Here is a 56,486-nt window from a genome sequence, read left to right on the forward strand (position 1 = left end):
CGGGGTGGCCTCGACCGCGGTGGGGTCCGGGCCGGTCGGCCGCGGGGCGGTGTCGGCCGGCGGGGCCGGGATGACCGGCTCGGGCCGGGTTCCCGGGGCCGGGTCGGGGTCGACGCGGGTGGGCTCCGGCGGGGCCGGCGCCTCGGCCGTCGGCCGGGAGTCGCCGACCGGGGTGGTCGCGTCGGGAGCGTCGCCGACCGGGGCGCCGGCGGAACCGGCCGGGTCGGGGGCGTCACCCGCCGGGGTGGCGGCCTCCGTCGGGTCTGCGACGGGCACCGCCGTCGCGGCGGACGTGCCCTGCGGGGCTGCGAACGGCACCTCCGCGTCGGCGGGCGGCTCGGCGGCGCCGCGCGGGTCCGGCGCGGCGGGCGACGGTTCGGGGGAGGGGGGCGACTCGCCGGCGACGGTCGGATCCTGGTCCCGGTCGGCGGCCGGGGTGCCCCCGTCGGCCGGTCGATCTGCTCCCGGCTGCGGGTGCGGCATCGCGGCAATCTCCTCTCGCGCCGGTCCGAGGTTAGTACCGGCGTGCCACCGACGGCGATCCGCCCGCGTCCCGGGCGGCGGGCCCGGTCCTCCCCGGGGCGGGACCGGACGCGCGGCGGATGCGACGCGGCGGCCGGTGGACGGACGCGTACCCTTGGGCATCATGAGCGTCCCGTCCACCACCCCGCGCCCCGCCGCGGCCAACTCCGTCTGGCCCCGGCTGGAGCCGCTGCTGCCCCAGGTGACCAAGCCCATCCAGTACGTCGGTGGCGAGCTGGGCGCGGTGGTCAAGGACTGGGACGCGGCGACCGTCCGCTGGGCGTTGATGTACCCCGACGCGTACGAGGTCGGGCTGCCCAACCAGGGCGTGCAGATCCTGTACGAGGTCCTCAACGAGCTGCCCGACGTGCTCGCCGAGCGGACGTACGCGGTCTGGCCCGACCTGGAGAAGCTGATGCGCGCGCACGGCGTGCCGCAGTTCACCGTCGACGCCCACCGCGCGGTGCGCGACTTCGACGTGTTCGGTGTCTCCTTCTCCACCGAGCTGGGCTACACCAACCTGCTCACCGCGATCGACCTGGCCGGCATCCCGCTGTTCGCGGCGGACCGCACCGACGCCGACCCGGTGATCGTGGCCGGCGGGCACGCCGCGTTCAACCCGGAGCCGATCGCCGACTTCGTCGACGCCGCCGTGCTCGGCGACGGCGAGGAGGCGGTCCTGGAGATCACCACGATCGTCCGGGAGTGGAAGGCCGAGGGCTCCCCGGGCGGGCGCGACGAGCTGCTGCTGCGGCTGGCCCGCACCGAGAGCGTCTACGTGCCGCGCTTCTACGACGTGGACTACCTGCCCGACGGGCGGATCCAGCGGGTCGTGCCGAACCGGGCGGACGTGCCGTTCCGGGTGCACAAGCGCACGACGATGGACCTGGACGCCTGGCCGTACCCGAAGAAGCCCCTGGTCCCGCTCGCCGAGACCGTGCACGAGCGGTACGCGGTGGAGATCTTCCGGGGCTGCACCCGGGGCTGCCGGTTCTGCCAGGCCGGCATGATCACCCGGCCGGTCCGGGAACGGTCGATCACCACGGTGGGGCAGATGGTGCAGCAGGGGCTGGAGTTCTCCGGCTTCCACGAGGTGGGCCTGCTGTCGCTGTCCTCGGCCGACCACTCCGAGATCGGCGACATGTGCTCCGGCCTGGCCGAGCAGTACGCGGGCACCAACGTGTCGCTGTCGCTGCCGTCGACCCGGGTGGACGCGTTCAACATCGACCTGGCCCAGGAGTTGTCCCGCAACGGGCGGCGCACCGGCCTGACCTTCGCCCCCGAGGGCGGGTCGGAGCGGATCCGCAAGGTGATCAACAAGATGGTGTCGGAGGAGGACCTCATCCGCACCGTCGTCACCGCGTACACCAACGGCTGGCGGCAGGTGAAGCTCTACTTCATGTGCGGCCTGCCCACCGAGACGGACTCCGACGTGCTCCAGATCGCCCGGATGGCCCACGAGGTCATCAAGGCGGGCCGGGCCGCCACCGGCTCGAAGGACATCCGCTGCACGGTCTCCATCGGCGGGTTCGTGCCGAAGCCGCACACCCCGTTCCAGTGGGCGGCGATGGAGCGGCCGGAGGTCATCGACCACCGGCTGAAGCTGCTCAAGCAGGAGATCAACTCGGACCGCTCGCTCGGCCGGGCGATCGGCTTCCGCTACCACGACGGCGAGCCGTCGCTGATCGAGGGCCTGCTCAGCCGCGGCGACCGCCGGGTCGGCGCGGTGATCCGCCGGGTCTGGGAGAACGGCGGCCGGTTCGACGGCTGGAGCGAGCACTTCTCGTACCAGCGCTGGGTGGACGCCGCCGCCGAGGTGCTGCCGGCCTTCGGCGTGGACCTGGACTGGTACACCACCCGGGAGCGCGACGAGCTGGAGGTCCTGCCCTGGGACCACCTGGACTCGGGCCTGGACAAGGACTGGCTCTGGCAGGACTGGCAGGACTCGCTGTCCGAGTACGAGCAGGACGACTGCCGGTGGACCCCGTGCTTCGACTGCGGGGTCTGCCCGTCCATGGACACCGAGATCCAGATCGGCCCGACGGGCAAGAAGCTGCTCCCGCTCACCCCGATCAACGGCGCCGGCATGAAGGTGCCCACCCCCACCCACCCCTGACCCACGGCCGGCCCTGTCGCCCGCTGCGTTGACCAGGTAGGTGTCGTCACGGTCACGGCGTGTCGGCGACGGCACCCGCCCGACCAACCGGTTCTGAGTCCGAGGAGCACGACGATCAGCAGGAAACCACAGCCGGAGGGCGGCCAGGCCCCGGTCGTCCAGCGTGTCCGGATCCGGTACGCCAAGCGTGGACCGCTGCGGTTCACCTCGCACCGCGACTTCGCCCGTGCCTTCGAGCGGGCGCTGCGCCGGGCGGGCGTACCGATCGCCTTCTCGCAGGGCTTCACCCCACATCCCAAGATCTCCTACGCCAGTGCCGCCCCGACCGGCGTGGCCAGCGAGGCGGAGTACCTCGAGATCGGGCTCCGCGAGCCGGTCGACCCGGAGCGGCTACGGGCCGCGCTGGACGCCGCCCTCTCGCCCGGCCTCGACGTCCTGGACGCCGTCGTCGCCTCCGGCGGCGGTCTTGCCGACCGGATCGAGGCGTCGCACTGGCGTATCGAGTTGCCGGAGGTCGACCCGGCCGTGCTGGGACGCGCGGTGGCCGCCTTCACCGCCGCCGAGGAGGTCCAGGTCGAGCGGCTGACCAAACAGGGACGGCGTACCTTCGACGCCCGTGCGGCAGTCATCAGCATCGATGTGATCGCCCCTCTGCGGACGCCTTCCGGGGCCGCGGCCGTACCGTGTGCGATACTCGAACTGGTCGTCCGGCAGGTCACCCCGTCCGTACGACCCGATGACGTCCTTTCCGGCCTCCGCGCGGTGGCCGACCTGGAGCCGCCGGTGTCACCGAGGGTGATCCGGCTGGCGCAGGGCACGTTGACCGCGCAGGGCGCGATCGTGGATCCGTTGGACGCGGATCGCGACGGGGCAGCCATCGTATGAGCGTTGACCGTCGGTCAGCGTTCAGGCAGGCAGACTTCGGCGGTCGCGCACCTCGCGCGCCCGGCGGAAACACTTTTGCGGCGACCCTGCGTGGCAGCGCTCAACCGCGCCCGGGGCAGCCAGAACTGGAGAACGTCCATGCTCGAGAACGAGCCCGAGGGCGGCGAACGGACCGGTTCACAGCCGGCCGGCGAGACCGCTGACCGCACCACCACCGACGCCGGTGGCACCGTCACCGGCGCCGCCGAGGGTGCCGCCCCGGTCGGCGGCCCCACCGCCGCCCAGCAGGCGCCCGGTGGGGAACCGGCCACCGAGGCGCCGGCCACCCCGCCCCGTAAGCGGGCCACCCGGCGGCGGGCCGCCCCGCTGAACCAGCCGGAGCGGACCGACGCGCCGGTGGAGGCGTCCACCTCCGCCGGCTCGACCAGCGGCGAGGCCCCCCAGGCCGAGGTCTTCGCCCCGATCGCCGGTGAGCTGGAGGAGGCCCCGAAGACGCCGCGCCGCCGCCGCAAGGCGACCCCGGCGAAGGCGGCGGAGGCAGCGGAGGAACCGGTCGTCGCGGCCGGCGCGGTGGAGGCGTCCGCCGAGGTCGTACCCCCGGTGAAGGTGACCCGGACCCGCCGCCGCAAGGCCACCGCGCCCGCGGCGGAGGCCCCGGCCGAGCCCACCGTGGAGGCGGCCACCGCCCCGGCGGAGGCGTCGTCCGCGCCCGCCGCCGACCGGACCACGTCCGCGCCCGAGCCGGCCGAGGCGCCGGTCGACGGCGCGGCGCCGGCCGAGGAGGAGGCCGACGAGGCCGCCCGGGCCGCCGAGGCGCAGGCCGACCGCCCGGCCACCGCCGGCACCCGGTCCAGGGGCGCGCAGAGGCGTGCCGGGGAGGTCCCGCCCGGCGTGGCCGTGCCCGCCGGGCCGCCGGCCAGGACGGCCGAGCCCGTCGAGGCGGCCGAGCCGGCCGAGGCGACCGAGCCAGCTGAGCCGAAGACCCGGCGGCGTCGGGCCGCGCTCTCCGCGCCGACCGTGCTCTTCATGGCCCCCCAGCCGGAGGAGACCCCGGTCGTCCGGGTCGTGGTGCCCGTCGTGACCGAGGAGGAGCCGGCCGAGGAGCCGGTCGAGCCGACCCGCCGGCGTCGCCGCGGTCGCCGCGAGGCCGAGCCGGCCGAGGCCGTCGAGGTGGCGGAGGCCGTCGAGGAGCCCGCCGTCGAGGAGGCCGACGAGGCCGCCGAGGGCGAAGAGGACGAGGACGAGGACGAGACCGCCGCCGGCCGTCGGCGCCGCCGGCGTGGCCGCCGGGGCCGGGGCCGGGGCAAGGGTGGCGCGGAAGACTCCGACGACGAGGACGCCGAGGAGGCGGCCCAGGCCGAGGAGGAGGCCGCCGAGGCTGAGGCTGAGGCCGAGGGGGACGAGGACGAGGGCGAGGAGAACGGGGACGGGGACGGGCTGACCCGGCGCCGCCGCCGTCGTCGGCGGCGGGGCGCCGGGGAGAACGACGGAGGGGCCGACGACGGCGTGCCCACCGTCGTGAAGATCCGCGAGCCGCGCAAGGCCGTCGACGAGGTGCAGGGCGTCTCCGGGTCGACCCGGCTGGAGGCGAAGCGGCAGCGCCGCCGCGACGGCCGGGAGCAGCGGCGGACCCGTCCGCCGATCCTCAGCGAGTCGGAGTTCCTGGCCCGCCGCGAGGCGGTCGACCGGGTGATGGCGGTGCGCCAGCGCGGCGACCGCACCCAGATCGCCGTTCTGGAGGACGGCGTGCTGGTCGAGCACTACGTCACCCGCAACTCCTCCGGCACGATGGCCGGCAACGTCTACCTCGGCAAGGTGCAGAACGTCCTGCCGAGCATGGAGGCGGCCTTCGTCGACGTGGGCCGGGGTCGCAACGCCGTGCTGTACGCGGGCGAGGTGAACTGGGACACCACGGGCCTGGAGGGTCGGGCCCGCTCGATCGAGCACGCCCTCAAGTCCGGCGACTCGGTGCTGGTGCAGGTCACCAAGGACCCGATCGGGCACAAGGGCGCCCGGCTGACCAGCCACATCGCCCTGTCCGGCCGGCACCTGGTGTACGTGCCGAACGGCAACGCCTCCGGCATCAGCCGCAAGCTGCCCGACACCGAGCGCAAGCGGCTGCGCGACGTGCTCAAGAAGCTGGTCCCCGACGGCGCGGGCGTGATCGTCCGGACCGCCGCCGAGGGGGCGAGCGAGGACGAGCTGGCCCGCGACGTCAAGCGGCTCCAGGCCCAGTGGGAGGACATCCAGGCCAAGGCGGCCGAGGGCGGCGCCCCGGTGCTGCTCTACGAGGAGCCGGACCTGGTCATCCGGGTCGTGCGGGACCTGTTCAACGAGGACTTCCGCGAGCTGGTGATCGAGGGCGACGAGTCGTACGGGATGGTCGATTCGTACCTTTCGCACGTCTCGCCGGACCTGGTCGACCGGGTGCGCCGGTACGTCGGCACCAGCGACGTGTTCGCCGAGTACCGGATCGACGAGCAGATCCTCAAGGGTCTGGACCGGAAGGTCTTCCTGCCCTCCGGCGGTCACCTGGTGATCGACCGGACCGAGGCGATGACCGTGGTCGACGTCAACACCGGCAAGTACACCGGCGCGGGCGGCAACCTGGAGGAGACGGTCACCCGCAACAACCTGGAGGCGGCGGAGGAGATCGTCCGCCAGCTCCGGCTGCGGGACATCGGCGGCATCGTGGTGATCGACTTCATCGACATGGTGCTGGAGTCGAACCGCGAGCTGGTGCTGCGTCGGCTCACCGAGTGCCTGGGCCGGGACCGCACCAAGCACCAGGTCACCGAGATCACCTCGCTGGGCCTGGTGCAGATGACCCGCAAGCGGATCGGCGCGGGGCTGCTGGAGGCGTTCAGCGAGACCTGCGACTGCTGCAAGGGCCGTGGCGTGGTCATCCACACCGAGCCGGTGCCGGAGAAGCCGCGTTCCGGGGGCGCGGGGGAGAAGGTCAAGGCGGTCGCCTCGGCCGTCACCACCCCCGCCCCGGCCGAGCAGGTCGGTGGGGCACCGTCGCGGCGGCGGGCCCGCAAGAGCGCCACGCCGGAGCGCGCGGTGGTCGAGGTGGCCGAGGTGACCGAGGCTCCCGAGGTGCCGGGTGCGAGCGCGGACGCCGAGTACCACGACACCATGGGCTACGACCTGTCCCGGTACGAGGCGGACACGGCTGCCGCGCCGGCCGTGCTGGACAGCCAGCAGGGCGAGTCCGCCCGGCTGGCCGGGGCCGACGACCCGGACGCCCTGGGCGACGAGGCCGACGGCGACAACGAGGGCGGTGTCGGCCGGCGCCGGTCCCGCCGGGGCGGTACCCGGCGGCGCACCCGCCCGTGACCGGCTGACCTCCCGCGCGTCCGACAGGGCCCCTCCCCCGGCAACAGCACCGGTGGGCGGGGCCCTGTCGGTCTTCCCGGCCCCGGTTAGGATCGGCCACCCCCCGGTCAGGAGAAGAAGAATGCGTCGTCTGCTCGCCCTCACCGTCGCCGTGGCGGTCCTGTCCGCCGGGGCGGCCTGCTCCGCCGAGCGCTCCGGTTCCGAGCCCGGACCGAGCGGTTCACCGCCGGCGGCCGGGGCCACCCCGGGGGCGGCGGGAGCCGGGCCGGGCGCGGCCGGTGGGTCGCCCGGGCCGAGCGGGCCGGCCGGCGGGAACGGCCCGGAGGTCTGCGCCACCGCCCAGCAGGCCAGCGGCGCGGCGGTCCGCACGTACGTGGCGGAGCTGGGCCGGATGATCGGCGCGGTCGGGGCGAACGACAGCGCGACGGCGGAGGCCGCCCGGAAGCGGGCCGAGGCCGCGCTGGCCGGCTGGCGCACCGCGCTGCGGCAGCAGTCCGCCCGGGCCACCGACCCGCAGCTCAGGACGCTGCTGGCCGACCTGGCCAGCGAGGTCGGCACCCTGGGCACCGACGTGGACGCGATCGACGAGGAGGAGCTGGACAAGCTCCAGCAGCGCCTCGACCAGCTCTGCGCCCGCTGAGGGGCGGGGCCTCTTCCGCACCGCCCGGAGAGGGGCCGCCCGGTCCCGGTGGCCGCCAGCGCCCGTCCGGGTCCCGGTGGCCGCCCGCGTCCGTCCTGGTCCCGGTGACCGGCGGGAACGCCGGGAACGGGGAGCCCCGTTTGGGCGTGGGCCCGCCGATGGCGTAGGCTATCTTGCGGCGCACTTTGGTGTGCCGAGTTCCCCCGTGCCCGCGCCGCCGTGCCTCTGCTACCCGGCGAGCCGCCGAGGGAACGACCGCCAGCAGCCTCAACGACAGGGAGTCCGCCTCCGATGTACGCGATCGTCAAGACCGGCGGCAAGCAGTACAAGGTCGCCGAGGGCGACGTGATCGAGGTCGAGAAGCTCGCCGGTGCCCCCGGCGACGCGGTGAAGCTCACCGCGGTGCTCCTCGTCGACGGTGACGACCTGGTGACCGACGCGACGAAGCTTGCCGATGTCGCGGTGTCCGGCGAGATCGCCGCGCACACCAAGGGCCCGAAGATCAAGATCCACAAGTTCAAGAACAAGACCGGCTACCACAAGCGCCAGGGTCACCGTCAGCCGCTGACCCAGGTCAAGGTGACCGGCATCTCCAGCGGGAAGTAGGTCGTCCTCAGATGGCTCACAAAAAGGGTGCGTCCAGCTCGCGCAACGGCCGTGATTCCGCGGCCCAGCGGCTCGGCGTGAAGCGCTTCGGTGGTCAGGTCGTCAGCGCGGGTGAGATCCTCATCCGGCAGCGTGGCACCAAGTTCCACCCCGGTGACCTGGTCGGCCGTGGTGGCGACGACACGCTCTTCGCGCTGGCCGCCGGCTCGGTCCAGTTCGGCACCAGGCGCGGTCGCAAGACCGTCAGCATCGTGCCGCAGCAGTAGTTCGAAGGCGTCGCGGGCCGCGGACCGGTAGGTCCCGGCCCGCTTTGCCTTTTTCTCGTACGCGCGGGCGCATCCCGCCGGAAGGATTGACGACGTGACGATGTTCGTGGACCGGGTCGTCCTGCACCTGCAGGCCGGCGACGGCGGGCACGGCTGTGTCTCGATCCACCGGGAGAAGTTCAAGCCTTTCGGCGGCCCGGACGGCGGCAACGGCGGGCACGGCGCCAGCGTGACCATGGTCGTCGACCCGCAGGTGCACACCCTGCTCGACTTCCACTTCCACCCGCACGTCAAGGCCGAGAACGGCAAGGGCGGCGCGGGCTCGAACCGGGACGGCGCGAACGGGCGTCAGCTGGTGCTCAAGGTGCCCAACGGCACCGTCGTGCAGACCCCGGACGGCGAGGTACTGGCCGACCTGGTCGGCGCCGGCACCACCTTTGAGGTGGCCCGGGGTGGCCGGGGTGGCCGGGGCAACGCCTCGCTGGCCAACGCCCGGCGCAAGGCCCCCGGCTTCGCCGAGTTGGGCGAGCCCGGCGACCAGCTCGACGTGGTGCTGGAGCTCAAGAGCGTCGCCGACGTGGGCCTGGTCGGCTTCCCGTCGGCCGGCAAGTCGTCGCTGATCTCGGTCATCTCGGCGGCCAGGCCGAAGATCGCCGACTACCCGTTCACCACGCTGGTGCCCAACCTGGGCGTGGTCCGGGTCGACAACCACACCTTCACCGTCGCCGACGTGCCCGGCCTGATCCCCGGGGCGGCCACCGGCAAGGGCCTCGGGCTGGAGTTCCTCCGGCACGTCGAGCGCTGCGCGGTGCTGGTGCACGTGATCGACACCGCCACCCTGGAGCCCGGCCGGGACCCGCTGGCCGACATCGACTCCATCGAGGCCGAGCTCGCCGAGTACGGCGGGCTCGCCGACCGGCCCCGCCTGGTCGCCCTCAACAAGGTCGACGTGCCGGACGGCCGGGACCTCGCCGAGATCGTCCGCCCCGACCTGGAGGCCCGCGGCCTGCGGGTCTTCGAGGTTTCCGCGGCCACCCGCGAGGGCCTCAAGGAGCTGATGTTCGCCATGGCGGAGCTGGTCGAGCAGGGCCGCGCCGCCGCGCCGCCGGCCGAGCCGACCCGGATCGTCATCCGCCCGAAGGCGGTCGACGACACCGGCTTCACCATTGAGGCGGAGCCGGACGGCTCGTTCACCGTCCGGGGCGTCCGGCCGGAGCGCTGGGTGCGGCAGACGAACTTCGACAACGACGAGGCCGTGGGGTACCTGGCCGACCGGCTGGCCCGCCTCGGCGTCGAGGACAAGCTGGCCCGGGCCGGGGCGAACCCCGGCGACCTGGTGCGGATCGGCGAGCGCGAGTTCGACTGGCAGCCCACCCTCTACGCGGGCGTCGACTTCGTCCCGGGCAACCGGGGAACCGACGTGCGGCTGGAGGAGAAGTCGTCCCGGGCCTCGGCCGCCGACCGGCTCGCCGCGCGCAAGGCCCGCCGGCAGCGACCGGCCGACGAGTTGGCCACCGGCGCGGCGGACGACGAGTCCGACGCCGACCTCGACGAATAGCCCCGGCGGTCCGGGCAGGCGGCCCGACGACGAACCGCTCGCTGGGCTCCGCCGCCGGGTCGCCCGCCGGAAACCTGGAGGAAATCCGGCCGGCCTACGGTCTCGGGATGCTGATCGAATCGCGGCCCACCACCGACCCGGAGATCGCCGCTCTGGTCACGGCGCAGCAGCGGGAGCTGCGGGAGGCCGACGGCGGCCTGGACGGGCAGGTGACCGTCACCCACGACGACATCCGCTACCTCGCGGTCGTGGCCGCCGGCCGGGCCGTCGCCTGCGGCGGCATCCAGGAGCTCGACCCGCGCACCGGGGAGCTGAAGCGGATGTACGTCCGACCCGCGTACCGGGGGCGGGGGATCGCCCGGCAGTTGCTGGCCGCCCTGGAGGAGCTGGCCTTCCAACAGGGGTACGCCGAGATCCGGCTGGAGACCGGCAGCTACCTGCCGGCCGCCATCGGCCTCTACACCTCCGGCGGGTACGCCCCGATCCCGGTGTACGGCGAGTACGTCGCCAACCCGTACAGCCGTTGCTTCGCCAAGCGCCTTCCGGTCGCGGCCTGAGGCCCGTACCCGCGGTGGTGTCGAACCGCCCGGGGGCGGTCAGGGACGGTCGATCGGGTTGTCCAGCCGGCCGCCCGTGCCGGCCCGCTCGGACAGCAGCAGGCCCAGGACGAGCATGCCGAAGCCGAGCGCCAGGTGCAGCCAGTTGTCCGCGCCGTTGAGCGGGACGAAGTTGGCCGCGCTGTGCTCGGCGGAGAACTCGATGGCGAACCCGTAGAGCCAGAGCCCGAGGTAGATCGCCCCGCCGCCGGCCAGGAAGAGCCGCGCGCCGCCGACGCTGCGGGCCAGGACCAGCCCCGCCAGCCCGAAGATCAGGTGCAGGGCGTTGTGCAGGATCGACACCTGGAACAGGTCGAACAGCTTCGCGCCGGAGGTGTGCCCGGCGAAGGTCAGATCGTCGTACCCGGTGGTGACGCGGGGGACGAAGCCGAGCACGCCGAGCAGGATGAACAGCGCGGCCACCGCGGCGGCGGCCTGCCGCACCCGGGGCTTGGGGGTCCCGTGCGCCATCGCTGTCACCTCCGTGGATCGGCAGCTCCCGACGATCCTCCATTCTGTGTGCGCGCTCACACACTCCGCAGAGAAATCAGGAATCAGGTATGGAGGGCCGGACCGGGGGTAGGTCAAAAAGACGCCGGCGGTATCAACCTCTACGGTCAGGCACGCGACCAGCTTGTCGGCCAGACCGGTGAGCGGCAGCGCCGGGCCGCCGGCGGGCTGCGCTCGCTGGCCGACGAGATGCGCTCGCTGGCACAGCAGGGCGGTCAGGCCGGCCCGGTGACCGAGCTGGACCACCAGGCCGCCGACCGGGTCAACGGCCGCGAGCTGTCGGGTACGGGTGCGGGTGCGTGGGCCCCGCTACGCCTCGGGCGTCGACCGGGCGTTCCGCCTCGCCCGCAGGGCGCCGGGGGAGTTGGCGGCGCGGGTGATGCGGGCCCCGGCGTAGGGCACGCCGCCCAGCCCCCGGTGGGCGACGGCGAGCCACGAGCAGACGCCGCGCTCAACCAGCCACAGCGGGGCGGCCAGCGCCGCCGTGTGGGGGAAGACCCGCGCCCCGCCGGCCCGGCGGCGACCCACCTCGGCGAGCGCCACCACGGCCACCGCCGCGCCGAGCAGCAGGCCGGGCCGGCGGGCCACCAGCGCGGCCAGCACGGCGGGCAGCACCGCCAGCGAGGCCGCCAGCCGCGCCGGCTGGGCCAGGTCGTCGTACGCCTGGCGGACCCGCTGCCCGCGGAAGTGCGCGCCGTCCGGCGGGAGCCGGCGGACGTACAGCCCGGGCGGGGCCGCCTCGGTGCCCCCGTACGCCCGCACGGTGCGGACCAGCTCCAGGTTCTCGAAGAGCACGTCCGGGTCGTACCCGCCCATCGCGACGAAGGTGCTCCGGCGCACGGCCAGGGTGCCCGGCCAGTCCGCGCCGAGGGCGCGGTTGAGCAGGATCCGGCCGGTGTCCCACCAGGCGTGCCAGGGCACCGGGTCGAAGTGGTTCTGCGGGCGGACCAGGTCGACGCCGTCGAGCAGCCGGTGCGCGGCGCGCAGCCCCGCCTCGTCGTAGCGGACGTCGTCGTCGGCGATGACCACATGCTCGTGCCGGGCCGCCGCCACCCCGGTCAACACCCCGACGACCTTGCCGTTGCCGCCGCGCACCGCCGGGTCGGGGGCGAGGTGGCGTACCAGGCCCCGCCACGCGGCGGCGTGCCGGGCGAAGACGTCGGGGGCGGAGCCGTCGACCACGGTCACGTCGACGAGGCGGCCCAGTCCGCGCAGGTAGCCGGTCAGCTCGGCCAGCCCGGCGTCGCCGGACCAGCGCAGCGGCAGGACGTACTCGACGGGGAGCCGGCGGCGGACCGGGGCGGCGTCCGCGAGGCCCCCCGGCCGGCCCACCGCCCGTGCCGCGTCCGCCCCGTCGGGGACGGCGGCCCGCCGGCCGGCCGCGCTGACGTCGAAGGGCACCGGTGCCTCCCGTGGTGTCGATCGGCCGGGGCCGCAGTGGATGCCCGCATCCCGGCTGGCCAAACGCCCGGCGCTCGGCCGGAACATGTCGCTGTGGCGGCCGGACCTTCAGCATCCCGCACGTCGCCGGCCCGGGGAGGGGCCAGCGGATCCGCGCCCGGCTGGCCCCTCCCCGGGCGGCGGAAACCTGGTTCGCTGGATCGCACGGGCCGACGGGCGGCCCGCGGTCGGCGAGGACGGGGAGGACCGCATGCGGGAGAACGGGTCGCGGCGCTGGCGGGAGCGGCGGGCGGTCGACGGGTTGGGCGTCGGCCCGGCGGGCGGCGGGATCGGCGTACCGGACCGCCCGCTGCTCGCCCCGCCCCGGCGGCAGACGCCGCCGCGCCACTTCACGGTGCACCTCGGGTTCGCGGCCGACGGCACCGACCGGGCCCGCGAGCTGGCCGTCGCGTACGCGGAGGGGCTGAGCGTGCTCCGCCCCGAGCTGGCCCTCGGGGCCGCCGCGTTGTCCCCGGCCGACGCCTGGCACCGGGCCGAGCGGCTGTTCTGCGGGGCGGTCGGCCCGGACCGCGAGCGGTGTGCCGACGTGGCCGGCCATCCCGGCTTCCACCACGCGCCGGGCCCGGGCGGCCTGGGCTGGGGGGATGGCGACTGAGCGGGGCCAGGCGAGGTGCGGCTACTGCGTCGAGGCGGTCGGCAACCTGCCCGGGCTGACCGTCGCCTGCCCCGTCGGCAGCGGTGTGGCGACCCGATCGGGGTGCGCCACCCCGCCGCCGACGGGAGGTCGACGTCGCGGGTGACCAGCCGTCACATCGACTGGCCTGTCCCGACCGGCCGTCGCGCCGACCGGCCTGTCTCGACTGGCCTGTCTCGATCGGCTCAGTCCAGGTCGAACTCGCCGTCCTGGGCGCCGGCGACGAAGGCGTCCCACTCGGCCTGGGTGAAGACGAGCACGGGGCCGTCCGGCTCGGCGGAGTTGCGCATGCCGATCAGATCATCGACGAAGGCCACCTCGACCGCGCTGTCCGAGGTGTCGCCCTCGGCCCGTTGCCAGACCGCCCGGGACAGGTCGAAGTCGCCCTTGGGGTGCTGACCCATTGTTGATTCCTCCATTGCAGAGCGTATCGGGAAGCAAGTGTGGTTCCCCATCGGGCAGGATAAGCGGATGCCGAGCCTGAGCCATGTAGAGGCGACCGCGCGTGGCGCGTTGATTACCGTCGAGTCCTACCAGGTGGACCTCGACGTGACGGGAAGCGACGAGCGGTTCCGCTCGCACACCACGATCAGCTTCCGGGCGACCCCCGGGGCGGAGACGTTCGTCGAGGTCAGCCCCGCGAGACTGCGGGCCGTACGCCTGAACGGCCGGGACCTCGATCCCGGGACCCTCGTGGACAACCGGCTTGCGCTGGCCGGGCTGGCCGAGGCCAACACGCTTGTCGTCGAGGCCGAGATGGCGTACTCGAACACCGGCGAGGGGCTGCACCGGTTCGTCGACCCCGCCGACGGCGAGACGTACCTGTACGCCATGTCCTTCCTGGACAACGCCCAGCGCGTCTTCGCCGCCTTCGACCAGCCGGACCTGAAGGCCCCGGTCACCCTCGCCGTCACCGCCCCTGCGGAGTGGACGGTCGCGGCCAACGGCGAGCTGGCCGCCAACCCCCGGCCGGGGCGTTGGGAGTTCGCCCCGACGGCCCCGCTGGCGCCGTACCTGGTCACGCTGATCGCCGGGCCGTGGCACGTGCGCCGGGCCGAGCACGACGGCGTCCCGCTGGGCCTCTGGTGCCGGCGGTCGCTGGCGGAGCACCTGGACGCCGACGCCGAGGAGATCCTCACCGTCACCCGGCAGTGCCTGGACCGGTTCCACGAGCTGTTCGCCGAGCGCTACCCGTTCGGCAAGTACGACCAGGCGTTCGTGCCGGAGTTCAACGCCGGCGCGATGGAGAACCCCGGCCTGGTGACCTTCCGCGACGACCTCGTCTTCCGCTCGGCGGTCACCGACACCCAGCGCGAGCAGCGGGCCACCACGATCGCCCACGAGATGGCGCACATGTGGTTCGGCGACCTGGTCACCATGCGCTGGTGGGACGACCTGTGGCTGAACGAGTCGTTCGCCGAGTACCTGGGCACCCGGGTCACCGCCGAGGCGACCCGGTTCGACCGGGCGTGGACCACCTTCGCGCTGCGCCGCAAGGGCTGGGGGTACGCGGCAGACCAGCGTCCGTCCACCCATCCCGTCGCGCCCGAGGAGGTCGCCGACTCGGCCCTGGCGTTGCTCAACTTCGACGGCATCTCGTACGCCAAGGGCGCCAGCGTGCTGCGTCAGCTCGTGGCGTGGGTGGGCGACGAGGCTTTCCTGGCCGGGCTGAACGCGCACTTCGCGGCGCACCGGTTCGGCAACGCCACCCTCGCCGACCTGCTCGGCGCCCTCTCCGCAGCCAGCGGCCGGGACCTGTCCGGCTGGGCCGGGCGCTGGCTGCGTCGGGCCCAGGTGAACACCCTGCGCGCCGAGGTCGCCGTCGACGCCGACGGCCGGTACGCGCAGGCGGCGATCGTGCAGACCGCCCCGGCCACCCACCCGGTGCTGCGCCCGCACCGGATCGGCGTCGACCGGTACGACGCCGACGGCACGGTCACCCGGGTCGAGGTCGACCTCGATCCGGACGCCGACGGGGGCCGGACGATCCTCGCCGGGCTGGTCGGCCAGCCGGCCGCCCGGCTGCTGCTGCCCAACGCCGGGGACCTCACCTTCGCCAAGATCCGTCTCGACCCCGCCTCGGCGGACGCCGTACCGCTGGTGCTGCCGACCGTGACCGACCCGTTGGCCCGGGCCCTGCTCTGGGGCGAGGCGCTGGACGCCGCCACCGACGGCGAGCGGCCGGTCGCCGGGCTGGTGGGGCTGGTCGACGCCGCGCTGCCGGGCGAGACCGAGGTGGTCATCGTCGAGGACGTGCTGCGGTCGGTCCGGCCGCTGGTCGACCGCTACCTCGACCCGCTGGCCCGGGAGGCGGCGCTGCTCCGGCTCGCCGGGGCCGGCGAGCGGATGCTCGCCACCGCCGGGGCGGGCGGGTCCCGGCAGTTGGCCGCCGCGCGGGCCCTGATCGACGCGACCACCGACGTCGACCTGCTGACCGGCTGGCTGGCCGGCCGGGGCGTGCCCGACGGGCTGGCCGTGGACACGGAGCTGCGCTGGTCGCTGCTCGGCCGGCTGGTGGTGCTCGGTGCGGCCGGGGAGGCCGAGATCGCCGCCGAGGCGGCGGCCGACCTGAGCGCCGCCGGCGCCGAGCGGGCCGCCCGGTGCCGGGCCGCGCTGCCCGACCCGGCTGCCAAGGCGGCGGCGTGGGAGATCGTGGTGCGCAACACCGAGCTGTCCGGTCGGCTGGTCGGGGCCGTCGCGGAGGGCTTCTGGCAGCCCGACCAGGCCGAGCTGACCGGCCCGTACGTGGCGCGGTACTTCGCCGACATGCCGGTGGCGTGGCCCCGGCGTACCGCCTGGGTCGCCGAGTCCGTCGCGCACCTGGCCTTCCCCCGGTACGCCGTGGCGCAGCCCACCCGGGACCTGGCGGCGGCGTTGCTGGCCCGCGACGACCTTCCCGCCGGCCTGCGTCGGGTGGTCACCGACCTGGACGACGACCTGCGCCGGGCACTGGTCGCCCGGACGGCCGTGGCCGCCGCCACTGCCTGAGCGGGGCCGGGCCCGCCCGCCCGGTCCGCCCCGGGTCGGGACCCGCCCTGGTCGGCGGGCGCGGCGCTGTCGCGGGGCCCGGTTCGGGCCGGTCGGGGCCGGCATACGATCTCCGGATGGAGGAAGACACCCGCCGGGTCGGGATCATGGGCGGCACCTTCGACCCGATCCACCACGGCCACCTGGTCGCCGCCAGCGAGGTGGCGGACCGGTTCGGGCTGGACGAGGTCGTCTTCGTGCCGACCGGGCAGCCGTGGCAGAAGGCGGACCAGCCGGTCACCCCGGCCGAGGACCGCTACCTGATGACGGTGATCGCCACCGCCTCCAACCCCCGGTTCCAGGTCAGCCGGGTGGACATCGACCGGGGCGGGCCGACGTACACCGTCGACACGCTGCGCGACCTGCACGCCCAGTACGGCCCGAAGGTGCAGCTCTACTTCATCACCGGGGCGGACGCGCTGGAGCGCATCCTGTCCTGGAAAGACCTGGACGAGATCTTCGAGCTGGCCCACTTCATCGGGGTCACCCGCCCCGGGTTCGAGCTGTCCGCCAAGCACCTCCCCGCCGACACCCTCAGCCTGGTGCAGGTGCCCGCGATGGCGATCTCGTCGACCGACTGCCGGGACCGGGTGGCCCGAGGGGAGCCGGTGTGGTACCTCGTGCCCGACGGTGTGGTGCAGTACATCGCGAAACGGCGACTCTATCTCGGCTGATCGCGCCGGATACATGCCATCTTGTCCGGGAAATCGGCCAGAACTGCCAAGTCGTCGCGCCGCCGGGTGTGAGACGCTTGGAGAGTCGCACGGTTGATCGAAGGAGAACGGTGACAGTTTCCGAACGCGCTCACGAGCTGGCGATGGCCGCCGCCCAGGCCGCGGCCGACAAGAAGGCGCAGGACATCGTCATCATCGACGTGGGTGACCAGCTCGCCATCACCGACGCGTTCCTGCTCGCCGCCGCCCCCAACGAGCGTCAGGTGCTGGCCATCGTCGACGCCATCGAGGAGCGGTTGCTCGAGCTGCCGGAGAAGGCCAAGCCGGTCCGGCGCGAGGGCGAGCGGGGCGGCCGGTGGGTGCTGCTCGACTACATCGATGTCGTGGTGCACGTCCAGCACACCGAGGAACGCGAGTTCTACGCCCTCGACCGGCTGTGGAAGGACTGCCCGCAGATCCCGTTCGTCGACCGGGACCTGGTCGAGGCCGAGGCCTCCGCCGGCCCCGCCGCCGGCGAATGACCCGACTGATCGTCTGGCGGCACGGCAACACCGACTGGAACGCCGCCGACCGGGTGCAGGGCCAGACCGACGTACCGCTCAACGACCTCGGCCGGGAGCAGGCCGCAGCCGCCGCCCCGCTGCTCGCCGCGCTGCGCCCCGACGCGATCGTGGCCAGCGACCTGAGCCGCGCCGCGGACACCGCCGCCGCCCTGGCCGCGCTCACCGGGCTGCCGGTGCGCGCCGACGCCCGGCTGCGCGAGCGGCACTTCGGGCGGTGGCAGGGGCTCGCGCGCACCGAGGCGGCCGAGCGGTACCCGGACGAGTACGCCCGGTGGCGGGCCGGCGACCCGGACCCGGGCGCGGACATCGAGAGCCTCGACGACCTCGGCAAACGGGTCGGCACCGCCCTCCAGGACGCGGCCGACGCGGTGCCCGGTGGCACGGTCGTCGTCGCCACCCACGGCGGCGGGGCCCGGCAGGGCTGCGGGCACCTGCTCGGCTGGGACCACGGGGTGCTGCGGTCGATCGGCCCGTTGCAGAACTGCCACTGGACCGAGCTGCGGCACAACGACGCCCGGGGCTGGCACCTGCGGGCGCACAATGTCGGCCTGATCACCCGGGCGGCCCCGGCCGAGGTGGTCTGACCACGGGCTTCCGGGCGGGCGGGGCCGACATCGGCTACCGTGCCGGCATGCCCGTCGCGGTCGTCACCGACTCCACCGCCTACCTCCCGCCCGAGCTGGCGCGGGCACACCGGCTCACCGTCGTCCCACTGACCGTGGTGCTCAACGGGGCCGAGGGGCTGGAGGGCGTCGAGACCTTCCCCGAGGACGCCACCCGGGCGCTGGGCGGTCGCCGGGTCTCGGTCAGCACCTCCCGGCCGTCGCCGGAGCAGTTCGCCGGGACGTACCGGAAGCTGCTCGACGCGGGCGCGGACGCGGTGGTGTCGGTGCACCTGTCGGCCGAGCTGTCCGGGACGGTGGAGGCGGCCCGGCTGGCCGCCGCCGAGGTCGGCGACCGGGTCGCGGTCGTCGACAGCCGCTCCACCGGCATGGGCCTCGGCTTCCCGGCGCTCGCCGCCGCCGAGGCCGCCGCCGGGGGCGCCGACCTGGCCGGGGTACGCCGGGCGACGGTCGACGCCATCGACCGCACCACCATCTTCTTCTACGTCGACACCCTGGAGTTCCTGCGCCGGGGCGGCCGGATCAACGCCGCCGAGGCGCTGTTCGGCACCGCCCTGTCGGTGAAGCCGATCATGCACATGCCGGACGGGGCGATCGTGCTGAGGGACAAGGTGCGCACCGCGAGCCGGGGGGTGGCCCGCCTGGTCGACCTGGCGGTCGAGGCGGCCGGCGACGCCGACGTGGACCTCGCCGTGCACCACCTCGCCGCCCCGCAGCGCGCCGAGCAGCTCCTCGCCGCGCTCACCGACCGGCTCGGCGACCGGCTGCGCTCCTCGTACGTCACGGAGGCCGGCGCCGTGGTCGCCGCCCACGCCGGCCCCGGGCTGGCCTGCGTGGTCGTGCACCGCCGCCCCGGCCCGGCCGGCCAACGGGCGGAGGTGGCCGGCGGGATCCGTCCCGACGAGCCGACGGCGGACTGAGATTGACCGGGACGCATCCCGCCGGGGACCGGGTGCGCACCGGAGGCCCACCGAGCCGTCGCCCTTAGCACACCGGGTGCATGATCAGGCGGTCGTCCACAGGGGAACCCGTCGTCCACAGGTGACGGCGCGTGGCCCGTCCGTGCTCCTAGCCTCGCGCCGTGTCAGACGACGAGGAGACGGTCGTACGGCGGCGGCTGCGGTGGCTGGCCGCCCCTCCGGTGCCGGCCGGCGACCCGACGCCGGCCGGGGGCGGGGCCGCGCCGCCGACGGCGCGCCGAGCTTCCCCGCCGGGACCGGCCGGGTCCGGCGAGCCGGCGGCCCTGGACAGCCTGTCGGCGGGCCCGGTCGCGCCCGGCCCCGCCGAGCCGGCGGGCGAAGGTGGCCTGTCGGCGCGCCCGGCCGGGGGCCGGGACCCGGTGGTGCCGCCCGAGGTCCGGTGGGCGACGCACGGTGGACGGGTGGTCGAGCGGCCGATCCCGCCGGAGGACCGGTGGGCTCCGGCCGGCGGTCCGGCCGACGAGCGGCCGGTGCCCTGGCCGGGCCGGACGGGCCCAGGGCCGCGCCGCCGGGACGCCCCCGGCTCCGTCCGCCCCGAGCCCGACGACGAGCCCGACGACGAGCCGGCGTCCGGGCCCCGGCCGTCCCGGTTGCCGGGTCCCGGGGCGTTCGACCCCGGGCGGCGCGGCGTGCGGGCGCTGGCGGCGGTCGCCGTGCTGGTGGTGCTCGGCGCGGGCTGGTGGGCGTGGCGCTCCCGCCCGCAGGCCGAGCCCGTCGGGGCCGCCGCGGCCGTCGCCGAGGCGACGTCGGAGGGGACGCCGCCGGCCGTCGCCGGGTCGACGCCGGGCGGCGAGCTGGTGGTGGCGGTCGCCGGGAAGGTGCTCCGCCCGGGGCTCGTCCGGCTGCCGGCGGGCGCCCGGGTCGCCGACGCGGTGCGGGCGGCCGGCGGGGCGTTGCCTGGCGTGGACGTGTCGCTGCTGAACCCGGCCCGTAAGGTCACCGACGGGGAGTTGATCCTGGTTGGCGTGCCCGCCCCGGCGGGTCAGCCCACCGCCGCGCCCGCCGGGGCCGGCCCGCCCGCCGGCGCGGGACCGGCGGGCGCCGGAGGCCTGGTCAACCTGAACACGGCCACCCTGGCGCAGCTCGACGCGCTGCCCGGGGTGGGCCCGGTGCTCGCCCAGCGCATCCTGACCCACCGCGACCAGCACGGCGGGTTCCGCTCGGTGGGCGACCTGCGTCAGGTGGAGGGCATCGGCGACGCCCGGTACGAGCAGCTCAAGGAACTGGTGACCGTGTGAGCGGCCCGCCGGGGCCGGACGCCGGTCCCACCGTCGACGGCGGGAGCCTCCCCGACCTGCGGCTGGCCGGGCTGGCGGTAGCCGCCTGGCTGGCCGCGCTGGCCGGGCTGCACCTGGGCCCCCGTCCGGCGGCGCTGCTCGCGGCCGGTGCCGCCGGGCTGGCCACGCTCACCGCGGGCCACCTGCTCGGCGTGCTGGGCCGTCCGGCGGCTCCCGTGCGCCGCTACGGATGGATCGCGGTGGCCGTGCTGCTCGGCGTGGTGTGCGGCGCGGCGTCGACCGCGGCCCGGCTGGTCGTCCGGGACGCCCCTGCCGTCCGGGCTCTCGTCGACGACCGGGCCACGGTCGACGTCGAGCTGGTCGTCCGGGACGATCCGCGCCCGGTCCGGGGCGTCCCCGGCCGGCCCGCCACGCTGCTGGTCCGGGCCGACCTGGTGGCCCTGACCGGCCCGGACGGGGTCCGGGTCGCCGCCCCGGTCCGGGTGCTGGTGCTCGCCGCCGATCCGGCCTGGCGCGGCCTGCTGCCCGGGCAGCGGCTCACGGCCGAGGGGCGGTTGGGCGCGCCGCGCGGCGGTGACCTGACCGCCGCCGTGCTCACCGTGCGGGGTCCGCCGGCCCGGCACGGCCCGCCGCCGTGGTCCCAGCGCGCCGCCGGGGTGCTGCGCGCCGGCCTGCAACGGGCCTGCGCGCCGCTGCCCGACGAACGGGGCGGGCTGCTGCCCGGACTGGTGGTCGGCGACACCAGCCGGCTGCCGTCCGCGGTCGAGGAGGACTTCCGGGACACCGGCATGACGCACCTCAACGCGGTGTCCGGCTCCAACGTCGCGATCGTCGTGGGCGCGGTGTTGCTGCTGGCCCGCTGGTCCCGGGCCGGCCCCCGGGTGGCCGCCGGGTTGTGCGGGCTGGCCCTGGTCGGCTTCGTCATCCTGGTCCGTCCCTCGCCCAGCGTGGTGCGCGCCGCCACCATGGGCGCGATCGGCCTCGCGGCGTTGGCCGCCGGCCGGCCCCGGGCGGCCCTGCCGGCGCTCGCCGCGGGGGTGGCCGGGCTGGTGCTGCTCGACCCGGAGCTGGCCGGCGATCCCGGGTTCGCGCTGTCCGTGCTGGCCACCGGCGGCCTGCTGCTGCTCGCCCCCGGGTGGCGGGACGGCCTGCGGCGGCGGGGCGTGCCGTCGGGGCTCGCCGAGGCGCTGGCCGTGCCGGCCGCCGCCCAGGTCGCCTGCGGCCCGGTGGTGGCCGGAATCTCCGGCACGGTGAGCCTGGTCGCCGTGCCCGCGAACCTGCTGGCGGTGCCGGCGATCGCGCCCGCCACGGTGCTCGGCGTGGCGGCGGCGGTGCTCTCGCCGGTCTGGCCGGCGGGCGCGGAGTTCGCGGCCTGGCTGGCGAGCTGGCCCGCGTGGTGGCTGGTCACGGTGGCCCGGCACGGGGCGCGGCTGCCGGCGGGCGCGCTGCCCTGGCCGGGCGGGGTGCCGGGCGCGCTGCTGCTGGCCGGGCTGACCGTGGCGCTGCTGGTCGCCACCCGCCGGCCGCTGGTACGCCGGCTGGTGGCGGTGGTCGCGGTCGCCGTGATCGCCGGCACCCTGCCCGTACGCCTGGTGGCCGCCGGCTGGCCACCGGCCGGCTGGGTGGCGGTGGCGTGCGCGGTGGGCCAGGGCGACGCGCTGGTGCTGCCGGCGGGCACCGGCCGGGCGGTGGTGGTCGACGCCGGGCCGGATCCGGCGGCCGTGGACGGCTGCCTGCGCCGGCTGGGCGTGCGGGCGGTCCCGCTGCTGCTGTTCAGCCACTTCCACGTCGACCACACCGGCGGGGTGGCGGGGATCTTCCGGGGCCGGCGGGTGGCGGCGGTGCGCACGCCACAGTGGCCCGAGCCCGCCGCCGGGCGGGAGTTGGTGCGCGCGGCCGCCGCAGCGGGCGGGGCGGGGACGGCCGCGGCCACGGCGGGGTGGACGTACCGGGTCGGCGGGCTGGAACTCGTCGTGCTCGGTCCGCCGTACCCGCTGCGGGGGACCCGGTCCGACCCGAACAACAACTCGCTCGTGCTGCGCGCCACGGTGGCCGGGGTGCGGATCCTGCTCGCCGGGGACGCCGAGACCGAGGAGCAGCGGGCGCTGCTCGACCGGGCGCCGCCCGGCGGCGTACGCGCCGACGTGCTGAAGGTTGCCCACCACGGGTCGGCGTACCAGGAGCCGGCGTTCCTGGACGCGGTCCGACCGAGGGTCGCGCTGGTCCCGGTGGGGGTCGGCAACTCGTACGGGCACCCGAACGGTGCCGTGCTCGCCCGGATCGCCCGGGGCGGGGCGCGGGTGCTGCGTACGGACACCGACGGCGACGTGGCGGTGGTGCTCGGGCGCGGCGGGTTGGCCGTGGTGAACCGGGGCGTCGACCCGGGGCGACGGCAGCCGTGAGGAGTGACGGTCATTGGCGGCATTAGCGGGGAGAGCGGTATAAATGTCTTGATTTGCGCTGAGTGCGGGCTCTGCCGTCGGCGGCCTCGACGAGCAGGCACGATCCCGGGGCCGGCGTGCGAATATGGGCGGCGTGACCGCCGCCGATCTCGCTCCCATTCTGCTCGTCCTCGGCGACGAGGAACTGCTCGCCACGCGCGCGGTGACCGAGGCCGTGGCCAGGGCCCGCGGCGTCGACCCCGACGTCGACGTCCGGGAGTACCAGACCGGGGTGCTGGCCGTCGGTGAGATCGCCGAGATGCTCAGTCCGTCGCTGTTCGGCGGCCGGCGGGTGCTGGTGCTGCGCTCCGGTCAGGACGCCCGCAAGGACCTGGTCGCCGCCCTGCTGGCGTACGCGAAGAACCCGGACCCGGACGTCCAGCTCGTCGTGCTGCACCTCGGGGGGGCCAAGGGCAAGGCGTTCGCGGACGGGCTGCGGGCGGCGGGCGCCACGGTGGTGCCGGCCGCGAAGCTCAAGGGGCACCGCGAGCGGGTGGCCTTCGTCCGCGACGAGATCCGCCGGGCCGGCGGCAAGTGCACCGAGGACGCGGCCGAGGCGCTCATCGCGGCGGTCGGCACCGACCTGCGCGAGCTGGCCGCCGCGTGCTCCCAGCTGATCGCCGACACCGACGGGCGGATCGGGGCCGACACCGTGGCCCGCTACTACCGGGGCCGGGTCGAGGTGAGCGGCTTCACCGTCGCCGACGCCACCCTCGTCGGCGACGTGCCGGCGGCGCTGGAGGCGCTGCGCTGGGCACTGCACGTCGGCGTCGACCCGGTCCCGATCGCGGACGCCCTCGCCGACGGCGTCCGCACCGTCGCCCGGGTCGCCGCGGCCGGGCGGGGCGACCCGTACCAGCTGGCGGGCACCCTCGGCATGCCGGCCTGGAAGGTCAAGAGCGCGCAGCAGCGGGCCCGGGGCTGGACGCCGGAGGGCCTGGTACAGGCGATGCGGGCCGCCGCCGAATGCAACGCGGCGGTCAAGGGTGGCTCGGACGACCGTGCGTACGCGCTGGAAAGGGCGGTGTTCTCGGTGGCGGCGGCCCGGCAGGGTGCCCGGTGAACCGGCCGGTCCGGGCGTCGTGGGCGACCGTCTCCTTCGCCGAGGAACGGTACCGCCCCTTCTACGCCCGGGCCCTCGGCCTGCGCTTCGTCAACCCAGGCGGGGTGCTCTGCTTCCTCTTCTTCGAGGGGACCGTCGCGCTGGCCGTCCTGCTCGCCCTGGCCGAGCTGGTGACCTGGTGGGCGGTGCTCGTCCTGCCCACCGCCGTGGCGGCGATGGTCAAGCTGAACGACATGGTGGCCGAGATGGTGGTCCGGACGGCCGCGCTCGTGCCGGAGCAGGAGCGGGACCGGTTCCGCCGGCAGATGGAGCCCGTGGTCGGCCGCGCCGTGGTACGCGGCGTCGGTGGCGGCCCGGGCGCGGTAGGCCACGCTGCCTGGGGTGCGGCCGGTCACCCGGGGACCGGTCACGCGGGCGGGGGAGCCGGTGGGTGGGGCGCGGTCGGTGTCGCCGGCTCACCCGGCGCCGGCCCGCGCGTCGCACCGGGGACGGCCTCGCGGGCCGTCCCGGGCGTCCTCGTCCACCCCGACCCGGCCGTACGTGCCGAACGGCCCCGCCCCGGCCTGCGCCGTCCGGAGCCCGGCCTCCCGGAGCACGCCCGCGGCCCCCGCCCCTGATCCGGGCGCGGATCGCCGTCACGGGAGGGCGGCCCGGCCCACTGCCGTCGCACGGCCCGTCCCCGCCGGCGCGGGCACGGACAGAGCGGTGCGGACAGAGCGGTGCGGACAGAGCGGTGCGGACAGACAGAAAGCCGGAAGCCCCGGTTGACCCGGGGCTTCCGGTCAGGTCTGTGGTCGCCGGTCAGGCAGAGAACGAGGCGACGCGCTTGGCGATCGCCGACTTGCGGTTCGCTGCCTGGTTCGAGTGGATCACGCCCTTGCTGGCAGCCTTGTCCAGCTTGCGCGAGGCGTCGCGCATGAGGGCGGTGGCCTTCTCGGAGTCGCCGGCCTCCGCAGCCTCGTGGAACTTGCGGATGGCGGTCTTCAGCGACGACTTGACCGACTTGTTACGCAGCCGGCGCTTCTCGTTCTGCCGGTTGCGCTTGATCTGGGACTTGATGTTCGCCACGCGACAGCCTCGTCTTGATAGCTCGGGTTGGTCTGCTTCCGCGCGCGACGAGCATGCGTCATCACTGCGCGAATAGCCAGGTTACCAGGTCCGCCCGGACGAGCCAAAACGGCTCACTTCCACGGCCCGGGGGCGGTCGGTTACCGGCCCGTCGGCGCCGCCGCCCAGCCCTGCCGGACGGCGAGCCAGCCCAGCGCCTGCCCGCCGCTCCACCGCTGGTGTGCCCGGATGTGCGGGGAAGCGCTCGTCGGCCCGGCCGCGGCCGAGGTGAGCAGGTACCCGGAGAGCGCGGCGAGGGTCACGTCCAGGGCGTCCGGGGGCGCGCCGGCCGCCGCCGGGTGCCCGGCGAAGAGCCCGTCGGCGTCCAGGCCGCTGGCGTGGGCGGTGATCAGCAGGCTGACCAGGTCGAACCAGGCCGGCCCCTGGCAGATCCAGTTCCAGTCGCAGAACCACGCCCGGCCGGCCGGGTCGATGAGCACGTTGTCCAGCCGCAGGTCGCCGTGGGCCAGCCCGCCGCGTTCGGCGTACCCGGGCAGGCGCGCCTCCAGCGCGACCAGCTCGGGCAGCCGGTCCCGCGCCGGGGGTGGCAGCTGCGGGGCCGGCTCCCGGCCGGCGGCCACCTCGCCCCACCAGAGGATGTCCTCCCGCGCCAGGTCGGCGAGCCGGGGCAGACCGAGCGCCACCAGCTCGGGAGGCGGGTCGGCCAGCGCGGCGGCCACCTCGGCGTACCCGGCCAGAGCCGCGTCGAGGTCCGTCGGGGTCCACGGCAGCGCGGGCGTGCGGCCGTCGATCGCGTCCAGGCCGAGCGCGTACCAGCCGGCCGCCGCCACCGCCCAGCGCGGGCGGGGGACCGGCAGCCCGGCGGGGAGCCGGTCCAGGACGGCTGCCTCCCTGGCGTACCAGTCGACGAGGTGGCGCTGCTCCGTCAGCGACGCCGCCTTGACGAAGGTCCGCCGCCCGTCGGCGGTCTCCAGCACGGCGGCGAAGCCCCGGGTGAATCCGGCACCGGCCACCCGGGCCGCCGCCACCGGGCCGCCCAGCCGGGCGGTCACCGCCGCCCGCAGGCCGGCCGGCAGCTCCGTCCAGCCGGGGCGCAGCGCGGTCGCGTCGTACGGCACCGGGGGAAGCGAGATCGGGACCACCCGACCATGCTGCCCCACCCGCGCCCGCCCCGCCGCCCGCCGTGCGCTGCGGTCCGTCGGCGGATGTCGTACCGCCGCGCGACGATGCCGCCGTGGACACCGAGGAGTTCTGGGCGCTCGTGGAGGCGTCCGACCGGGCCGTCGACGGCCCGGACGAGCGGCTGACCTGGCTTACGGACCGGCTCGCCGGCCTGCCCACGGCTGAGGTGGTCGACTTCCAGCTCCGGCTAAACGAGGCCCACGCCCGGGCCGACACCACGCGGCTCTGGGACGCCGCGCTGCGGATCTGCGGCGGGCTCTGCTCCGACGACGGGTCCACTACTTCCATGCCTGGCTGGTCGGGCTGGGGCGGTCGGTCTTCGAGCGCGCGGTGGCCGACCCGGACACGCTCGCCGACGTTCCCCGGGTGCGCCGGCTGGCCGGCCGCCCCACCGGCGAGTGGTCCGACGAGGAGTGGCCGGACTGGGAGTCCCTCGACTATGTGGCGGACGAGGCGTACGAGCGGATCACCGGCGTCGCCGAGGGCCTGGAGGACGCGGTGCTCGCGCGCGGCGAGCCGGGCGACGACTCGTCCGACCCCGGCGACGAGCCGGAGGAGCCGGTGGAGTCGGACGATCCGGCCGAGTTCGCCCGCCGGTACCCACGCCTGGCGGCGATGTTCCCACCCGTGCCTGGCCGCCCGTGACCCCGTCCGGCCGGTGCCCGGCCGTCCGTGACCTCGCCCCATGGGCGGCGCGGGGTAGTCGCGCGCCGCGCGCCCGCCGTGGCGGCGGCCGGCGGGCTGCTCTGTCAGACTGCCAGGCCATGAGGACCGACGACTTCTGGCAGTTGATCGACCGGGCCCGGGCCGGTGGGGGCGGGGCGGCCGGCCCGGTCGCCGCCCGGGCCGGCGCGCTGCTGGCCGAGCGCGACGCCGCCGACATCGTCGGGTACGCGCGGCACCAGCGCCGGGTGATGGCGGCGTCCTACCGGGCCGATCTCTGGGGCGCGGCGTACCTGATCAACGGGGGCGCGTCCGACGACGGGTTCGAGTACTTCCGGGGCTGGCTGATCGCCCAGGGACGGGAGGTGTTCGCCCGCGCGGTGGCCGACCCGGACTCGCTGGCGGAGCTGCCGCAGATCCGTCAGGCGGCGCTCACGGGCGAGGAGTTCGAGGCCGAGCAGATGCTCACGGTCGCCGAGGAGGCGTACCGGAAGGCGACCGCCAGCGAGCTGCCGGCGGTGCCGGAGACGCCCTATCCGGAGCTGGGCGAGTTCTGGGACTTCGACGACGAGGAGGAGGCCCGCCGCCGGCTGCCGAAGCTCGCCGCGCTCTTCGTCGAGCCGCCCGAGGAGTGAGCCGCCGCCCGCGCGAGATGCGCCGCCCGCCCGCCCCCGAGTGCGCCGCCGGCCCCGCCCCGGAGTGAGCCGACGCGACCCCGTGAGGGGTGGGCCGCGGCCGGGGCGGCGGGTGCCGGCCGGGCGGCGGGAGGAGTGATCCGATCGCGCCCGGGGCGACGTGGGAGCATAGAGGGGGCCGGCGTCGCGTCGGCCCGCTCACGTCAGCCGACCAGAACGGACCGCTGTGCCACCGACGCTCGATTCCGGCGCGAACGCTCCCGGTGCCACCGACCCGGCGCGCATCCGGAACTTCTGCATCATCGCCCACATCGACCACGGGAAGTCGACCCTGGCCGACCGGATGCTGCAGCTCACCGGCGTGGTCGACCCCCGGCAGATGCGCGCGCAGTACCTCGACCGGATGGACATCGAGCGCGAGCGCGGCATCACCATCAAGAGCCAGGCCGTCCGGATGCCGTGGACGATCCGCGAGGGCGACCGGGCCGGCGAACCGGCCGTGCTCAACATGATCGACACCCCTGGCCACGTCGACTTCACCTACGAGGTGTCCCGGTCGCTCGCCGCCTGCGAGGGGGCGGTCCTGCTGGTCGACGCCGCCCAGGGCATCGAGGCGCAGACCCTGGCGAACCTCTACCTGGCGCTCGAGAACGACATGCGGATCATTCCGGTGCTCAACAAGATCGACCTGCCGGCCGCCCAGCCCGAGAAGTACGCCGAGGAACTGGCCCACCTGATCGGCGGCGATCCGGCGGACTGCATCAGGGTCTCCGGCAAGACCGGCGTCGGCGTGCCGCACCTCCTCGACGAGATCGTCCGGCAGCTCGCCCCGCCGGTCGGCGACGCCGACGTCTCCGCCCGCGCGATGATCTTCGACTCGGTGTACGACGTCTACCGGGGTGTGGTCACCTACGTCCGGGTGATCGACGGCCGGATCGGTGCCCGGGACCGGATCAAGATGATGTCCACCGGCGCCGTCCACGAGTTGCTGGAGATCGGCGTCATCTCGCCGGAGATGGTGAAGGCCGACGCGCTCGGCGTCGGCGAGGTGGGTTACCTGATCACCGGCGTGAAGGACGTCCGCCAGTCCCGGGTCGGCGACACGATCACCATCAACGCCAAGCCGGCGACGCAGGCGCTCAGCGGCTACAAGGACCCGAAGCCGATGGTCTACTCCGGCCTATACCCGATCGACGGGTCCGACTACCCCAACCTGCGCGAGGCGCTGGACAAGCTCAAGCTCAACGACGCCGCGCTCGACTACGAGCCGGAGACCTCCGGCGCGCTCGGGTTCGGCTTCCGGTGCGGCTTCCTCGGCCTGCTGCACCTGGAGATCATCCGGGAGCGGCTGGAGCGGGAGTACAACCTCGACCTGATCTCCACCGCCCCGAACGTGGTCTACCGGGCCATCACCGAGGACGGCCAGGAGATCGTCGTGACCAACCCGAGCGAGTACCCCACCGGCAAGATCGCCGAGGTGTACGAGCCGGTCGTGCGGGCCACCGTGCTCACCCCGAACGACTACGTGGGCGCGGTGATGGAGCTGTGCCAGGGCCGCCGGGGCAACCTGCTCGGGATGGACTACCTCTCGGCCGACCGGGTGGAGCTGCGCTACACGCTGCCCCTCGCGGAGATCATCTTCGACTTCTTCGACCAGCTCAAGAGCCGCACCAAGGGCTACGCCTCGCTGGACTACGAGCCCTCGGGCGAGCAGGCGTCTGACCTGGTCAAGGTGGACATCCTGCTGCACGGCGAGCCGGTGGACGCGTTCAGCGCCATCGTGCACAAGGACAAGGCGTACAACTACGGGGTCACGATCGCCGCGAAGCTGCGCAACCTGATCCCCCGGCAGCAGTTCGAGGTGCCCATCCAGGCCGCCATCGGCAGCCGGGTGATCGCCCGGGAGACCATCCGGGCCATCCGCAAGGACGTGCTCGCCAAGTGCTACGGCGGTGACATCAGCCGCAAGCGCAAGCTGCTGGAGAAGCAGAAGGAGGGCAAGAAGCGGATGAAGATGGTGGGCCGGGTCGAGGTGCCCCAGGAGGCCTTCATCGCCGCGCTCTCCTCCGACTCCGGCGACGGCAAGGCCACCGGCAAGAAGTAGTCGCGCCGCCGCGCCCCGGGGTTTCCGGCACCGTGGGTGACCGTGACGGACGCCGTCCACGCCGTCCCCCGGGGCGGGCGTCCGGTCGTACCGGAGGGATTTCTCCCGGCCCCGTGGCGCGCGCCGCGGGGCCGGCGGGAGCCCTCCCGCCTGGGCTTATCCCTCCTCACGGCTGGCCGGAGCCGGCGGCGACATCGACGTGTGGCAGTGGATGGGCGGCCGACCCGGTTTGGATTTTCGGGCCCTCGGGAACTTAGCGGTCACGACAGCGACATCACACCGTCGTGACACATCTTGAGGAGGAGGGCGACCGTGGAGCTCACCGTTTGGGGCATCATCACCGCGCTCGTTGTTGGTCTCATCGTCGGCGCTCTGGGCCGCCTGGTCGTCCCGGGCCGGCAGAACATGCCGATCTGGCTGCACATGCTGATCGGGGTCGGCGCCGCGCTGCTCGGCACCGTGCTCGCCCGCGCCATGGGCATCGCCACCGAGACGGCCGGGATCGACTGGACCGAGCTGCTGGTACAGGTCGTGCTGGCCGCCATCGCCGTGGCCCTGGTCGCCGGTGTCGGCCGTCGCCGCAGCGTCACCCACCGGTAACGGCACACCGCTTTCTCGAAAGGGCGCCCGACCACTGTGGTCGGGCGCCCTTCGCGTGTCGCCCGGCCCTTTCCGCGCCCGCCCGCAGGCGCGGCAGAAACTGTGTGCGAGAGCCTTTTGTGAATGGGTTCTCCGGTGTTCCCGGCCTTCCGAGGATTGCGCCGAGGGGCGACGATATGGGTCCTGAGCTGCGCAGATGTCCCCGGCCGCCACATCTCTCACGCGATGTCCGGATGACGGGTTTGGAATTCTGGCGGGCCGGGAACTTAGCTGTCACCACAGCGAACAACACTTGTGAAGCTTCTGAGGAGAACGACCATGACCGTTACCGGAATCATCACCGCGCTCATCGTCGGTCTGATCGTGGGCGCGCTGGGCCGCCTGGTCGTCCCGGGCCGGCAGAACATGCCGATCTGGCTGCACATGCTCGTCGGCGTGGGCGCCGCCCTGCTCGGCACCGTGCTGGCCAACGCGATCGGCATCTCCACCGACACCGCCGGGGTCGACTGGGGCGAGCTGCTGGTCCAGGTCGTCGTCGCCGCCATCGCGGTCGCGATCGTGGCCGGCGTGGGCGGTCGCCGCAGCGTCACCCACCGGTAGTCAGCCACCGTCCCACGAACGGGCGCCCGACCCTCCCCGGTCGGGCGCCCGTTCGCTTGGGTACGCCCGGGTCCGTCCCGTCGTCGGGCTGCCCCCGAGCCCTTCGCCTGGGGTACGGTCGCCTCGCTTCCGCGCCGCCCCCTGTCGTAAAGGAATTTTTCCTACTAAGGTGCGGCGGAGAAGGTTAGTGCCAGGACGGCGCGAGGGAGATGTGGCGTGAACAGGTGGAAACGGCTGGCCCCGGTCACCGCCGTGGTGGCGTCGGCCGCGATGGTGCTCGCCGGTTGCGGCGGCTCGGGGGACGACGAGGCCGCCGACAACAGCAAGCTGACGGTCTGGATGATGGGCGAGGGCAGCGAGGCGCAGACCGCGTTCCTCGACGGTGTCGAGACCGAGTTCAAGAAGAAGCACCCCGACACCGACGTGGTCGTGCAGTACATCCCCTGGCTCGAGGCGCCGAAGAAGTTCCAGGCGGCGCTCGCCGGCGGTGAGGGTCCCGACGTGACCGAACTCGGCAACACCGAGACCCAGGGCTGGGCCGACCAGGAGGCGCTGGCCGACGTCACCAGCAAGTTCGGCGCCTGGCCGGAGGGCAAGGACATCCTCCCCGACCTGGTCAAGAACGCCCAGCTCGACGGCAAGCAGTACGGCGTGCCGTGGTACGCCGGCGTCCGGGCGCTGTACTACCGCACCGACTGGTTCGCCGAGGCCGGCGTGAAGCCGCCGACGAACTGGGACGAGTTGGTCGCCGCCGCGAAGGCCGTGCAGGCCAAGAAGCCGGGCACCTACGGCATCGCCCTGCCGGGCAACTCGGAGCTGCCGTTCTACTCCTTCCTCTGGGGCGCGGGCGGCGAGATCGCCACCAAGCAGGGCGACACCTGGAAGTCCGGCTACAACACCCCGGAGGCCCAGAAGGCGGTCAAGTTCTGGACCGAGCTGGTCACCGTGCACAAGGTCGCTCCGCCCGCCGCGGCCGGCTGGAACGAGATCGACGCCCGGACCCAGTTCGCCACCGGCAAGGCGGCGATGGCCTTCGCCGGTAGCTGGCAGGGCGGCGCCATCAAGAAGGACAACCCCGAGATCGAGAAGGTCTGGGGCACCTTCCCCATCCCCGGCCCGGACGGCAAGCCGGCCCCGGCCTTCGCCGGCGGCTCGGACATCGCCCTGTGGAAGGACAGCAAGAAGCAGGATCTCGCCTGGGACTACCTGACCGTGCTGCTGAGCAAGCAGAAGGACAAGGAGTTCGCCAGCAGCCTCGGCTTCTTCCCGGTCTACTCCGACCTGGTCAGCGGCGGCGAGTACGCCAACGACAAGATCATGGCGGCGTTCGCCACCGCCCTGCAGAACACGAAGCTGACCCCGCTCACCCCGAAGTGGGTCGAGGTCAGCCGTACCAAGACGGTGACCCAGGCCATGAACAGCTCGGTCATCAAGGGTCAGAAGACGGTCGACAAGGCCACCGCCGACGCGGCCGCCGAGATGGAAAGCATCCTCAACGCGAAGTGACCACGCTGACCCAGGCGCCGGAGACGTCCGCCGCGCGGGAGACCCCCGCGCGGCGGCGTCGCCGGGTGGACCGCCTGCCCTACCTGCTGCTCCTGCCCTGCCTGGTGATCATCGGCGTGCTGCTGCTGTGGCCGCTCGGCCAGGTGGTGGCGATGTCCTTCTTCCGGCTGAACAACGTCCGGCAGTTGCGCGGCGACCGGGAATGGCCCTGGGTCGGTTTCGGCAACTACGCCGAGATCCTCGGCGACCCGTTCTTCCTCACCGTCCTGCGCAACACGGTCCTGTTCGCCGTGGCCAACGTGGCGCTGACGATGATCCTGGGCACCCTGGTCGGGCTGCTGCTCAACCGGCTCGGCAAGCGGATGGCCACCTTCGTGGCCAGCTGCGTGATGCTGGCCTGGGCCACCCCGGCGCTGACCGGCACCATCGTCTGGAAGTGGATGTTCGACGACACCTCCGGCCTGGTGACCTGGCTGTTCAACGCCCTGCCCGACGGGCTTTCGAACGCGCTGTTCGGCCGTGCCGACTGGACCGGCTACGGCTGGTTCAACTCGCCGCTGCTGTTCTTCGCCATCCTCACCCTCGTGGTGGTCTGGCACTCGTTCCCGTTCATCGCGGTCAGCGTGCTGGCCGGGCTCAAGAGCGTGCCGAGCGAGCTGCACGAGGCCGCCCGGGTCGACGGGGCCGGGCCGTGGAAGGTCTTCTGGAAGGTCACCTTCCCGCTGCTGCGCCCGGTCTTCGGGATCCTGGTGGTGCTCTCCACCATCTGGGACTTCAAGGTGTTCACCCAGCAGTTCGTGCTGGCTGGCGGCACCCAGGACCGGCCGACGTTCATGCTGTCGATCTACTCGTACGCCGAGGCGTTCTCCCCACCCCCGAAGTACGGCCTGGGCGCGGCGATCGCGGTCGTCCTGACGCTGATCCTGCTCCTGGTGACCGGGATCTACGTGCGGATGGTGCTCAAGCAGGAGGAGGAGTCGTGAGGCGCGGCGCGGTGGTGAAGCGGGTCGCCCTCAACGGCGCCGGCCTGCTGGTGGCGCTCTTCGCGGCGTTCCCGGTCTACTGGATGATCGCGACGTCGCTCAAGCCGAACCGGGAGATATTCTCGGCCACGCCCCGGCCGGTGCCGGCCGAGCCGACGCTGGAGCACTACCGGCAGATCCTCACCGGGAACCTGATCCCCGGGGTGACGTTCGCGGACTTCTTCCTCAACAGCGCCCTGGTGGCGATCTCGACCGTGCTGCTCAGCGGCCTGGTGGCGCTGCTCGCGGCGACCGCGGTGGCCCGGTTCCGGTTCAAGCTGCGGACCAGCTTCCTGATCATGCTGCTGGTGGTGCAGATGATCCCGCTGGAGGCGCTGGTCATCCCGCTGTTCCTGATGATCCAGCGGCTGGGCCTCTACAACACCCTGCCCAGCCTGATCCTCACCTACCTCGGCTTCTCGCTGCCGTTCGCGGTCTGGATGCTGCGCGGCTTCGTGGCCGCGGTGCCCAAGGAGCTGGAGGAGGCCGCGGCGATCGACGGGGCGAGCCGGTTGCAGACCTTCCGCCGCATCCTGTTCCCGCTGGTCGCGCCCGGTCTGGTGGCGACCAGCATCTTCTCCTTCATCACCGCCTGGAACGAGCTGATCTTCGCGCTGACGTTCGTCAACGACCAGGACCGGTACACCCTGCCGGTGGCGATGACGTTCTTCTTCGGCCGGGACGACACCGCGTGGGGCCCGGTGATGGCCGCCTCCACGCTGTTCACCCTGCCGGTGATCATCTTCTTCCTGCTGGTGCAGCGCCGGATGGTCTCCGGCCTGGTGGCGGGCGCCGTCAAGGGCTGAGCTGCGGGCACGGTCTCCGCTGGCGCGCACGTGTCCAGAGCGGACCCCCGCTCACCGGCCGGCGGCGAGGGACCGCCGCCGTGCCGGGGGCGGCGGTCATCGACGGCTGGACCGTAGGCTGGCGCCATGACGGGCAGGCTGGTGACGGTGAACCTCGGCGTGGTGACCGAGGCGGAATGGGCGAGCGACGCGAGCGGTCGCAGCGGGATCGACAAGCGGCCGGCCGACGGGCCGGTGCTGCTGCGGGCCGACGGCGTGGCCGGGGACTTCATCGCCGAGCGGGCCCACCACGGCGGCCCCGACCAGACGGTCTACGCGTACGCCGAGGAGGACGCGGCCTGGTGGGCGGCCGAGCTGGGCCGGGACATCCGGCCGGGTGGCTTCGGCGAGAACCTGACCACGTACGCCGTGGACGTGACCGGGGCGGTGATCGGGGAGCAGTGGCTGGTCGGCTCGGCCCTGCTCCAGGTGACCAAGCCGCGCACGCCGTGCACCACGTTCGCCGGGTTCTGGGGCGTGCCCGACCTGATCAGGCGGTTCACCGCGCGGGCCGCGCCCGGGGCGTACCTGCGGGTGCTGCGGGAGGGCGAGGTCGGCGCGGGCGACCCGATCGAGGTGGTGGACCGGCCGGCGCACGGGGTCACCGTCGGCGAGGTGTTCCGGGCCGGCACCCTGGAGCCGGAGCTGCTGCCCCGGCTGCTCGACGTCCCCGAGCTGCCGGAGTCGATCCGGGAGAAGGCCCGCCGCCGCCTCGCCACCGGGCGGTCCTGACCGCGTCCGGATGTGGAGAAGGGCCCCCTGCCGCGCGAGGCGCGTCGACCGGGGGCCCTTTCCTACCGGCTCAGCGGAGCCAGGGGATGCTGCGGTCCAGCAGACCGCGCTCCTTGAGCTCCTTGCGCAGCGGGATCTCGTCGTCGACGTACCCGTTCCAGTTGATGCCCCAGTAGTTCGCGGTGTGGGTGCCCTCGCCGCAGAGCTGGCGCTGCACCGGCGTGCGGTTGGCCCACCACTCGGCCTCGGGGTTGATGTGCAGCTCGTCGAGGGGGCGGATCCACCGGTAGGTGTAGCCGACGAAGAGCATCTTGCGGGTGATGTTGGACAGGTTCGTCGACCGGGAGTGCCACTGGCGGCGGTCGAAGATGAACGCGTCGCCCGGGTTGGCGGTGATCTCCACCGTGCCCTCCGGGTCCGGGTTGTGCACCGTCAGGTCGTCCGGCCGGGGCAGGGAGTTCCACAGGTGGCTGCCCGGGATCACCTTGGTCGCGCCGCGGCCGGTCTCCGACAGGTCGGAGAGCACGTACGCCACCTTCAGCGAGAACATCGGCCGGGGCAGGTTCGGGTCCATCGTCTCCGGGTCGGAGTTCTGCCGGTACCCGTCCTGGTGCCAGCCCCAGTACGGCTTCTCCGGCTCCAGGGCCGGTGGGGTGACGTCCAGGTGGTTGTGGTGGGTGTAGATGTTCCACCCGGCCAGGCCCCACATGTACGGGAAGGCGATCGGGTGGGTCAGCAGGTCGCCGAAGAGTTCGTCCCGCTCCAGGAAGCCCAGCAGGTGCAGGGTGCCGTCCTTGGTGGTGTTGCCCTTGGCCTTCTCCTCCGCGTAGACGCGGTCGACGGCCTCCTCCAGGGCGGCCCGGTGGTCCTCCGTCAGCACGTTCCGCAGCAGCAGGAACCCCTGCTCGTGGAACTCCTTGCGGTCGGTGTCGCTGATCGGTTCGTAGCCGGTCCGGCCGTCGTAATCGAACACCGCGTAGTACCCCTCCCCATGAGGTGAAACCATTTCTGGCACAGGCAGCCGATGGTACTGCGCCGGCATGAGGGGTGGACGTCGCGCCTGTCCGACACCGGTCGGATCCCCGACGAACGGCAGCCAGCCAGGTGCGGAGGTGACATTTAGATGCCACTGAGGGGCTTATGCCTGATATGACGAATTGTGCGGTGACCGTCGGTAGGGAGATCCGGGGGCGGTCAGGCGTCTCCGAAGACCTCCGCGACGACCCGCCGGTCGGTCTCCGGTCCGTCGGCCACCCGGCCCCAGGTGCCGCCCTCGGCGGTCCACTCCAACCCGCCGAAGCGCACCCGCTTCACCCCGTGGTCGGAGGCGTGCGAGACGAGCCAGTGCGCGTACCGCCAGCCGTTGCGCTGGTCGGTGGTCGGCACCGCGAGCCCGGTCAGCTCGGCCGGCGACACCGTCTCCGGCAGCCCCCAGTCCAGGCTCAGGCCCCGGGTCAGCGCCGCCGCCGCGGCCTCGCCGCGCATCACCGGCGTCGACCCCACGGTGCAGGCCACGGCCCCGGTCGCCTCGCCGAGCAGCGCCCGGGTCAACACCTGCGACTCGTCGGCCCACTTCTGGTACGCCTCCGGGTAGGCCGAGCGCTGCACCTTCTGCGCCGCCTCGGTGACCCGCATCTTCTCCCAGCCGCGCACCCGCTTGAGCGCGGCGTAGAACTTGTTGGCCGCGTACCGGGGGTCGCCGATCTGCTCCTTGCTGCCCCAGCCCTGGCTCGGCCGCTGCTGGAACAGCCCCACCGAGTCGCGGTCGCCACCGTCGAGGTTGCGCAGCCCGGACTCCTGGTACGCCGTGGCGAGAGCCACCACCACGGCACGTTCCGGCATCTTCCGCTGGGTGCCGATCGCCGCGATGGTGGCGGCGTTGGCCATCTGGTCGGCGTCGAGCCGTACCTGGCCGTCCGCCTGCACGAGGCAGGTGCGGCTGGCCAGGGGGAGACGTAGGCGCTCACCCACCTGCCGGGCCACGAGCCAGATCCCGAGAACGGCGACGACGGCGACGACAACACCGGCCGCGACGACTGCCCGACTTCGCACCCGCACCCCCCGTTCGACGGCGTCCGCCAAGAGTACGTCCCCGTCGCCGCCGACCGGCTCGTCCGACCGGTTCACTCCGATCCGTAGCGAGTCGACCACATTCCGCCCCCCGGTGGGGATAGTTCCCGCCCGGCCCGACCGCGCGGTGTCGCCCGGCCCGGCGGCGGAACGGGCGCGGCGGAACGGGCGCGGCGGCGGCCGGCTTTCCCGCCGGCCGGGCCGGGAAACGCCTCAGGCGGTCGGCACCCAGCTCGCGTCCCGCTTCTCCCGGAACGCCAGCACCCCCTCGCGCCCCTCCTCGGAGAGGAAGTACCCGGTCGACAGGGCGGCCAGCTCGGCGATCTCGGCGCGCAGGTCGGCGGCCGACGGTCGGCGCAGCAGTTCCTTCGCCCCGGCCAGCGCGCGCGGCGCGCCCCGCACCAGCGACGCGCAGAGCCGCTGCACCGCCGCGTCCAGCCCGTCGGCCGGCACGGCGGTGGTGACCAGGCCGATCTCGGCGGCCCGCCGGCCGTCGAAGGTGTCGCCGGTCAGGTACAGCTCGGCGGCGGCCCGGGGGGCCAACCGGGGGAGCACGGTCGCCGAGATAACCGCCGGGATCACCCCAATCCGCACCTCGGTGAAGGCGAACGTCGCCTCCTGCGCGCAGACCGCCAGGTCGGCCGCCGCGATCAGGCCCAGCCCGCCGGCCCGGGCCGGCCCGGCCACCCGGGCCACCACCGGCTTCGGGCACTCCCAGACCGCCGCGAGCACGTCGCCGAGCATCCCCGCCGGGACGCTGCCGCTGGCGTACGCGGCGGCGGTCTCCTTCAGGTCGGCGCCGGAGCAGAAGACCGGGCCGGTGTGGTCGAGCACGACCACCCGGACCGCGTCGTCGGCCACGGCGGCGGACAGCCCGGCCAGCAGCTCGGTCATCAGCGGAGTGGACAGCGCGTTGCGGTTGTGCGGGCTGTTCAGGGTGAGGGTGGTCACCCCACGGGCCGTGGCGACCCGCACGAGCGCGTCGGAGGAGGTCATGCGGGCACACTAGTGGCCATGCCCGGCGTCCTTCCAGAAGGCGAAGCCGTCCCCGTCGACGGCTCGCTGCCCGCCACCGCCACCCGCGCTGTCGGCGCGAGCGGTTTCGGCGTGTACGTGCACGTGCCGTTCTGCGCCAGCCGGTGCGGCTACTGCGACTTCAACACGTACACCGCCGACGAGCTGGGCGGCGGGGGCAGCCGCGAGTCGTACGCCGACACCGTGCTGGCCGAGCTGGCCCTCGCGGGCCGGGTGCTCGGCGACAGCCCGCCGCCGAGGGTCGACACCGTCTTCGTCGGCGGCGGCACGCCCACCCTGCTGCCCGCCGACGACCTGGCCCGGATCCTCGACGGCATCGACCGCGCCTGGGGGCTGGCCGCCGACGCCGAGGTGACCACCGAGGCCAATCCGGAGTCGGTGACGCCGGAGTCGCTGAAGACCCTGCGGGCGGCCGGGTACACCCGGATCTCGCTGGGCATGCAGTCCGCCGCGCCCGGGGTGCTGGCGGTGCTGGACCGCCGGCACCGTGCCGGCCGGGCCACCGCCGCCGCGGCCGAGGCCCGCGACGCCGGGTTCGACCACGTCAACCTGGACCTGATCTACGGCACGCCGGGGGAGCGCGCCGAGGACTTCGCCGCCTCCCTCGACCAGGTGGTCGCCGCCGGGGTGGACCACGTCAGCGCGTACGCCCTGATCGTGGAGGACGGCACCCGGCTGGCCGCGCGGATGCGGCGCGGCGAGCTGCCGTACCCCTCCGACGACGTGGCGGCGGACCGCTACCTGGCCGCCGAGGCCGCCCTCGGCGCGGCCGGCTTCTCCTGGTACGAGGTGTCCAACTGGGCCCGCACACCGGCCGGCCGGTGCCGGCACAACCTGCTTTACTGGACCGGCGCGGACTGGTGGGGCCTGGGCCCGGGAGCGCACAGCCACGTCGGCGGGGTGCGCTGGTGGAACGTCAAGCACCCGAGCGCGTACGCGAAGCGGCTCGCGGCGGGGGAGTCCCCCGGCCTGGCCCGGGAGGTGCTCACGCCCCGCGAGGCGCACATGGAGGACGTGATGCTGCGGCTGCGGCTCGCCTCCGGCCTGCCACTGGACGTGCTGGACGCGCCCGGCCGGGCCGGCGCCGAGCGGGCCGTGGCGGGCGGGCTGCTCGACCCGGCCGGGTACGCGGCCGGCCGGGCCGTGCTCACCCTGCGCGGCCGGCTGTTGGCCGACGCGGTCGTCCGCGACCTGCTGCCCTGACCGGGTGCCCCGGCCCGTGCCCCCGTCGCGCCGGGCAGACCGCTCCCGGCCGGCCCACGAGGCCGGCCGGGGCGGGTCACTTCACGAGGTTGTAGGTCATCGGGTAGCGGTAGAGGGTGCCCTCGTTGGCCTTCACGCCGCCGATGATGCCGAAGATGATCGGCACCAGGGCGACCAGCAGCGGGACGAAGAACAGCAGCCCGCAGGTGACCACGGCGAGCACGAAGCTGACCACCAGGGCGATCGCCCAGGTGAGCTGGAAGTTCAGCGCCGCTACGGCGTGCGCGCGCACGGTCGGCGACTGCTGGCCCTTGACCGCGAGCGCGATCAGCGGGGCGACCCAGCCGAGCAGGCTGCCGCCGACCACCACGCCGAGCGGGCCGCCGAAGTGCGCGACCAGCGCCCAGGTCTTGTCGTCGTTGGTCGGGTAGCCGCCGGTCGGGCCCGGGTACGCGCCGCCGGTCGGATGTCCGCCACCCGGGGGGAAACCGCCACCCGGGGGGAAACCGCCACCCGGGGGGAAACCGCCGGGCGGGGGGTAGCTGCCGGGGGGCGGGTAGCCGCCCGACGGCGGCTGGTCGCCGGTGGGCGGGGGATAGCCACCGGGCGGGGGATAGCCGCCCACCCCGGGCGCCCCGGAAAGTGGCGCGGTGGGCGGCTCGTCCGGCGACGAACCGTACGGTGCCGACGGCGGGTTGGCCTCGGGCGGGTAGCCGCCGGAGTCGCCTCCGGGAGGGCGAGGTGGTTCAGTCATGTACGTCACGGTAGGTGCTGTCGGCAAGGAGGCACCAGAGCGACACTGGTCGGGTCCGAGGGGATGATCGGCCGGCGGAGCCGGCGCACCGCCCCGTCGCCCGGCTGCCGCCGCCGGGCCGACGGTCCGTCGGTGATCTTACCGACGGCGGGGCAGCCGACGTAGACTGGCACTCGTTACAGTCGAGTGCCAGGCTTCGACGACCGGCAGGCCGGCCCCGGGTGCCGCCACCGCGACGCCGGGCCCCGACGTGCGACAGGAGGTAAGGGGAGTGGGTCTCGACGACCGCAAGCTCGCCGTGCTCCGCGCGATCGTCGAGGACTACGTCGCCACCCAGGAGCCGGTCGGCAGCAAGTCCCTGGTCGAGCGCCACCAGCTCGGCGTCTCGTCGGCGACCGTCCGCAACGACATGGCGGTGCTGGAGGAGGAGGGGTACATCCGGCAGCCGCACACCAGCGCCGGGCGGGTGCCCACCGACCGGGGCTACCGGCTCTTCGTCGACCGGCTCTCCCGGGTCAAGCCGCTCAGCCCCGCCGAGCGCCGGGCCATCGAGCGCTTCCTGGTCGGCGCGGTCGACCTGGACGACGTGGTGCACCGCACCGTCCGGCTGCTGGCCCAGCTCACCCGGCAGGTCGCCGTGGTGCAGTACCCGTCGCTGGCCCGGTCCTCGGTGCGGCACCTGGAGCTGGTGCCGATCTCCACCACCCGACTGATGCTGGTGATGATCGCCGACACGGGCCGGGTCGAGCAGCGGCTGGTCGAGCTGCCCGCGCCGGTCCCCGCCGCCGACGTCACCGACCTGCGCCGGCTGGTCAACGAGAAGCTGGTCGGCAGCCGGCTGTCGGAGACCCCGCCGCTGGTGCAGGCGCTGGTCGAGGAGTCGGCGGCGCACCTGCGCCCAGCCATGACCACGCTGTCCACGGTGCTGCTGGAGACGCTGGTCGAGCGGCACGAGGAGCGCATCGCGCTGGCCGGCACCGCCAACCTCACCCGGGGCGGCCTGCTGGACTTCCAGGGTTCGCTGCGGCCGATCCTGGAGGCACTGGAGGAGGAGGTGGTGATGCTCAAGCTCATCGGCGAGGTCGAGTCGACCACCACCCGGGTACTGATCGGCGACGAGAACGAGATCGACAACCTGCGCGCCGCCTCGGTGGTGAGCACCGGGTACGGGCCGGGGGCGACCGCGCTCGGCGGCCTGGGCGTGCTCGGCCCCACCCGGATGGACTACCCCGGCACCATCGCCACGGTGCGGGCCGTGGCACGCTACGTGGGCGAGCTGCTGGCCCAGAACTGACCAGTCAGGGCCGACGGCCGGCTCCGGCCGCCGACCGGCGCAACGCGAGACGAACATGAGGACACGGAACGCAGTGGCCAGGGACTACTACGGCATCCTCGGCGTGAGCCGGGAAGCCTCCGACGACGAGATCAAGCGCGCCTACCGCAAGCTGGCGCGGCAGTTCCACCCGGACGTGAATCCGGACCCGGAGGCACAGGAGAAGTTCAAGGACATCAACGCCGCGTACGAGGTCCTCTCGGACGACCGGAAACGGCAGATCGTCGATCTGGGCGGCGACCCGCTGGCCCCGGGTGGCGGGGGCGCCGGCCCGGGCGGGCCCGGTGGGGCCGGCCCGTTCGTCGGCTTCCAGGACATCATGGACGCCTTCTTCGGCGGCGCGGCCGGCGGCGCGCGCGGGCCGCGCCCGCGTACCCGGCCGGGGGCCGACGCGATCCTGCGGCTGGAGCTGGACCTGCACGAGACGGCGTTCGGCGTCGAGGCGCCGATCACCGTCGACACCGCCGTGCTCTGCACCACCTGCTCCGGCGCGGGCACCGCCGCCGGCACCCACCTGGCCACCTGCGAGGCGTGCGCCGGCCGGGGCGAGGTGCAGTCGGTGCAGCGCACCTTCCTCGGTCAGGTGGTCTCCGCCCGGCCGTGCACGGTCTGCCAGGGCTACGGCACCACGATCCCGCACCCCTGCCCGACCTGCGCCGGCGACGGGCGGGTGCGCACCCGCCGCTCGCTGACCGTCAAGATCCCGGCCGGGGTCGAGGACGGCATGCGCATCCGGCTGGCCCAGCAGGGCGAGGTCGGTCCCGGCGGCGGCACCGCCGGCGACCTGTACGTGGAGATCCACGAGCGACCGCACGACGTCTACTCCCGCAAGAGCGACGACCTGCACTGCCGGGTGACCGTCCCGATGACCGCCGCCGCGCTCGGCACCCGGCTGACCATCAAGACGCTGGACAGCGAGGAGACGGTCGACGTCAAGGCCGGCACCCAGCCGGGCAGCACCCTGCGGCTGCGCGCCCGGGGCGTGCCGCACCTGCGCGGCACCGGTCGCGGCGACCTCTACGTCCACCTCGACGTGCGGACCCCGACCAAGCTCGACGCCGACCAGGAGAAGATGCTGCGCGACTTCGCCAAGACCCGGGGCGAGGAGGTCGCCGAGCTGTCCAAGCAGGGCGGCTTCTTCTCCCGGATGCGCGACGCGTTCAACGGGCACCCCTGACCCCGTCTTCCGGCCTCGCCGCCCCGGTTCCCCGCCGGGGCGGCTAGCCTGATCGTCGTGTCCGCGCCGCTGTTCCTGGTCGAGTCGCTGCCCACCGCCGACCAGCTCACCCTGGACGGCCCCGAGGGGCACCACGCCGCCACCGTGCAGCGGCTGCGGGTGGGCGAGGAGCTGCTGCTCGCCGACGGCCGGGGCGGCACCGCGTCCGCCGTGGTCACCGCCGTCGGCCGGGGCAGCCTGGAACTCGCCGTCACCTCCCGGGGGTACGTCGACGCGTCCGTGCCCCGGCTCGTGGTGGTGCAGGGCATCGCCAAGGGCGACCGGGGCGAGCTGGCCGTGCAGGCGATGACCGAGGTCGGGGTGGACGAGATCGTCCCCTGGGCGGCGTCCCGCTCGGTGGTGCAGTGGCGCGGCGACCGGGGCGTACGGGCGCGGGAGAAGTGGGCGGCCACCGCCCGGGAGGCGGCGAAGCAGGCTCGTCGGGCGTGGCTGCCGGTGCTGGCCGGGTCCCCGGACGAGTCAACCGCCACGGTGGCCCGGCGGATCGCCGGGGCCGCCGCCGCGTTCGTCCTGCACGAGGAGGCAGACGACCGGCTGACCACCGTGGAGCTGCCCGACGCGGGCGAGATCGTGCTGGTCGTCGGCCCGGAGGGCGGCATCGCCGAGCCCGAGCTGACCGCCTTCACCGCCGCCGGCGCCCGCCCCGTCCGCCTGGGCCCGTCGGTCCTGCGCACCTCCACGGCCGGCGTGGCCGCCCTCTCGGTCCTCTCCACCCGCCTCCCCCGCTGGTAACCCCCACCCCATTCGCCGATCTTGCAGTGGGGGTGGGGGTCAGGTGCGGAGGTATGAGGCGCCGTTGAGGTCGACCACCGTGCCGGAGGTCCACTCCGACTCGGGGCTGGCCAGCCAGTGGACGGCGGCGGCGATCTCGTCGGGGCGGGCCACCCGGTTGAACGGGCTCTGGGCGCGGATCGCCGCGCCCCGCTCGCCGGCCAGGTGCTCCGTGGTCATGTCGGTCTCCACGAACCCGGGGGCCACCGTGGCCACCGCGATGCCGTACGGGGCGAGGGCCACCGCGAGGGACTGGCCGAGCGCGTTCAGCCCCGCCTTGCTCGCCCCGTACGCCGGCTGGTCCGGCTCGCCCCGGAACGCGCCCCGGGAGGAGACGTTCACGATCCGCCCACCCCGCTCGCGCATGTGCTGGGCGGCGCACCAGGTCACGTTGGCCGCCCCGGTCAGGTTGGTCTCCAGCACCTGCCGCCAGCGCCGCTGCCAGTCGGCGTAGGACGCGCCGAAGACCGGGTGCGGGGCGTCCCGCTCGCCGTACACGCCGGCGTTGTTGACCAGCACGTCCAGCCCGCCGAGGCGGGCCGCCGCGTCGTCGACCATGGCCCGTACCGCCTCGGGGTCGGTCAGGTCCGCGCGGACCACGACATGGCCGTCGCCCGGCAGTTCGGCGCGCAGCCGCTCGGCCAGCTCCGCCGAGTCCCGGTGGTGGATCGCCACCCGGTCCCCGCCCGCCGCGAACCTCGCCGCCACCGCGCGCCCGATACCGCGCGAGGCCCCCGTCACCAGTACCGCCCGTGAAGTCACGGCGCCATCATGCCCGAGCCGGTCGGCACGCCTTACCATGCCCCGATGGGATCCGACTGCCTGTTCTGCCGCATCGTCGCCGGGGAGATCCCGGCCACCATCGTCCGGGAGACCGACACCACCCTGGCGTTCCGGGACATCTCCCCGAAGGCCCCGGTGCACGTGCTGGTCATCCCCAAGGAGCACTACGCCGACGTGGCCACCCTGGGCCAGGGCGACCCGGCGCTGGCCGGGGAGCTGCTGGCCGCGGCGGCCGTGGTGGCCGAGGACGAGGGGCTGCTCGGCGACGGTTACCGACTGATGTTCAACACCGGGGCGTACGGGGGCCAGGAGGTCTTCCACGTCCACGCGCATGTGCTCGGCGGCGCGCCGCTCGGCCCGATGCTCTGCCGGTAGGGGGACGACCATGGTCTTCTCCATCGACGGCCGCCTGGAGCGGATGGTGCGGCGGGTCCAGGCCGACGGGCGGGTGCCGGCCGTGTCGGCCGCCCTGCACCGGGCCGACCGCCCGCTGTGGACGTGCGCGGTCGGCGGCACCGGCAACGACGGGGTCCTCGGCCCGGAGACGCTGTTCCGGATCGGCTCGGTCACCAAGACCTTCACCGCCGTGCTGGTCCTCCAGTGCCGCGACGCGGGCCTGCTCGACCTGGACGACCCGGTGGGCCGGCACCTCGACGTCCCGGCGCACGGCGAGCTGACCGTGCGCCGGCTGCTGTCGCACACCTCCGGCCTGCAACGGGAGCCGCACGGTGACGTCTGGGACACCCTGGCCGCCCCCGACGTGGAGGCGCTGCTGGCCGACCTGGCCCGGGCCGAGCGGGTGCTGCCGCCGGCCCGCCGCTTCCACTACTCCAACCTCGGCATGGCGCTGCTCGGCCAGCTCGTCGCGCGGCTGCGCGGCGGCACCTGGGCGGAGGTGCTCGCCGAGCGGGTGCTCGCCCCGCTCGGGCTGGCCGCCACCACCGACCGGCCGGGCCCGGCGGCGGCGACCGGGTTCCTGGTCGACGCGTACTCCGACGAGGCGCACCCGGAGCCGCCGACCGACTTCGGCGCGGTCGGCCCGGCCGCCCAGCTCTGGAGCACCGCCTCGGACATGGCCCGGTGGGCGGCGTTCCTGGCCGACCCGGCGGCGCTGGACCCGGCCGGCGCGGTGCTCGCCCCGGCCACCCTGGACGAGATGCGCTGGCCGCTGACCGTCACCGACGAGACGTCCTGGGGTGCGGGCTTCGGGCTGGGGCTGATCCTCGTGCCGCAGGGCGAGCGGGTGGTGCACGTCGGGCACGACGGGGCGATGCCCGGGTTCCTGGCCGCCGTCTACGGCCGGCGCGGCGGCGACGGCACCGCCGGGGCGATGGGCGCGGCGGTGCTCGGCTCGTCCGGGACCGGGGTGCAGGTGATGGACCTGCCGCACCGGCTGCTGGCGGCGTCCGCCGAGCACGACCCGGCCGACGTCGAGCCGTGGCGGCCGGGGGAGCCCGCTCCGGCGCACCTGCGCGGGATGCTGGGCCGCTGGTGGGGCGAGGGCTTCGAGTACGTCTTCGGCTGGCACGACGGGACCCTGCGGGCCCGGGGCGCGGACGATCCGGCCGGGAAGCCCCCGGCGGTCTTCGCCCCGCTGCCGGACCGGCCGGACGTGTTCCGCACCGTCTCCGGGCGGGAGGTCGGCGAGCTGCTCCGGCTCACCCGGGACGCGGACGGGACGGTGGTCGGGCTGCACTGGGCCACGTACCGGTTGACCCGGGCCCAGCAGACCTTCGACCGGTACGACTTCCGGCGCTGAGCCACCGGGCGCCGCCGGCCGGCCCGGGGCGGCGGCCGGCCGGTCCGTCGGCCCGCCCGGACGACGTGGCCGCGGGCGCTCCCGGCCCCGGCTCCCGGAGCGGCGGCGGCAGGCCCGGTGGCCCGGCAAAATGGGCGAGGTGCCGCCGAGCGGGAAACGATACGATGGAGGTAACGTCCGACCGCCGGGCCAGCAGGTTTCGGCGCCGAGATCGAGAGCAGGTGGCGCAGGGCCCCTCGGCCCGACCTATGACCGGCACCCCACCTCCCGGCCCGCCCCGGGTGCAGACCAGGATCACCATTCCGGACTCCAAAATCATGGTCAACCTGCTGGGCGCGGGCGACGAGATCCTGCGACTCGTCGAACGCTCGGTCACCAGCGACGTGCACGTCCGCGGCAACGAGATCACCATCACCGGTGCCCCCGCGGACAACGCCCTCGCCGAGCGCTTGTTCGGCGAGCTGCTCGAACTGATCGAGAAAGGCGAGACCCTGACCACTGACGCCGTGCGGCGTACCGTCGGCATGCTCGAACAGGGCGGCGCCGAGCGGCCCGCCGAGGTCCTGACGCTCAACATCCTCTCCCGGCGCGGGCGCACCATCCGCCCCAAGACCCTCGGGCAGAAGCGCTACGTCGACGCCATCGACGCGCACACCATCGTCTTCGGCATCGGCCCGGCGGGCACCGGCAAGACGTACCTGGCCATGGCCAAGGCCGTCCAGGCGCTCCAGGCCAAGCAGGTCAACCGGATCATCCTCACCCGGCCGGCGGTCGAGGCGGGGGAGCGGCTCGGCTTCCTGCCCGGCACGCTGAACGAGAAGATCGACCCCTACCTGCGCCCGCTCTACGACGCGCTGCACGACATGCTCGACCCGGAGACGATCCCGAAGCTGATGGCGGCCGGGACCATCGAGGTCGCGCCGCTGGCGTACATGCGGGGGCGTACCCTCAACGACGCGTTCATCATCCTCGACGAGGCCCAGAACACCACGCCCGAGCAGATGAAGATGTTCCTCACCCGGCTCGGCTTCGGTTCCAAGATCGTGGTCACCGGCGACGTCACCCAGGTGGACCTTCCCGGCGGGACGAGCAGCGGCCTGCGGGTGGTCCGGGAGATCCTGGAGAACGTCGAGGACGTGCACTTCGCGCAGCTCTCCAGCTCCGACGTGGTGCGTCACCGGCTGGTCGGGGAGATCGTCGACGCGTACGCCCGCTGGGACGCCGAGCGGGAGAACCAGCAGGCGCAGGGCGTGCACGCCGTGCCGGGGCGGACCGCCCAGGGCGGTCGGGCCGGCCGGCGCCGACAGACCTAGGGAACCCAGTTGTCCATCGAGATCGCCAACGAGTCCGGTGCCGAGGTCGACACCGACGCCGTGCTCGCCGTCGCCCGGTACGCCCTCGACGAGATGGGGGTCAACCCCCTCGCCGAGCTGTCCGTGCTGCTGGTCGACATCGACTACATGACCGAGCTGAACCACCGCTGGATGGGCGGCGACGGCCCGACCGACGTGCTCGCCTTCCCCATGGACGAGGGCAGCGTCGACCACGGGCCGGGCGAGGCCAGCGCGTCCGGCGGCGAGCCGGCCCTGCTCGGCGACATCGTGCTCTGCCCGGAGGTGGCGGCCAAGCAGGCCGCGACCGCCGGCCACGCGGCGGCGGACGAGCTGCACCTGCTCACCGTGCACGGGGTCCTGCACCTGCTCGGATACGACCACGCCGAGCCGGAGGAGGAGCGGGAGATGTTCGAGCTCCAGGCCCGGCTGCTGGCCGGCTGGCGGTCGACCCGCTCCCGGTGATGCCCACCCCGATATTGGCGGCCGGCGCCCCCGCCGGCCTGCCCGACCTGCAACTGCTCGTCTTCGCGGCCGGGCTGGTGGTGCTCGCCGGCCTGATCGCGATGACCGAGGCGGCGCTCGCCGCCGTCTCCCCGGCCCGGGCGGCCGAGTTGGCCCGCGACGGCGCCCGGGGCGCCCGGACCCTCCAGGCGGTCGCCGGCGACGTGGTCCGCCACCTCAACCTGCTGCTGCTGCTCCGGCTGCTGGCCGAGCTGACCGCCACCACGCTGGTCGCGCTGGTGGCGGTCGACACGTTCGGCGCCGGCTGGCGGGCGGCCCTGGTCACCGCCGGCGCGATGACCGTGATCAGCTTCGTGGTGGTCGGCGTCGGCCCGCGTACCCTGGGCCGGCAGCACGCTTACGCGGTCGGCCGGGCGGTCGCCCCGCTGGTGCGCTGGCTCGGGCGGGCGCTCAACCCGCTCGCCTCGCTGCTGATCCTGATCGGCAACGCGGTCACCCCGGGGCGCGGCTTCCGGGAGGGGCCGTTCGCCACCCAGGTGGAGCTGCGCGAGCTGGTCGACCTGGCCGAGCAGCGCGGCGTCGTGGAGCACGGCGAGCGGCAGATGATCCACTCGGTCTTCGCGCTCGGCGACACCATCGCCCGCGAGGTGATGGTGCCGCGCACCGAGATGGTGTGGATAGAGGAGCGCAAGACCCTCTCCCAGGCGCTGACGCTGTTCCTGCGTTCCGGCTTCTCCCGCATCCCGGTGATCGGGGAGAGCGTCGACGACGTGCTGGGCGTGCTCTACCTCAAGGACCTGATCCGGCGGACCCGGGGCGGCGATCCCGCCGCGGCCCGGCTGCCGGTGGCCGAGCTGATGCGCCCGGCGACCTTCGTCCCGGAGTCCAAGCCGGTCGACGACCTGCTGTCGGAGATGCAGGCGGCCCGCAACCACCTGGTCATCGTCGTCGACGAGTACGGCGGCACCGGCGGCCTGGTCACCATCGAGGACATCCTTGAGGAGATCGTCGGGGAGATCACCGACGAGTACGATGTCGAGCGCCCGCCGGTCGAGCGGCTGGAGGACGGCTCGGTGCGGGTCACCGCCCGGCTGCCGGTCGAGACCCTCGGCGAGCTGTTCGACGTCGAGCTGCCCGCCGACGAGGTCGAGACGGTCGGCGGCCTGCTCGCCCAGGCCCTGGGCCGGGTTCCGATCCCCGGCGCGGAGGCCGAGGTGGCCGGGCTCCGGCTGCACGCCGAGGGCACCACCGGCCGGCGCAACCGGATAGACACCGTGCTGGTCAGCCGGGTCGAGCCGACCGGCCAGCCCGACACCACCCCCGGGCGCGGCGAGCCCGCCGAACACCGGGGCAACCAGAACCGATCCGAGGAGAGGCAACCCGCCGATGCCTGAGTCACCCGCCGCGCCCGCCGCCCTGCCCACCCCGACCGCGCCGGTCGAGCTGACCACCGAGGACGGCAAGCTGGTCGTCCTGGCCCGGGGGGCGCGGGGCCGGGTGGGCGCCGTGGAGGGAGCGGCGGTACGCGACCAGGACGGCCGCACGTACGCGGCGGCGAGCGTCTCGCTGCCCTCGCTGACCCTCACCGCGCTCCAGCTCGCGGTGGCCTGCGCCGTGGCGGCCGGAGCCACCCGGCTGGAGGCCGCCGTGGTGGTGACCGAGGCGTCGACCCTGGACGGGGCGGGGCACGCCGCCGTCCGCGACCTGGCCGCCGACGCGCCGGTCCACGTGGCCGCCCCGGACGGCACCGTCCTCGGCACGGTGGTCGAGTGACCGGCCGTCCCGCAGCCGGTCGTCGCGACGGTCGTCCCGCAGCCGGTCGCGACGGCGGGGGCGCTGCGGCCGGTGGCCGCGCGTCCGGCGGCGGTGAGCCGGGGGCCAGCCCGTACCGGGCCGGGTTCGCCTGCTTCGTGGGCCGGCCGAACGCCGGCAAGTCGACGCTGACCAACGCCATCATCGGCACGAAGATCGCGATCACCTCGAACAAGCCGCAGACCACCCGGCACATCATCCGGGCCGTGCTGCACCGGCCGGAGTCGCAGCTCGTCCTGGTCGACACCCCGGGCCTGCACCGCCCCCGGACGCTGCTCGGCGAGCGCCTGAACGACCTGGTCCGCGCCACCTGGAGCGAGGTCGACGTGATCGGCCTGTGCATCCCGGCGAACGAGCCGGTCGGCCGGGGGGACCGGTTCATCACCGGCGAGCTGGCCGAGCTGAAGGCCACCGTGATGGCCGTGGTGACCAAGACCGATCTGGTGGACAAGCGGCAACTGGCCGAGCAGCTTCTCGCGGTCAGCAAGCTGGGCGAGTTCGCCGAGGTGGTGCCGGTCAGCGCGGTCTCCGGTCACCAGGTCGACACCCTGGTCGACGTGATGACCGGCTACCTGCCCGAGTCGCCGCAGCTCTACCCGGACGACATGCTCACCGAGGACCCGGAGCAGGTGCTGATCGCCGAGATGATCCGGGAGGCGGCCCTGGAAGGGGTCCGCGACGAGCTGCCGCACTCCATCGCCGTGGTGGTGGAGGAGATGATCCCCGAGGGTCAGCTCATGAAGATCTACGCCGACGTCTACGTCGAGCGGTCCAGCCAGAAGGCGATCGTGCTCGGTCACCAGGCCAGCCGGCTCAAGCAGGTCGGCATCACCGCCCGCCGGCAGATCGAGGAGCTGCTCGGCACCCGGGTCTACCTGGACCTGCACGTCCGGGTGGCCAAGGAGTGGCAGCGCGACCCCAACCAGCTTCGCAAGCTCGGCTTCTGACCCGGGCCGCCCCGCGCGCCGCCTCGCCGGCGTGCGGGGCGGATCTGGGGAGTCACGCGCTTCGCGCGGTCCGGCAGCGGATGGACATGACCCGGATCGACTTCGGTCGGGTCATCCACCTCTCGGACTCGCACGCGCCCTCCCGCTGATCCATCCCCGGCGCGGCGGTCCCGGGTCAGGCCCGGGTATGGCTTATTTCACTTTAAGCCCGCGATGGTGGGCGTTTGCCGGCGTTCGGTCGGAGGGTAGGAAGCGTTTGCGCCCTGCCCCCTGACATTGAAGCAGGCTGATGCGGAATCGATACCTGGACCTGCTGCGCTTCCTGGCGATCGTCCGAGTCGTCGTCTACCACGTGACCGGCTGGGCCACGCTGACGCTGATCTTCCCGGCCATGTCGGTGATGTTCGCGCTGGCCGGATCGCTCATGGCGGCGTCGCTGGACAGGTCCGGGGTGCCGGCGGTGGGCCGGCGGCTGCGCCGGCTGCTGCCGTCGCTGTGGGTGGTGGCCGCGGTCTTCGTGCCCGCCATGCTGCTCACCGGGCTGCCGCTGACGCCGAGGGTGCTGCTCTGGGCGTTCCCGGTCGCCGACCCGCCGGCCAACTACTGGGGGGCGCTGGCGCTCAGCGTGATCTGGTACCTGCGCGACTACCTCTGGTTCGTGTTCGCCTCGCCCCTCGCGCTCTGGCTGTTCCGGCGCGCCCCGTGGCCCACCCTGCTCGCCCCGTACGCCCTGCTGGCCGCCATCGAGGCGGGCATGCTGCCGAACGCGCCGGCGGTGCTGCGGGAGTTCGGCCTGTACTTCGGGGCCTGGCTGCTCGGCTTCGCCCACCACGACGGCCTGCTGCGCCGCACGGCCAACCGGGTGTTGATCCCCACCGCGCTCACCCTCGGCGCCGCCGGAGCGGCGTGGATCGTCACCCACCCGGGCCCCCGGGGGTACGACCTGAACGACATTCCGCTGGGCAACGCGCTCTGGTCGGCGGCGTTCATCCTGGTGGCGATCGGCCGGGCCCCGGCGTCGGCGGCCTGGGTGGACCGCAGCGAGCTGCTCGGCCGCGCGGTGACCGTGCTGAACCGGCGGGCGCTGACCGTCTACCTCTGGCACATGCCGTTCGTGGTGGCGCTCACCCCGCTGGTCGACGTCGTCGGCTGGTCCCACCAGGACCCGGTCGGGCTGGCGATCCGGGTGGTGTTGGTCTTCGCGCTGGTCGGCGTGGTCACCGTGCTGGTCGGCTGGGTGGAGGACGTCGCCGCGCGCCGCCCCCCGGAGCTGATCCCCGGCGGCCGGACCCGCAGGGCGAGCCGCTCCGGCGGTGCGGCGGCCCGCCCCGGGATCGCTGCCCCGGTCGGTGGTTCCGTGGTGCCGGTCAGCCCCGCGCCGGCGGGGCGGGCGGTGGCGCCGACGCCCCGGGCAGCCGAGGAGCACACCCTCAAGCTCAGCGCGCGCTGACCGTCACGCTCCCGCTGCCGGCGCTGACGTCGACCAGCAGCGACGCGGTCGGGTCGTCGGTGATGCCGAGGTCGGCATCGCCCGAGCCGACGTTCGACCGCACCCGGTACCGGCCGGCGGGCACGATGAGGTCCACGTCCCCGCTGGCGGCGTGTGCCCGGGCCGAGGCCGGGACGGACAGCTCCACGTCGACGTTGCCCGAGCCGGTCTCGGCGTCGACCTGACCGCCGAGGCCCCGTCCCGTGATGTTGCCGGACCCGGCGCGCAGGGTGGCCGGACCGGACACGTCGGTCACCTCCACGTCGCCGGAACCGGTCTCGGCGCGCACCGCGCCGGTGGCCCCGCTCACGTCCACGTTGCCCGAGCCGAGCCGCAGCTCCACCGCGCCGACCTGGGTCAGGTCGATGTTGCCCGAGCCGCCCTCGCCGCGCACCGCCGTCCCCGGGGGCACGGTCACGTCGTACGACACCGAGCAGCGGGGGCCGCAGTCGGTGTCCAGCACCAGCTCGTCGCCGTTCAGTTCGTACCGGGTGTCGGGCTGTTCGCCGTGGTAGCGCAGCACCCGCTTGACGCGTATCTGTCCGGTCGGGCCGGTTCCGCGTACCGTCACGTCGCCCGCCCCGGGGCGCAGGACGACCCGGGCCACGGTGGCGGTCTCGGTGGTGTCGAAGTCGAGCCGCCGCATCGACAACGTGTCGCATCCGGCGACGAGGATCAGGGCGGCGGCGGCGCCGGCGGCGACGGCGGAGCGGCCCGCCGGCCGCCGGGCGGCGACGGTGGCGCGGCGCGGCGTGGCGGCCCGGGCGGGCGCGGCGGTGGGATGCGGAGCCATGCCGGCACGCTACGGCCGGGCCGGCCCGGCGCGCATCCGGGATCGCGTGCCGGCTACCCCGAACCGACCCTGATTTCGTACCCCGAGGAGAATGACCGGATGACCGGGTACCGCCGACAGCTCTACCGCGACGACGCGGTCGTGCTGCGCGTGCAGAAGCTCGGCGAGTCCGACCGGATCATCACCCTGCTCACCCGTCGGCACGGCCGGCTCCGCGCGGTGGCCCGGGGGGTCCGCCGCACCACCAGCAAGTTCGGTGCCCGGTTGGAGCCGTTCGGCCACGTCGACGTGCAGCTCGCCGGCGATCCCAAGGGCAACACCGGCAGCTCGCTGCACACCGTCAGCCAGGTCGAGGGGATCGACCTGTTCGGCAAGCGGTTCCTCGGCGACTACCCGCGCTACACGGCGGCCAGCGCGATCGCCGAGACGGCCGAGCGGCTCACCCCCGTCGAGCGGGAGCCCTCGCTGCGGCTGTTCCAGCTCACCCTCGGCGCGCTGAAGTCCCTCGCCCGGGGCGACCACGCCACCACGCTGGTGCTCGACGCCTACCTGCTGCGCGGGATGACCCTCGCGGGGTGGGCCCCCGCCCTGACGGCGTGCGCGGTCTGCGGCACCCCGGGGCGGCACCGGGCGTTCTCCGTGCCGGCGGGCGGCGCGGTCTGCCCCGACTGCCGGCCCCCCGGCGCGGCCCACCCCGCACCGGCCACCGTCGACCTGATGTCCGCGCTCACCACCGGCGACTGGGTGCTCGCCGACGCCACCGGGACCGGCGTACGCCGGGAGTGCAGCGGCCTGGTCGCCGCGCACCTGCAGTGGCACCTGGAGCGCGCGCTACGCTCGCTGCCGCTGGTCGACCGGGGCGCCCCGGTCGCCGGCCCGGGGGCGCAGGACGTGAGCAGGGAGAGAACCGAGTGATCCGATCGATGAGGGCCGGCCGGCGCGCGCCGGTGCCGCCGACTCCGCACCCGTCGGGCGCCCGGCCCCCGGCGCTGCCCCCCGAGGCGGTGCCCCGGCACGTCGCCGTGGTGATGGACGGCAACGGCCGGTGGGCCAAGGACCGCGGGCTGCCCCGCACCAAGGGCCACGAGGCGGGGGAGTTCAGCCTCTTCGACACCATCGAGGGCGCGATCGAGCTGGGCGTGCCCTACCTCTCGGCGTACGCGTTCTCCACGGAGAACTGGCGGCGCTCGCCCGACGAGGTCCGGTTCCTGATGGGCTTCAACCGGGACGTCATCCGTCGCCGCCGCGACCAGCTCGTCGACCTCGGCGTCCGGGTGGTCTGGTCCGGCCGGGCCGGGCGACTCTGGAAGAGCGTCATCTCCGAGTTGCAGACCGCCGAGGAGATGTCCCGGGGGAACTCGACGCTGACCCTCCAGTTCTGCGTCAACTACGGCGGGCAGGCGGAGATCGCCGACGCCGCCGCCGCGATCGCCCGCGACGTGGCGGCCGGCCGGCTCGACCCGGGCAAGGTCAACGAGAAGTTGATCGCGAAGTACCTCTACCACCCGGAGATCCCGGAGGTGGACCTCTTCCTCCGGCCGTCCGGCGAGGAGCGGATCTCCAACTTCCTGCTCTGGCAGACCGCGTACGCGGAGCTGGTGTTCCTCGACACCCTCTGGCCGGACTTCGACCGCCGCCACCTCTGGTACGCCTGCGAGCTGTACGCCCAGCGGGACCGGCGCTTCGGTGGGGCGCTGCCGAATCCGGTCGCCCCGGCGACCTGAGCCCAGGCTTACCGGCGTGGCCGGCTGGGTATCACCTTCTCAGCAGCGACGACGCGGAGGTGAACCCACATGATTCAGAAGCGGATAGCCCAGTGGGCGGTCATGGCGGTCGCCGTGCCGCTGGCCGCGGCCGGCGCGCGCCGGCTCAGCCACACGCTGGAGGCCCGACGTGGCCCGACCGGCGTGAGCCGGGTGCTCAGCAAGGGCGCCGACCTGCTGCGCCCGCAGAAGGCGAAGCGCCGCCGGTTCTGGTGAGCCGTTCGTCGGCCCCGGGCCGGGGCGGGGCCGACGCGTACCCGCGCCGGGGCTGGCGTCCCCCCAGGGGCGGCGCTGACGCGTTTCCCGAGATCGCGGCGCTGGCCGGGCATAGGATCGGCCCCGGGCGCGCGCCGTGGCGGACGCGCCTGCCACGGGGGTGGGAAATGCGGGATCTCCGGTACGAGATGACAGCCGCGCTGGCCGCGGCGGACCTGGTGGAGGCGTCGCGCCGGGAACAGGTCGCCGACCTGTGCGCCGGAGTCGCCGAGCGGTACTGCGCCGAGCAGGGGCACACTCCGGGCGTCCGGTCCGGCGAGATCGCCGAGCTGGCCACCGGCGACCCGGCCCCGGCCTGGGCCCCGACGCCACCCGACGCCGCCCGGTGGCCCTGAGGAGCCAGCCGGCACCGGCGAGGTGCTGAGGCGGGGCCGCCGCCCGGCGTGGGTCGACCGGGCCGGCCGGGGCGAGCACCCCGGCCGGCCCGGTCGTGCTGGCCGTCAGCGCGGCGCGCGTCACGCCTCCACTTCGGAGCGGTCGCCCGCCCACAGCGTGTGGAACGATCCCGCCCGGTCCACCCGCTGGTAGGTGTGCGCGCCGAAGTTGTCCCGCAGCCCCTGGATCAGCGCGGCGGGCAGTCGCTCCGCGCGCAGCCCGTCGAAGTACGCCAGCGACGAGGAGAACGCCGGAGTCGGCACGCCGGCCCGGGTCGCGTCGACCACCACCCGCCGCCAGCTCGGCACGCCGGCGCTGACCGCCTCGGCGAACCACGGCGCCACCAGCAGCGACGGCAGCTCCGGCTGGGCGTCGTACGCCTCCTTGATCCGGTCCAGGAAGCGGGCCCGGATGATGCAGCCGCCCCGCCAGATTGTCGCGGTGCCGCCCAGGTCGATGTCCCAGTCGTACTCCGCGCTGCCGGCGCGGATGTGGTCGAAGCCCTGCGCGTACGCGACGATCTTGCTGGCCAGCAGCGCGCGCCGCACGTCCTCGACGAAGGCGTCCCGGTCCTCGACCTGCCACTTCTCCCCGGCGTCGCCGAACGCCCGGCGGGCGGCCTCGCGCTGGTCGGCGTGCCCGGACAGCGACCGGGCGAAGGTGGCCTCGGCGATACCGGTGATCGGGATGCCCAGGTCCAGCGCGCTCTGCACCGTCCAGCGGCCGGTGCCCTTCTGCTCGGCCTGGTCCAGCACGACGTCGACGAACGCCCGCCCGGTCGCCGCGTCGGTGTGCCCCAGCACCTCGGCGGTGATCTCGATGAGGAAGGACTCCAGCTCGCCGGTGTTCCACTCCCGGAAGATGTCCGCGATCTCCGCCGGGCTCGCCGACAGCCCGGCCCGCAACAGGTCGTACGCCTCCGCGATGAGCTGCATGTCGGCGTACTCGATGCCGTTGTGCACCATCTTCACGAAGTGGCCGGCGCCGTCCGGGCCGATGTGCCGGCAGCACGGGGTGCCGTCCACCTGGGCGGCGATCTTCTCGAACATCGGGCCGAGCTTCGCGTACGACTCGGCGGAGCCGCCGGGCATGATGCTCGGCCCGCGCAGCGCGCCCTCCTCGCCGCCGGACACGCCGGTGCCGGAGAAGTGCAGCCCGTGCCCGCGCAGCGCCTCCTCCCGCCGCCGGGTGTCGGCGAAGTGGGCGTTGCCGCAGTCGACGACGATGTCGCCCTCCTCCAGCAGCGGGACCAGCTCGTCGATCACCGCGTCGGTGGGGGCGCCCGCCTTCACCATCACGATCACCGCTCGGGGGCGCTCCAGCGAGGCCACGAAGTCCGCGAGGGACTCCGACGGCACGAACGTGCCCTCGTCGCCGTGCTCGGCGACGAGGCTGCGGGTACGCTCCGGAGAGCGGTTGTGCACCGCCACCGGGAACCCGTTACGGGCCAGGTTCCGGGCCAGGTTGCGGCCCATCACCGCCAGCCCGGTCACACCGATCTGCGCCGTCGCCTGCTGCGTCATCCGTACTCGCCACCTCTCGCGTCGCCTGTGGTGCTGCGACCGTATCGCGCCCGGCGGGCGGCGGGGCC

Annotated in this window: 53 protein-coding genes and 3 pseudogenes; 43 read left to right on the forward strand and 13 right to left on the reverse strand. The window is 74.3% G+C overall.

The annotated features are described in order from the left end of the window. A pseudogene (locus C5N14_RS27915) lies at positions 1-483 on the reverse strand (hypothetical protein); the annotation flags it as partial. A gap of 163 nt (positions 484-646) precedes the next feature. Here C5N14_RS27915 and C5N14_RS27920 point away from each other — a divergent pair. From C5N14_RS27920 to C5N14_RS27955, 8 genes are all read left to right on the forward strand, one after another. Next, a complete protein-coding gene (locus C5N14_RS27920) occupies positions 647-2,638 on the forward strand; it encodes a TIGR03960 family B12-binding radical SAM protein (RefSeq protein WP_117672351.1) in 1,992 nt (663 codons plus the stop codon). Between the two features lie 171 nt (positions 2,639-2,809). Then, positions 2,810-3,523, forward strand: coding sequence for a TIGR03936 family radical SAM-associated protein (locus C5N14_RS27925; RefSeq protein WP_117672353.1), 714 nt, complete (start codon positions 2,810-2,812; stop codon positions 3,521-3,523). Positions 3,524-3,661: 138 nt separating this feature from the next. Next, positions 3,662-6,862, forward strand: a complete 3,201-nt coding sequence (locus C5N14_RS27930) for an Rne/Rng family ribonuclease (RefSeq protein WP_117672355.1) — start codon at positions 3,662-3,664, stop codon at positions 6,860-6,862. Between the two features lie 121 nt (positions 6,863-6,983). Continuing rightward, positions 6,984-7,502: a hypothetical protein gene (locus C5N14_RS27935; RefSeq protein WP_117672357.1), complete on the forward strand. Its 519-nt coding sequence runs from the start codon at positions 6,984-6,986 to the stop codon at positions 7,500-7,502. Positions 7,503-7,793: 291 nt separating this feature from the next. Then, positions 7,794-8,108 (forward strand): 50S ribosomal protein L21, encoded by a 315-nt coding sequence (gene rplU, locus C5N14_RS27940; protein WP_117672360.1) that lies wholly within the window; start codon positions 7,794-7,796, stop codon positions 8,106-8,108. 11 nt (positions 8,109-8,119) lie between these two features. Beyond that, entirely contained in the window at positions 8,120-8,374 is a 255-nt protein-coding gene (gene rpmA, locus C5N14_RS27945) for a 50S ribosomal protein L27 (protein ID WP_101412393.1), read from the forward strand. 94 nt (positions 8,375-8,468) lie between these two features. Next, positions 8,469-9,932 (forward strand): GTPase ObgE, encoded by a 1,464-nt coding sequence (gene obgE, locus C5N14_RS27950; protein ID WP_117672362.1) that lies wholly within the window; start codon positions 8,469-8,471, stop codon positions 9,930-9,932. 107 nt (positions 9,933-10,039) lie between these two features. Beyond that, on the forward strand, positions 10,040-10,489 hold the full coding sequence (locus C5N14_RS27955; protein WP_117672364.1) for a GNAT family N-acetyltransferase: 450 nt from the start codon (positions 10,040-10,042) through the stop codon (positions 10,487-10,489). Between the two features lie 39 nt (positions 10,490-10,528). On the opposite strand, the gene C5N14_RS27960 is transcribed toward C5N14_RS27955, so the two are convergent. Beyond that, complete coding sequence (locus C5N14_RS27960) at positions 10,529-10,999, reverse strand: DUF4383 domain-containing protein (protein WP_117672366.1); 471 nt, start codon at positions 10,997-10,999, stop codon at positions 10,529-10,531. Between the two features lie 348 nt (positions 11,000-11,347). Continuing rightward, a complete protein-coding gene (locus C5N14_RS27965; RefSeq protein ID WP_243640111.1) occupies positions 11,348-12,439 on the reverse strand; it encodes a glycosyltransferase family 2 protein in 1,092 nt (363 codons plus the stop codon). A gap of 250 nt (positions 12,440-12,689) precedes the next feature. Here C5N14_RS27965 and C5N14_RS27970 point away from each other — a divergent pair, with 250 nt between their 5' ends. Continuing rightward, on the forward strand, positions 12,690-13,094 hold the full coding sequence (locus C5N14_RS27970) for a hypothetical protein (protein WP_117672370.1): 405 nt from the start codon (positions 12,690-12,692) through the stop codon (positions 13,092-13,094). 224 nt (positions 13,095-13,318) lie between these two features. Here C5N14_RS27970 and C5N14_RS27975 read toward each other — a convergent pair whose 3' ends face one another. After that, positions 13,319-13,537 (reverse strand): DUF397 domain-containing protein, encoded by a 219-nt coding sequence (locus tag C5N14_RS27975; RefSeq protein ID WP_067312494.1) that lies wholly within the window; start codon positions 13,535-13,537, stop codon positions 13,319-13,321. A gap of 67 nt (positions 13,538-13,604) precedes the next feature. On the opposite strand from C5N14_RS27975, the gene pepN reads away from it, so the two are divergent. The 9 genes and pseudogenes from pepN to C5N14_RS28020 all read left to right on the forward strand — a co-directional run. Beyond that, positions 13,605-16,121 carry an aminopeptidase N gene (gene pepN / locus C5N14_RS27980; RefSeq protein WP_117672372.1) on the forward strand — a complete coding sequence of 839 codons (2,517 nt, stop codon included), beginning with the start codon at positions 13,605-13,607 and terminating at the stop codon, positions 16,119-16,121. 116 nt (positions 16,122-16,237) lie between these two features. Then, positions 16,238-16,834, forward strand: a complete 597-nt coding sequence (gene nadD, locus C5N14_RS27985; RefSeq protein ID WP_117672374.1) for a nicotinate-nucleotide adenylyltransferase — start codon at positions 16,238-16,240, stop codon at positions 16,832-16,834. Positions 16,835-16,944: 110 nt separating this feature from the next. After that, entirely contained in the window at positions 16,945-17,355 is a 411-nt protein-coding gene (gene rsfS / locus C5N14_RS27990; protein WP_117672377.1) for a ribosome silencing factor, read from the forward strand. Further along, complete coding sequence (locus tag C5N14_RS27995; protein WP_117672379.1) at positions 17,352-17,981, forward strand: histidine phosphatase family protein; 630 nt, start codon at positions 17,352-17,354, stop codon at positions 17,979-17,981. Before rsfS ends, C5N14_RS27995 begins: the two co-directional genes overlap by 4 nt. 47 nt (positions 17,982-18,028) lie before the next feature. Then, positions 18,029-18,940 carry a DegV family protein gene (locus tag C5N14_RS28000; RefSeq protein WP_117672381.1) on the forward strand — a complete coding sequence of 304 codons (912 nt, stop codon included), beginning with the start codon at positions 18,029-18,031 and terminating at the stop codon, positions 18,938-18,940. A gap of 476 nt (positions 18,941-19,416) precedes the next feature. Then, positions 19,417-20,238, forward strand: coding sequence for a ComEA family DNA-binding protein (locus C5N14_RS28005; RefSeq protein ID WP_207892899.1), 822 nt, complete (start codon positions 19,417-19,419; stop codon positions 20,236-20,238). After that, positions 20,235-22,640 (forward strand): ComEC/Rec2 family competence protein, encoded by a 2,406-nt coding sequence (locus tag C5N14_RS28010; RefSeq protein ID WP_117672383.1) that lies wholly within the window; start codon positions 20,235-20,237, stop codon positions 22,638-22,640. The genes C5N14_RS28005 and C5N14_RS28010 overlap by 4 nt, the downstream gene beginning before the upstream one ends. A 124-nt stretch (positions 22,641-22,764) precedes the next feature. Next, positions 22,765-23,742, forward strand: a complete 978-nt coding sequence (gene holA / locus C5N14_RS28015) for a DNA polymerase III subunit delta (protein ID WP_117672385.1) — start codon at positions 22,765-22,767, stop codon at positions 23,740-23,742. Continuing rightward, a pseudogene (locus tag C5N14_RS28020) lies at positions 23,739-24,149 on the forward strand (hypothetical protein); the annotation flags it as partial. The gene holA and the pseudogene C5N14_RS28020, both read left to right, overlap by 4 nt. A gap of 394 nt (positions 24,150-24,543) precedes the next feature. On the opposite strand, the gene rpsT reads toward C5N14_RS28020, so the two are convergent. Then, positions 24,544-24,810, reverse strand: a complete 267-nt coding sequence (gene rpsT / locus C5N14_RS28025; RefSeq protein WP_117672387.1) for a 30S ribosomal protein S20 — start codon at positions 24,808-24,810, stop codon at positions 24,544-24,546. 140 nt (positions 24,811-24,950) lie between these two features. Beyond that, positions 24,951-25,952, reverse strand: a complete 1,002-nt coding sequence (locus C5N14_RS28030) for a phosphotransferase family protein (protein WP_243640113.1) — start codon at positions 25,950-25,952, stop codon at positions 24,951-24,953. A 119-nt stretch (positions 25,953-26,071) separates the two neighbouring features. Here C5N14_RS28030 and C5N14_RS34330 point away from each other — a divergent pair. From C5N14_RS34330 to C5N14_RS28075, 9 genes and pseudogenes are all read left to right on the forward strand, one after another. Beyond that, positions 26,072-26,637: pseudogene (locus C5N14_RS34330) on the forward strand (DUF4240 domain-containing protein). 119 nt (positions 26,638-26,756) lie between these two features. After that, the gene (locus tag C5N14_RS28040; protein ID WP_117672393.1) at positions 26,757-27,290 is read left to right on the forward strand and encodes a DUF4240 domain-containing protein; all 534 of its coding nucleotides are present in this window, start codon (positions 26,757-26,759) and stop codon (positions 27,288-27,290) included. 226 nt (positions 27,291-27,516) lie between these two features. After that, positions 27,517-29,394 (forward strand): translation elongation factor 4, encoded by a 1,878-nt coding sequence (gene lepA, locus C5N14_RS28045; RefSeq protein ID WP_117672395.1) that lies wholly within the window; start codon positions 27,517-27,519, stop codon positions 29,392-29,394. Between the two features lie 312 nt (positions 29,395-29,706). Next, complete coding sequence (locus tag C5N14_RS28050) at positions 29,707-29,994, forward strand: GlsB/YeaQ/YmgE family stress response membrane protein (protein WP_117672398.1); 288 nt, start codon at positions 29,707-29,709, stop codon at positions 29,992-29,994. Between the two features lie 318 nt (positions 29,995-30,312). Continuing rightward, a complete protein-coding gene (locus C5N14_RS28055; protein ID WP_117672400.1) occupies positions 30,313-30,594 on the forward strand; it encodes a GlsB/YeaQ/YmgE family stress response membrane protein in 282 nt (93 codons plus the stop codon). Between the two features lie 216 nt (positions 30,595-30,810). Then, entirely contained in the window at positions 30,811-32,100 is a 1,290-nt protein-coding gene (locus C5N14_RS28060; RefSeq protein ID WP_117672402.1) for a sugar ABC transporter substrate-binding protein, read from the forward strand. Continuing rightward, positions 32,097-33,083: a carbohydrate ABC transporter permease gene (locus C5N14_RS28065; protein ID WP_117672404.1), complete on the forward strand. Its 987-nt coding sequence runs from the start codon at positions 32,097-32,099 to the stop codon at positions 33,081-33,083. The genes C5N14_RS28060 and C5N14_RS28065 overlap by 4 nt, the downstream gene beginning before the upstream one ends. 11 nt (positions 33,084-33,094) lie before the next feature. Continuing rightward, on the forward strand, positions 33,095-33,928 hold the full coding sequence (locus tag C5N14_RS28070) for a carbohydrate ABC transporter permease (protein WP_117672485.1): 834 nt from the start codon (positions 33,095-33,097) through the stop codon (positions 33,926-33,928). A gap of 126 nt (positions 33,929-34,054) precedes the next feature. Then, positions 34,055-34,699: an MOSC domain-containing protein gene (locus C5N14_RS28075; protein ID WP_117672406.1), complete on the forward strand. Its 645-nt coding sequence runs from the start codon at positions 34,055-34,057 to the stop codon at positions 34,697-34,699. A gap of 70 nt (positions 34,700-34,769) precedes the next feature. On the opposite strand, the gene C5N14_RS28080 is transcribed toward C5N14_RS28075, so the two are convergent. The 3 genes from C5N14_RS28080 to C5N14_RS28090 form a co-directional block, all read right to left on the reverse strand. Continuing rightward, positions 34,770-35,672, reverse strand: a complete 903-nt coding sequence (locus C5N14_RS28080) for a phytanoyl-CoA dioxygenase family protein (RefSeq protein ID WP_243640114.1) — start codon at positions 35,670-35,672, stop codon at positions 34,770-34,772. Positions 35,673-35,893: 221 nt separating this feature from the next. Next, positions 35,894-36,757 carry a hypothetical protein gene (locus tag C5N14_RS28085; RefSeq protein ID WP_117672487.1) on the reverse strand — a complete coding sequence of 288 codons (864 nt, stop codon included), beginning with the start codon at positions 36,755-36,757 and terminating at the stop codon, positions 35,894-35,896. 225 nt (positions 36,758-36,982) lie between these two features. Then, positions 36,983-37,765, reverse strand: coding sequence for an enoyl-CoA hydratase family protein (locus C5N14_RS28090; RefSeq protein ID WP_117672410.1), 783 nt, complete (start codon positions 37,763-37,765; stop codon positions 36,983-36,985). A gap of 18 nt (positions 37,766-37,783) precedes the next feature. On the opposite strand from C5N14_RS28090, the gene hemW reads away from it, so the two are divergent. After that, positions 37,784-39,007: a radical SAM family heme chaperone HemW gene (gene hemW, locus C5N14_RS28095; protein WP_117672489.1), complete on the forward strand. Its 1,224-nt coding sequence runs from the start codon at positions 37,784-37,786 to the stop codon at positions 39,005-39,007. Between the two features lie 76 nt (positions 39,008-39,083). On the opposite strand, the gene C5N14_RS34020 is transcribed toward hemW, so the two are convergent. Beyond that, the gene (locus C5N14_RS34020) at positions 39,084-39,761 is read right to left on the reverse strand and encodes a DUF4870 domain-containing protein (protein WP_117672491.1); all 678 of its coding nucleotides are present in this window, start codon (positions 39,759-39,761) and stop codon (positions 39,084-39,086) included. A gap of 271 nt (positions 39,762-40,032) precedes the next feature. Here C5N14_RS34020 and hrcA point away from each other — a divergent pair, with 271 nt between their 5' ends. The 3 genes from hrcA to C5N14_RS28115 all read left to right on the forward strand — a co-directional run bounded on the left by hrcA (position 40,033) and on the right by C5N14_RS28115 (position 43,063). Further along, complete coding sequence (hrcA, locus tag C5N14_RS28105) at positions 40,033-41,055, forward strand: heat-inducible transcriptional repressor HrcA (protein ID WP_117672412.1); 1,023 nt, start codon at positions 40,033-40,035, stop codon at positions 41,053-41,055. Between the two features lie 73 nt (positions 41,056-41,128). Further along, a complete protein-coding gene (gene dnaJ, locus C5N14_RS28110; protein ID WP_207892900.1) occupies positions 41,129-42,271 on the forward strand; it encodes a molecular chaperone DnaJ in 1,143 nt (380 codons plus the stop codon). Positions 42,272-42,328: 57 nt separating this feature from the next. Further along, on the forward strand, positions 42,329-43,063 hold the full coding sequence (locus C5N14_RS28115) for a 16S rRNA (uracil(1498)-N(3))-methyltransferase (RefSeq protein ID WP_117672416.1): 735 nt from the start codon (positions 42,329-42,331) through the stop codon (positions 43,061-43,063). A 39-nt stretch (positions 43,064-43,102) separates the two neighbouring features. Here C5N14_RS28115 and C5N14_RS28120 read toward each other — a convergent pair whose 3' ends face one another. Next, positions 43,103-43,864, reverse strand: a complete 762-nt coding sequence (locus C5N14_RS28120; protein WP_117672418.1) for an SDR family NAD(P)-dependent oxidoreductase — start codon at positions 43,862-43,864, stop codon at positions 43,103-43,105. A 45-nt stretch (positions 43,865-43,909) separates the two neighbouring features. Here C5N14_RS28120 and C5N14_RS28125 point away from each other — a divergent pair, with 45 nt between their 5' ends. The 8 genes from C5N14_RS28125 (at position 43,910) to C5N14_RS28160 (ending at position 51,649) form a co-directional block, all read left to right on the forward strand. Beyond that, a complete protein-coding gene (locus C5N14_RS28125; protein WP_117672420.1) occupies positions 43,910-44,260 on the forward strand; it encodes a histidine triad nucleotide-binding protein in 351 nt (116 codons plus the stop codon). A 10-nt stretch (positions 44,261-44,270) separates the two neighbouring features. Beyond that, positions 44,271-45,644: a serine hydrolase gene (locus C5N14_RS28130; RefSeq protein ID WP_117672422.1), complete on the forward strand. Its 1,374-nt coding sequence runs from the start codon at positions 44,271-44,273 to the stop codon at positions 45,642-45,644. 248 nt (positions 45,645-45,892) lie between these two features. Continuing rightward, positions 45,893-46,957 (forward strand): PhoH family protein, encoded by a 1,065-nt coding sequence (locus tag C5N14_RS28135; protein WP_117672424.1) that lies wholly within the window; start codon positions 45,893-45,895, stop codon positions 46,955-46,957. A 9-nt stretch (positions 46,958-46,966) separates the two neighbouring features. Then, positions 46,967-47,440, forward strand: coding sequence for an rRNA maturation RNase YbeY (ybeY, locus tag C5N14_RS28140; RefSeq protein ID WP_117672428.1), 474 nt, complete (start codon positions 46,967-46,969; stop codon positions 47,438-47,440). After that, a complete protein-coding gene (locus C5N14_RS28145; protein ID WP_371685924.1) occupies positions 47,416-48,834 on the forward strand; it encodes a hemolysin family protein in 1,419 nt (472 codons plus the stop codon). The genes ybeY and C5N14_RS28145 overlap by 25 nt, the downstream gene beginning before the upstream one ends. Beyond that, positions 48,827-49,213, forward strand: coding sequence for a cytidine deaminase (locus C5N14_RS28150; RefSeq protein WP_117672432.1), 387 nt, complete (start codon positions 48,827-48,829; stop codon positions 49,211-49,213). Before C5N14_RS28145 ends, C5N14_RS28150 begins: the two co-directional genes overlap by 8 nt. Continuing rightward, on the forward strand, positions 49,210-50,199 hold the full coding sequence (gene era / locus C5N14_RS28155; RefSeq protein WP_256371563.1) for a GTPase Era: 990 nt from the start codon (positions 49,210-49,212) through the stop codon (positions 50,197-50,199). The genes C5N14_RS28150 and era overlap by 4 nt, the downstream gene beginning before the upstream one ends. A 289-nt stretch (positions 50,200-50,488) precedes the next feature. After that, positions 50,489-51,649 (forward strand): acyltransferase, encoded by a 1,161-nt coding sequence (locus tag C5N14_RS28160; protein ID WP_117672434.1) that lies wholly within the window; start codon positions 50,489-50,491, stop codon positions 51,647-51,649. Here C5N14_RS28160 and C5N14_RS28165 read toward each other — a convergent pair. Beyond that, complete coding sequence (locus C5N14_RS28165; RefSeq protein WP_117672436.1) at positions 51,636-52,481, reverse strand: DUF4097 family beta strand repeat-containing protein; 846 nt, start codon at positions 52,479-52,481, stop codon at positions 51,636-51,638. The two genes, C5N14_RS28160 and C5N14_RS28165, sit on opposite strands and share 14 nt — an antisense overlap. A gap of 99 nt (positions 52,482-52,580) precedes the next feature. On the opposite strand from C5N14_RS28165, the gene recO reads away from it, so the two are divergent. The 4 genes from recO (at position 52,581) to C5N14_RS28185 (ending at position 54,855) form a co-directional block, all read left to right on the forward strand. Beyond that, positions 52,581-53,396 carry a DNA repair protein RecO gene (recO, locus tag C5N14_RS28170; protein ID WP_117672438.1) on the forward strand — a complete coding sequence of 272 codons (816 nt, stop codon included), beginning with the start codon at positions 52,581-52,583 and terminating at the stop codon, positions 53,394-53,396. Positions 53,397-53,404: 8 nt separating this feature from the next. Beyond that, positions 53,405-54,205: an isoprenyl transferase gene (locus C5N14_RS28175; RefSeq protein WP_207892901.1), complete on the forward strand. Its 801-nt coding sequence runs from the start codon at positions 53,405-53,407 to the stop codon at positions 54,203-54,205. A gap of 69 nt (positions 54,206-54,274) precedes the next feature. Next, positions 54,275-54,460: a hypothetical protein gene (locus tag C5N14_RS28180; RefSeq protein WP_117672442.1), complete on the forward strand. Its 186-nt coding sequence runs from the start codon at positions 54,275-54,277 to the stop codon at positions 54,458-54,460. 167 nt (positions 54,461-54,627) lie between these two features. Then, positions 54,628-54,855 (forward strand): thioredoxin reductase, encoded by a 228-nt coding sequence (locus C5N14_RS28185; RefSeq protein ID WP_117672444.1) that lies wholly within the window; start codon positions 54,628-54,630, stop codon positions 54,853-54,855. A 120-nt stretch (positions 54,856-54,975) separates the two neighbouring features. Here the strand turns inward: C5N14_RS28185 and gndA are convergent, their stop codons facing one another. After that, a complete protein-coding gene (gene gndA / locus C5N14_RS28190; protein ID WP_117672446.1) occupies positions 54,976-56,418 on the reverse strand; it encodes an NADP-dependent phosphogluconate dehydrogenase in 1,443 nt (480 codons plus the stop codon). Positions 56,419-56,486: the final 68 nt, after the last annotated feature.

Origin of the sequence: Micromonospora sp. MW-13 (assembly GCF_003434305.1) — a bacterium.
Lineage (GTDB): Bacteria > Actinomycetota > Actinomycetes > Mycobacteriales > Micromonosporaceae > Micromonospora.

Excerpts from the sequence above, each read along its gene's own strand:
- C5N14_RS27920 (WP_117672351.1), top strand. The coding sequence starts at position 647 with ATGAGCGTCCCGTCCACCACCCCGCGCCCCGCCGCGGCCAACTCCGTC.
- C5N14_RS27930 (WP_117672355.1), top strand. The coding sequence starts at position 3,662 with ATGCTCGAGAACGAGCCCGAGGGCGGCGAACGGACCGGTTCACAGCCG.
- C5N14_RS27935 (WP_117672357.1), top strand. The coding sequence starts at position 6,984 with ATGCGTCGTCTGCTCGCCCTCACCGTCGCCGTGGCGGTCCTGTCCGCC.
- rplU (WP_117672360.1), top strand. The coding sequence starts at position 7,794 with ATGTACGCGATCGTCAAGACCGGCGGCAAGCAGTACAAGGTCGCCGAG.
- rpmA (WP_101412393.1), top strand. The coding sequence starts at position 8,120 with ATGGCTCACAAAAAGGGTGCGTCCAGCTCGCGCAACGGCCGTGATTCC.
- C5N14_RS27955 (WP_117672364.1), top strand. The coding sequence starts at position 10,040 with ATGCTGATCGAATCGCGGCCCACCACCGACCCGGAGATCGCCGCTCTG.
- C5N14_RS27960 (WP_117672366.1), bottom strand. The coding sequence starts at position 10,999 with ATGGCGCACGGGACCCCCAAGCCCCGGGTGCGGCAGGCCGCCGCCGCG.
- C5N14_RS27970 (WP_117672370.1), top strand. The coding sequence starts at position 12,690 with ATGCGGGAGAACGGGTCGCGGCGCTGGCGGGAGCGGCGGGCGGTCGAC.
- C5N14_RS27975 (WP_067312494.1), bottom strand. The coding sequence starts at position 13,537 with ATGGGTCAGCACCCCAAGGGCGACTTCGACCTGTCCCGGGCGGTCTGG.
- pepN (WP_117672372.1), top strand. The coding sequence starts at position 13,605 with ATGCCGAGCCTGAGCCATGTAGAGGCGACCGCGCGTGGCGCGTTGATT.
- nadD (WP_117672374.1), top strand. The coding sequence starts at position 16,238 with ATGGAGGAAGACACCCGCCGGGTCGGGATCATGGGCGGCACCTTCGAC.
- C5N14_RS27995 (WP_117672379.1), top strand. The coding sequence starts at position 17,352 with ATGACCCGACTGATCGTCTGGCGGCACGGCAACACCGACTGGAACGCC.
- C5N14_RS28000 (WP_117672381.1), top strand. The coding sequence starts at position 18,029 with ATGCCCGTCGCGGTCGTCACCGACTCCACCGCCTACCTCCCGCCCGAG.
- holA (WP_117672385.1), top strand. The coding sequence starts at position 22,765 with ATGGGCGGCGTGACCGCCGCCGATCTCGCTCCCATTCTGCTCGTCCTC.
- C5N14_RS28040 (WP_117672393.1), top strand. The coding sequence starts at position 26,757 with ATGAGGACCGACGACTTCTGGCAGTTGATCGACCGGGCCCGGGCCGGT.
- C5N14_RS28055 (WP_117672400.1), top strand. The coding sequence starts at position 30,313 with ATGACCGTTACCGGAATCATCACCGCGCTCATCGTCGGTCTGATCGTG.
- C5N14_RS28075 (WP_117672406.1), top strand. The coding sequence starts at position 34,055 with ATGACGGGCAGGCTGGTGACGGTGAACCTCGGCGTGGTGACCGAGGCG.
- C5N14_RS28090 (WP_117672410.1), bottom strand. The coding sequence starts at position 37,765 with ATGACCTCCTCCGACGCGCTCGTGCGGGTCGCCACGGCCCGTGGGGTG.
- hemW (WP_117672489.1), top strand. The coding sequence starts at position 37,784 with ATGCCCGGCGTCCTTCCAGAAGGCGAAGCCGTCCCCGTCGACGGCTCG.
- C5N14_RS34020 (WP_117672491.1), bottom strand. The coding sequence starts at position 39,761 with ATGACTGAACCACCTCGCCCTCCCGGAGGCGACTCCGGCGGCTACCCG.
- C5N14_RS28125 (WP_117672420.1), top strand. The coding sequence starts at position 43,910 with ATGGGATCCGACTGCCTGTTCTGCCGCATCGTCGCCGGGGAGATCCCG.
- C5N14_RS28130 (WP_117672422.1), top strand. The coding sequence starts at position 44,271 with ATGGTCTTCTCCATCGACGGCCGCCTGGAGCGGATGGTGCGGCGGGTC.
- C5N14_RS28135 (WP_117672424.1), top strand. The coding sequence starts at position 45,893 with ATGACCGGCACCCCACCTCCCGGCCCGCCCCGGGTGCAGACCAGGATC.
- C5N14_RS28150 (WP_117672432.1), top strand. The coding sequence starts at position 48,827 with ATGCCTGAGTCACCCGCCGCGCCCGCCGCCCTGCCCACCCCGACCGCG.
- C5N14_RS28160 (WP_117672434.1), top strand. The coding sequence starts at position 50,489 with ATGCGGAATCGATACCTGGACCTGCTGCGCTTCCTGGCGATCGTCCGA.
- C5N14_RS28165 (WP_117672436.1), bottom strand. The coding sequence starts at position 52,481 with ATGGCTCCGCATCCCACCGCCGCGCCCGCCCGGGCCGCCACGCCGCGC.
- recO (WP_117672438.1), top strand. The coding sequence starts at position 52,581 with ATGACCGGGTACCGCCGACAGCTCTACCGCGACGACGCGGTCGTGCTG.
- C5N14_RS28175 (WP_207892901.1), top strand. The coding sequence starts at position 53,405 with ATGAGGGCCGGCCGGCGCGCGCCGGTGCCGCCGACTCCGCACCCGTCG.
- C5N14_RS28180 (WP_117672442.1), top strand. The coding sequence starts at position 54,275 with ATGATTCAGAAGCGGATAGCCCAGTGGGCGGTCATGGCGGTCGCCGTG.
- C5N14_RS28185 (WP_117672444.1), top strand. The coding sequence starts at position 54,628 with ATGCGGGATCTCCGGTACGAGATGACAGCCGCGCTGGCCGCGGCGGAC.
- gndA (WP_117672446.1), bottom strand. The coding sequence starts at position 56,418 with ATGACGCAGCAGGCGACGGCGCAGATCGGTGTGACCGGGCTGGCGGTG.